Below are 57,671 nucleotides of genomic sequence, written 5' to 3' on the forward strand. Positions count from 1 at the left end.
CTCCACAAACGTCCCCGGCGACGACATCACCGTCACCCCACCCACCAACGCCAAGGAACAATCCCCCTGACGCAACCCCTGCACCGCCATGTGCAGCGACACCAGCGACGACGAACACGCCGTGTCCACCGTCACCGCCGGCCCCTCAAGACCGAACGAGTACGCCACCCGGCCCGACAGGACGCTCGCCGCGCTGCCGGTCATCCGCTGTCCCTCGGCCCCGCCCTGTCCGCCGTCGCCCTGGTCGCGGAAGGTGAACGTTCCGGCGTAGACGCCGGTGGTGGAGCCGCGCAGCGCGGCCGGATCGATCCCGGACCGCTCCAGCGCCTCCCACGACACCTCCAGGAACAAACGCTGCTGCGGATCCATCGCCAACGCCTCACGCGGCGAGATCCCGAAGAACTCCGCGTCGAACTCGGCCGCCTCGTGCAGGAAGCCACCCTCACGCGTATACGACGTCCCCGGACGCTCAGCCCCCGGGTCGTACAACTCCTCCAGATCCCACCCACGATCCACCGGAAACCCCGAGACCGCGTCACGACCCGACTCCACCAACCGCCACAGATCCTCCGGCGAAGCCACCCCACCCGGATACCGGCACCCCATACCCACGACGACGATCGGGTCGTCCTCCTGGGCGCCGGGGCCGGAGGCGGTCCGGGCGGGCGTGGACTCATCGGCCGTGCCGAGGAGTTCGTCGCGCACGAACCGGACGACGGCGTCGGTCGTGGGGTGGTCGAAGATCAGCGTGGCCGGGAGGCGGAGCCCGGTGGTCGTGCTCAGCCGGTCGCCCAGCTCCACGGCGGTGAGGGAGTCGAACCCGAGCCCCTTGAAGGTGCGTACGGTGTCGACGGCGTCCGCCGAGGCGTACCCCATGACGGCGGCGACATCGGTGCGGACGGCCTCGTCGACCAGCCGCTCGGCCTCCTCCCTGGGCAGTCCCACGACCCGGCCGGCGAGCCCGGCAGCGCCCGGCGCGGCGGCCGTGTCCGCCGGGGCGACGCCCGCGGCGGGAGCCGGCGCACGCCCGCCGCCCGGCGCCCAGAGGGCGCCGTCGCGCAGGGCGATCTCCGGCTCGCCCGAGGCGATCGCGGCGGGCAGCGCCCGCAGCGACTCCCGAACCCTGCCCAGGTCCAGCAGGCCGACCCGGCCCGGGTGCTCGGCGCCCAGGGCGCGGAGCCGGTCCCACAGCGTGCCGCCGGCCGGGTCCGGCGCGCCGTCCTCGACCCTGACCTCGACGCCGGTGGAGACGGCGCCGCGGGTGACGCACACGACGCGCGATCCGGTGAGGCGGTCGTCCGCGAGGCAGGCGCGCACCTGGTCGAGGATCGACCCGTCGAGCGCCGGTACGGGGCATGGTACGAGGATCACCTCGGGCGCCCCGGCCTGCGACGCGGCCGCCAGGGTGGTCACGTCCGGGTGGACGGCCACGCCTCCGGTGGCGGTGGTGAGGGCCGTGGCGAGGCCGAAGCCGTCGTGGCCCAAGAGGGCCCAGAGCCCGGACGGTTCCGCCAGGTGAGCGACGTCGAGCGGTCTCCAGGCGCCGCCCCGAGGGAGGGCACGCCTCCCTCCGCCGGCGGGCGTCGGCAGCCAGTAAGGACGGCGCTGGAAGGCGTACGTCGGCAGGGGCGCTCTGCGAGCTCCGTCGTGGACCGTGGTCCGCTCCCACGCCACGGTGGCCCCGTTGGTGTGGACGGCGGCGAGCGCGCCGAGCAGCGCGGGCACCTCGGGCCTGCCGCGCCGGGCGGTCGCGGCGAACACGGCGCCCTCCCGGTCCGGCAGGCAGTCGCGGCCCATGGCGGCGAGGACCGCGTCCGGTCCGATCTCCAGGAAGAGGCGCACGTCCCGTGCCGCGAGCGCGTGCATGCCGTCGTGGAAGCGGACGGCCTCGCGGGCGTGCCGCACCCAGTACTCGGGCGTGGCGATGGCTTCGGCGTCGACGGCACGGCCCGTCAGGTTGGACACCACGTCGATGCGGGGCGCCCGGTAGTCGAGGCCGGCCGCCACCTCGCGGAAGGCGTCGAGCATCGGGTCCATGCGGGGCGAGTGGAACGCGTGGCTGACGCGCAGGCGGGTGGCCTTGCGCCCGCGGGCCCGCCACAGTTCGGCGAGTTCGAGCACGGCGTCCTCGTCGCCGGCGACCACGGTGGACAGGGGGCCGTTGACGGCGGCGACGGAGACCCGGTCCTCCAGACCGGCGAGGGTGGGCGACACCTCCTCCTCGGAGGCCTGGACGGAGACCATGGCCCCGCCGGCCGGCAGGTCCTGCATGAGCCGGCCGCGCGCCACGACGAGGGCGGCGGCATCCTTCAGGGAGAGGACCCCGGCGCAGTGGGCCGCGGCGATCTCGCCGACGGAGTGGCCGACGACGACGTCGGGGGCGAGGCCCCAGTGGGTCAACAGGCGGAAGAGCGCGGTCTCGTAGGCGAAGAGCGCGGGCTGCGTGTACGCGGTGCGGTGCAGGGGTCCGTCGCCGTCCTCAGCACCCGCCGGGTCCTCGGCGGTCTTGGTTCCGGTCTCGGTTGCGGTCCCGGTTCCGGTCCCGGCCCCGGTCTCGGTCCCGGTTCCGGTTCCGGTTCCGAACATGACCTCGCGCAGGGGCCGGTCGAGGTGTTCGTCGAGAAGGGCGCAGACCTCGTCCAGGGCCGTGGCGAACACGGGGTACGTGGCGTACAGCTCCCGGCCCATGCCCGTGCGCTGGCTGCCCTGGCCCGTGAAGAGGAAGGCGAGCCCGCCGGGGCGGACGGTTCCCGTCGTCGCTGTGGCGGGGGCGCTCCCGGCGGCGAGCCCGGCGAGCGCGGTCCGCGCCGCGTCGGGGCCTTCGGCGAGGACGAGCGCGCGGTGCTCGAAGTGGGTGCGGGTGACGGCCAGCGAGTGGGCGATGTCGTCGAGGCGCTGCTCGGGGTGGGTCTCCAGGTGGGCGCGCAGGGCGTCGGCCTGGGCGCGCAGGGCGTCGGGGGTGCGGCCGGACACCGCGATCGGGACGGGTACGGAGACGGCCGCCAGGGCCTGGGGCGACTCCGTCCGCGCCGACGGTCTCGCCGTTTCCGCCGCCTCCGCCGTTTCCGCGACCGTCCCCGGGTCTGCGAGGACGAGGTGGCAGTTGGTGCCGCCCATGCCGAACGACGAGACACCCGCGAGGAGCCGGCCGTCGCCCTCCGTGGTCTCCAGCGGGCTGAGGCGGTCGTTGACACGCAGACGGAGGTCGTCGAGGGGGATGGCGGGGTTGGCGGAGCGGAAACCGAGACTCGCGGGGAGCGCCCGCTCCCGCAGCGAGAGGACCGCCTTGATGAGGCCCGCGATGCCCGCGGCGCCCTCCAGGTGGCCGATGTTGGGCTTCACCGAGCCGACGAGCAGCGGGGTCCGGGCCGCCCGGCCGCTGCCCTGCCCGAGGACGGCGCCGACCGCGGCCGCCTCGATGGGGTCGCCGAGGGGGGTGCCGGTGCCGTGCAGCTCGACGAAGCGGACGGCCGCGGGGTCGGCACCCGCCCGCTCGTACGCGCGGCGCAGCACTTCCTCCTGCGCGGCGCCGTGCGGGGCGGTGAGGTTGTCGCCGCCGCCGTCGTTGTTGACGGCGCCGCCGAGGACGAGACCGTGGACGGTGTCGCCGTCCGCGCGGGCCCGGCTCAGGGTCTTCAGGACGACGACACCGCCGCCCTCACCCCGTACGTAACCGTTGGCACGCTCGTCGAAGGTGTACGTGCGGCCGTCGGGCGACAGCGCGCCGAACCGTTCGGCGACGGCGAAGCCCTCGGGAACCAGGTTCAGGCTGACGCCACCCGCGAGGGCCACCTCGGAGTCGCCCTTGCGCAGGCTCTCGCAGGCGAGCTGGACGGCGACCAGCGAGGAGGACTGGGCGGTGTCGACGACGAGGCTGGGGCCGCGCAGGCCGAGGACGTAGGAGACCCGGTTGGCGATGATGCCCCGGCTGACGCCGGTGATGGTGTGGTGGGTGAGGGCGTCGGAGCCGTGCTCGTGGGCCAGTTTGGCGTAGTCGTCCCAGATCGCGCCGACGAAGACACCGGCCCGTGCCCCCCGGAGCGTGCCCGGGACGACTCCGGCGTTCTCCAGCGCCTCCCAGACGAGTTCGAGCATGAGGCGCTGCTGCGGGTCGATGGCCGCCGCCTCCCGCGGGGTGATCCCGAAGAACTCGGGATCGAACTCCTCGACACCGTCGAGGAATCCGGCCGGCCGGTCGACCGCCCCGGCCGGGAGGCCGGGACGGGCGTCGGGCGACCGGTCGGACACCGCGCTCTCGCCGGCCGTGAGCAGCCGCCAGTACGCCTCGGGCCCCGCCGCTCCGGGGAAGCGGCAGGCCATCCCGACGACGGCGATGGGCTCCTCGGGCACTGCAGTGTCCATGGTGTGCTCGTCCTTTCCGTGGGCGCGCGGGCACGCTGAGGGGCGCGGCAAAAGGTGTGCTGAAGGGGCGCGGCGAGATGTGCTGGAGGGGTGCGGGGAGGGAGACGCAAAGGAGAAGGGGGAGAGAGAGGGGGAGGGAAGGCGGCGCGGATCAGCCGTACGTGTAGAAGCCGCGGCCGGACTTCTTGCCGAGCAGGCCGCCGTCGACCATGCGCAGCAGCAGCGGCGGAGGCGCGTAGAGCGGCTCCTTGAACTCCTCGTACATCGCCTGCGCGATGGAGACGGTGGTGTCGACACCGATGAGGTCGACAAGACGGAGCGGCCCCATGGGGTGCGAGCAGCCGTGGACCATGCCGTCGTCGATGACCTGGGCCGTCGCGAGGCCGGAGTCGAGCATCCGGACGGCCGAGAGGAGGTACGGGAAGAGCAGGGCGTTCACGACGAAGCCGGCCCGGTCGGGGGACGTGATCGGCTTCTTGCCGAGGACGTCCTTGACGAAGGCGAGTGCCCTGGCGCTCACCGCCGGCTCGGTGAGCACGGAGTCGACGATCTCGACCAGCGGCATGACCGGGGCGGGGTTGAAGAAGTGCATGCCGAGCACCTGGCCGGGCCGGTGGGTGGCGCCGGCGAGCCGCACGATCGGCAGCGAGGAGGTGTTGGAGGCGAGGATCGCGTCCGGGTCCGTGAGGATCTTGTCGAGGGTGGTGAACAGCTCCAGCTTGAGCGCTTCGTCCTCCTTGACGGCCTCGATCACGAGCTGCCGGTCGGCCAGTTCGCCGAGGTCGCGGGTGAAGGAGACCCGGCCGAGGGCCGCGTCGCGCTCCTGCTCCGTCAGCTTCCCCTTGGTGACACCCCGGTCGAGGGAGCGGGTCAGCCGCTGCGGTCCGGTGACGAGGGAGCCGGCGGAGGAGACCTGGACGATGACGTCGAGTCCGGCGCGGGCGCACAGTTCGGCGACGCCGCTGCCCATGATGCCGCTGCCGACGATACCGACGCGCCGGATGGCGGGGTCGGCGCCGGCGGTCGTCTTCGTATCCGTCACGCGCTCCGTCATGCTCCGGTCCCCCAGGTGAGAAGTGCCGCTCCGATGGACATGCCGCCGCCGAATCCGGCGAGCAGCACCAGCTGCCCCGGGGACAGCGCCCCGCTGCGATGGGCGTCGTCGAGAGCGACGGGAACCGACGCGCTGCCCACGTTTCCGTACGTGCGCAAGGTGCGGTGGGTCACCGCGCGGGTCAGTCCCGCACGCTCCACGACGTCGCTGAGCAGGACGCCGTTGGCCTGGTGGGGCACGAAGTGGTCGACCCGTTCGAGGTCCACGCCGGTGCGCCGGGCGAGCCCGCCGAGCGCCTGCGGGACGTGGTCGGTGACGAAGTCCCGTACGCCTCGGCCGTCCATGCGGAAGAAGTGGCCGCCTTCGGCGACGGTGCTCTCCGAGGCCGGGTTCCGGCTGCCGCCGGCCTCGACCCGGATGAGGCCGTGGGCGTCGCCGCGGCTGGCGAGGTCGACGCCGATGATCCCGTACGGGGCGGGCACCGCGCCGACCACGGCGGCGCCGGCGCCGTCCGCGAAGAGGACGGCGGTGCGGCGGTCGTCGAAGTCGAGGATGCGCGAGTAGAGGTCGGCGCCGATGACGAGGACCCGGCTGTCGGGTGCCGCCGCCACGAGGCAGCGGGCCAGCTCGAGGGCGTAGACGAATCCGCTGCAGACGACGTTGACGTCGAAGCAGGCGGCGTTGACGGCGCCCAGGGCCGTCTGCACGAGGTAGGAGGTAGGAGGCTGGGGGAAGTCGCCCGTCGAGGTGGAGACGATGAGGTAGTCGATCTGGTCCGCTGCCAGTCCGGCCTGTTCGAGGGCGTTCTCGGCGGCGCGCGTGGCGAGGTCGGAGGTGGCTTCGTAGGGGGCGGCGTAGCGCCGCGAGCGGATCTGGGTCTTCCGCTCGATCCACTCCGGGGTGACCCCTACACGGGCGGCGATCTCCTCGTTGTCGACCTCGCGCTTGGGCAGGTAGGAGCCCGTGGCGAGGATCCCTATGTGTCGGTCCGTCATGTCAGACCGCCCCTGTGGTCGCGCGCAGGGGGTTGATGCGCTCTTCGCCGAGGCGGGCGCGGAGTTCGGGGTCGGTGACCCCGAGGCCTTCCTCGGGTGCGAGGCAGAGTACGCCGACCTTGCCGGTGTGGCGGTTTTCCTGGACGAGCCGTGCCGCCTCGCCGACCTCGGCGAGCGGGTAGACCTCGGAGAGGATCGGGGAGAGGTGCCCGAGCCGGAAGAGCCGGTTGCACTCGGCCTGCTCCTGGAGGTTCGCGGCGTGGCTGCCGACGACGCGCTTCAGGTTCATCCACAGGTAGCGGTTGTCGAAGTGGTGGTCGTAGCCGGTGCTGGAGCCGCAGGTGACGACGGTGCCGCCGGGGCGGACGACGAAGACCGAGATGCCGAAGGTGGCCCTGCCGATGTAGTCGAAGACGATGTGCGGGTCCTCGCCGACCTGGCGCCGGATCTCGCGGCCGAGCGCCTTGCCGAGTGCGATGGTCCGTTCCGGGCTGGGGGCGGTGTCGCCGCCGAGGCCGATCTCCGAGCGGTCGATGACCACGTCGCAGCCCAGTCGGCGCAGGAGCTCGGCCTTGCGCGGGGAGCCGACGACCCCGACCGGGATGCCGCCCGCGTTCTTCACCATCTGGACGGCGAAGGCGCCGAGCCCGCCGGTCGCGCCCCAGATCAGCACGATGTCGCCCTGCTTGACGCGGGCGCCCTTGTCGCTGACGAGCATCCGGTAGGAGGTCGCTGCCGTCAGCATGACACCGGCGGCCTCCTCCCAGGTCAGATGGCCGGGCTTGGGCAGCAGCTGGCTCGCGCGGACGACGCTGTAGTGGGCGAGGCCGCCGAAGTTCGTCTCGTAGCCCCAGATGCGCTGCTCGGCGCCGAGCATCGCGTCGGCGTGGGTCGCGGGCTCCTCCGCGTCGACCTGGACGCAGGAGACCACGACGTGGTCGCCTGCCTTCCAGCGGCGGACCCCGGCGCCGACCCGGACCACGACGCCGGCGGCGTCCGAGCCGAGGACGTGGTGCGGCAGGTCGTGCCTGGCCGCGTCGCCGCCCTGGCGGCCGTACCGCTCGAGGAAGTCGAAGGTGGGCTTCGGCTCGAACGTGGCGGACCAGACGGTGTTGTAGTTCACCGAACTCGCCATGACCGCGACGACGACCTCGTCCGGCGCGAGCTCGGGCATCGGCACCCGCCCCACCTGCAGCGACTTCCGGACGTCCCGGTCCTCGATGCCGGCGAACATGTCCACGTCCGCCGCACGCAGATGCGCGGCCAGGTACTCCGCGGGTAACGCGTGCCGTTCCAGCTCGTCCGGTCCGGCCCCTGCGAGCACGGCCTCGGCCAGAGCATCCATGTCTCCCCCTCCTTGATGAGCTCGACAGCGCACGCGCACGGCGGCAGCGGCGGACGGCACTGCGTCCGCAGGTGACCGAGCTGTGGGTGCGGGAACACGGGGCTCTTCCTCACCGCGCTGTGAGCCATCGAGCGCCCCGGTACGAACGACGTTACGCATCCCGGAGCCGCACCCCCACCCTTAACCGCCCCCTAGCCACTCCCCACGCTCCCGACCCCCGGAGAGGGGGTGGCCGCGCCCCGGGCACTGGGGTGGGGAACCCCTGCGAGCAGGGGTGGGGACGCCGACGGACTCGGCGGGCGGGGGGGAATCGACGGAGGCAGAGGCGACCGTGCAGGAGGCTCGACGCGAAGAACGCGTCAAGAATGGGCCGGCCGTGGCCAGACCCCGATAAAACGTACGCTTCTCCGGCGCGCCGCTCACGTGACGCAGGCCACACCGGTGCTAGCGTGATGAAACCAGCGTTTCGGCTGGTCATGACGTTTCTGCTTGTGGTGGGGCGGGTGGGACTCGAACCCACGGCCGACGGATTATGAGTCCGCTGCTCTAACCGGCTGAGCTACCGCCCCTTACCGCGTGGCGCGTACATGTGTGCGCGCCGTCTGCCGCAGCATAGCCGCTCATACGATCTCCTGCTCCGGATGGTCGGCCACCGCTGCGGACTGCTCGACCATGAGGACAGCGCGGCGTGGCGCACGGTTCCCGGGCAAAAGAAAAAGGACCCCTAGGGGTCCTTCTTCGCTCGCTCCCCCGGCTGGACTCGAACCAGCAACCCTCCGGTTAACAGCCGAATGCTCTGCCAATTGAGCTACAGGGGATCGCGCTCCCCCGACTGGACTCGAACCAGTAACCTGCCGGTTAACAGCCGGCTGCTCTGCCAATTGAGCTACAGGGGATTGCTGCGTTGCACCGAACGGATCCACCTCGGGTGTCCCCGGGCGGCGCGCCTTCGCTGCGACACATACATTAGCGCAAGCAGGGGGGTGCTCCGCCAATCGGTATGCCGTGGGCGCTCGTGGGCACCAGTGAGGCAACAGGGAAGCTCAAGGGAAGGTGGTGCCGCCGTGCGGTACAAGCTGACGTTCGTCGTGGGGCTGGCCCTCGGTTTCGTCATCGGGACGCGCGCCGGGCGCGAGCGCTACGAGCAGATGAAGAAGTCGGCCAGGGAGATCTCGCAGAACCCGGCGGTCCGCAACGCCGCCGAGTCCGCGGCGCAGACCGGCCGCCAGGTCGCCGGCAAGGCGTTCCACGCGGTGAGCGACAAGGTGGGCGACAGGATCCCCGCCTCGGTCACCGACCGGATTCACACACTCCGCCACAACAACGGCCAGGTGACCGAGGACGAGTGGGGTGTGACCAACACCTGAGCCGGGCCCTCCGGGCGCAGCCCGCCCGACCGCGGTCGCGCGGCTCGGTCCGTGACCGGGCCGCCGTGCGCGGCGCCTGACGCGGCCGTGTGACGCGGGTCGCGTCGCGCGGTCGGTCGGCATGTGTCGCGCGGGCGGCGCGGCGGCCCTGGTTCAGGGTTCCTGGGGTTTGGGGTCGGCCGCCGCGGTCTTCCCGCGGGGCCGTCTCCGGGCCGAAAGCGGCCCCCTTACCCCGCACGCGCTCCCCTTACTCCCCCGCGTGCGGCAGAATCTCCTCCCATGGGGATAGTCGCCGGCTTGGACAGCTCTGCCGAGTTCACACGCATCGTCGTCTGCGACGCGGACACGGGTGCCGTACTGCGTCAGGGGTACGCCCCGCACCCGGGTGAGCCCAAGGCCACCGATGTCGACCCGCAGGCCTGGCTGCTCTCGCTCGGCGAGGCGGCCGGGGGCGGGCTGCTCGAAGGGGTGGAGGCCATCGGGGTCTCCGCCCAGCAGCACGGGCTCGTGCCGCTCGACGCGCAGGGCGGACTCGTCCGGCCCGCGCTGGTCGGCAACGACAAGCGCGCGCAGGTGGCCGCGGCCGACCTGGTCGAGGCGTTCGGCGGGCGGCAGGCCTGGGCCGAGGCCGTCGGCTCCGTACCGCAGGCCGGGCAGCCGGTCGCCAAGCTCCGCTGGCTGGCCCGCACCGAGCCGGAGCACGCCCAGCGCGTCGCGATGCTCCTCCAGCCGCACGACTGGCTGGTCTGGCAGCTCCTCGGCCGCCCCGCGCGCCGCACCACCGACCGCGGTGCCGCCTCCGCCACCGGCTACTGGTCGGCCGGCTCCGGCGCGTACCGTCCCGACCTCGTGGAGCTGGCCCTCGGTCACCAGGCCGTCCTGCCCGAGGTGCTCGGCCCCGCCGAGGCGGCCGGCACCACCCCCGAGGGGCTGCTGATCTCCGCCGGTACGGGCGAGACGATGGCCGCCGCGTTCGGGCTCGGCCTCGCCGTCGGCGACGCGGTCGTCTCCCTCGGCGCCTCCGGCTCGGTGATGGCCGTGCACCACGAGGCGCTCGCCGACCCGCAGGGTCTGATCACCTCCTTCGCGGACGCGACCGGGATGCACCTGCCGGTCGTCCACACCTCCAACGCGGTCCGGGCGCTGCGCGGGACCGCCGAGATGCTCGGCGCGGAGAGCCTGGACGAGCTGTCGGCGCTGGCCCTCAAGTCGACGCCGGGCGCCTCCGGGCTCGTCCTGCTCCCGTACCTGGAGGGCGAGCGCACCCCGCAGCTGCCGCACACCGCCGGCACGCTCAGCGGGCTGCGACGCGAGTCGATGAAGCCCGAGCACCTCGCCCGGGCCGCGTTCGAGGGCATGCTCTGCTCGCTCACCGACGCCATGGACGTCCTGCGCGGACGCGGCGTCGAGGTGCGCCGGGTGTTCCTGCTCGGCGCGGCGGCCGGGCTGCCCGCCGTCCAGGCGATCGCTCCCGCGATCTTCGGCGCCCAGGTCGTCGTCCCGCAGCCCGCGGACTACGCGGCGCTTGGCGCGGCCCGGCAGGCCGCGTGGGCGCTCGGGGCCGCCCGGGGCACGCTCTCGCCGACCGCTCCCCCGGCCTGGCAGGGCGCCGCCGCGCAGATCTTCGAGCCGGGCGAGGAGCTCGCGGTCGGTCAGGCGGTACGGCAGCAGTACACGGCCACCCGGGAGCAGATCCACCCGGGAGCGTTCGGCGCGTAGCGGCCTCGCGGGCGACGGGGTGTCGCGGCGGGGATTCGGCTGGTAGAGGAGTCCGTTCAAGACTCGACAAAACCCGGTCGTAACGCCGTGGGGGCGCGGGCGATAGTAGGACCCGTGCTCCTACGACTTCTCCGAACCCACCTTCGACCGTACAAGAAGCCCATCGGTCTGCTGGTCCTGCTGCAGTTCCTGCAGACCTGCGCGTCCCTCTACCTGCCGACCCTGAACGCCGACATCATCGACAACGGTGTCGTCAACGGGGACACCGGCTACATCCTGCGGTTCGGCGCCCTGATGGTCGCCGTCTCCGTGGTCCAGGTCGTCTGCAACGTCGGCGCGGTGTACTACGGCGCCAGGACCGCCTCCGCCCTCGGCCGGGACGTCCGCGCGGCGGTCTTCGACCGGGTGCAGTCCTTCTCGGCCCGCGAGGTCGGGCAGTTCGGCGCCCCGTCGCTGATCACCCGTACGACCAACGACGTCCAGCAGGTCCAGATGCTGGTCCTGATGGCGTTCACACTGATGGTCTCGGCGCCGATCATGTGCGTCGGCGGCATCGTCATGGCCCTGAGTCTCGACGTACCGCTGTCGGCGGTGCTGATCGCGGTCGTGCCGGTGCTCGCCGTGGCGGTGTCGCTGATCGTCAGGCGGATGCGCCCGCTGTTCCGGACGATGCAGGAGCGGCTCGACACGGTGAACCGGGTGCTGCGCGAGCAGATCACCGGCAACCGCGTGATCCGGGCCTTCGTGAAGGACGACTACGAGCGCGAGCGGTTCAAGGTCTCCAACACCGAGCTGACCGACGTCTCCATGGCGACGGGCCGGCTGATGGCGCTGATGTTCCCGACCGTGATGACGGTCGTGAACATCTCCAGCGTCGCGGTGGTCTGGTTCGGGGCGCACCGGATCGACAGCGGCGGGATGGAGATCGGCGCGCTGACCGCCTTCCTCGCCTATCTGATGCAGATCGTGATGGCCGTGATGATGGCCACCTTCATGTTCATGATGGTGCCGCGCGCCGAGGTGTGCGCCGAGCGCATCGAGGAGGTCCTCTCCACCGGGAGCAGCGTCGTACCGCCGGCCGAGCCGGTGCGCGAGCTGGGGCGGCGCGGTCATCTGGAGGTGCGCGGCGCGGACTTCCGCTACCCGGGCGCCGAGGAGTCGGTCCTGCGGGACGTGGAGCTGGTGGCGCGGCCGGGCGAGACGACGGCGATCATCGGGTCGACCGGCAGCGGCAAGTCGACGCTGCTGGGCCTGGTGCCACGCCTCTTCGACGTGACCGGCGGCGAGGTGCTCGTCGACGGCGTGGACGTACGGAAGCTGGCTCCGGAGCTGATGGCGCGGACGGTGGGGCTCGTCCCGCAGAAGCCGTACCTCTTCTCCGGCACGGTCGCGACGAACCTGCGGTACGGCAAGCCCGACGCGTCGGACGAGGAGTTGTGGCACGCGCTGGAGGTCGCGCAGGCGGCCGACTTCGTCAGGGAGCTGGAGCACGGTCTGGACGCGCCGATCGCGCAGGGCGGCACCAATGTGTCCGGCGGTCAGCGGCAGCGGCTCGCCATCGCGCGGACGCTGGTGCAGCGGCCGGAGATCTATCTCTTCGACGACTCCTTCTCGGCGCTGGACTACCGGACCGACGCCCTGCTGCGGGAGGCGCTGAAGGCGGAGACGGCGGACTCGACGGTGGTGATCGTCGCGCAGCGGGTGTCGACCATCCGCGAGGCGGACCGCATCGTGGTCCTCGACGAGGGCCGGGTCGTGGGCGCCGGACGCCATCACGAGCTGATGGCGGGCAATGAGACGTACCGGGAGATCGTGCTCTCCCAGCTGACCGAGGCGGAGGCAGCCTGATGGCCGGTCCTGGCGGACGAATGATGGCCGGTGGCGGCCCCGACCAGCGGTCGATGGACTTCAAGGGCTCCGGCAAGCGGCTGCTGCGGCAGCTGGCGCCCGAGCGCGGCGCGCTGTGGCTGATGCTGATCGCCGGTGTGCTCAGCGTGGCGGCGTCGGTGGTCGGCCCGAAGATCCTCGGCAAGGCGACCGATCTGATCTTCGCGGGCGTGGTCGGGCGGCAGATGCCCGACGGCACCACGAAGGCGCAGGCGATCGCGGGCCTGCGGGCCGAGGGCGACGGCGGGATGGCGGACATGCTGTCGGGGGTGGACTTCACCCCCGGGCAGGGCATCGACTTCACGTCGGTCGGCGAGGTGCTGCTGTGGGTCCTGGCGATCTACGTGGCGGCCGGTCTGCTCATGCTGGTGTCGACCCGGATGTCGATCAAGGTGATCAACCGGACCGTGTACCGGATGCGGGAGGACGTCCAGGCGAAGCTGGCGCGGCTGCCGCTGTCGTACTTCGACCGGGCCAAGCGCGGTGAGGTGCTGAGCCGGGCCACGAACGACATCGACAACATCTCGCAGACGCTCCAGCAGTCGATGGGGCAGCTGATCAACTCGCTGCTGACCATCGTCGGCGTGCTGGCGATGATGTTCTGGATCTCGCCGCTGCTCGCGCTGGTGGCGCTGGTGACCGTGCCGGTGTCGGTGGTCGTGGCGACGAAGGTCGGCAAGCGCTCGCAGCCGCACTTCGTACAGCAGTGGAAGTCCACGGGCACCCTGAACGCCCATGTGGAGGAGATGTACACCGGCCACGCGCTGGTGAAGGTCTTCGGCCGGCAGGCCGAGTCGGCGGCCGACTTCCGCGAGCAGAACGAGGCGCTGTACGAGGCCGGGTTCAAGGCCCAGTTCAACAGTGGCGTGATGCAGCCGGTGATGTTCTTCATCTCGAACATCAACTACGTGCTGGTCGCCGTCGTCGGCGGTCTGCGGGTGGCGAGCGGCACGCTGTCGATCGGTGACGTGCAGGCGTTCATCCAGTACTCCCGCCAGTTCTCGATGCCGCTGACGCAGGTCGCGTCGATGGCGAACCTGGTGCAGTCGGGTGTCGCGTCCGCCGAGCGGATCTTCGAGCTCCTCGACGCCGAGGAGCAGAGCCCGGACGCCCCGGCCTCGACCGAGCGGCCTTCGGTGGCGGCGGGCGCGGTGGCGCCGGCCAAGTCCGCGGCGGGGGCGGTGGCGCTGGGCGAGCCGGTGGTGGGCACGGTGGCGCTGGGCGAGCCGGCGGCGGGCAGGGTGACGGTGGGCAAGGTGGCGCTGGAGGACGTGGCGTTCCGCTACGAGCCGGACAAGCCGCTCATCGAGGACCTGTCCCTGACGGTCGAGCCGGGCCAGACCGTCGCGATCGTCGGCCCCACCGGCGCCGGCAAGACCACGCTGGTGAACCTGCTGATGCGCTTCTACGAGGTGACCGGCGGCCGGATCACTCTCGACGGGGTGGACATCTCGGCGATGCCCCGCGAGGAGCTGCGGTCCGGGATCGGCATGGTCCTCCAGGACACCTGGCTCTTCGGCGGCACGATCGCCGAGAACATCGCGTACGGCGCGAGCGGCGAGGTCACGCGGGAGCGGATCGAGGAGGCGGCGCGGGCGGCCCACGCCGACCGCTTCGTCCGGACCCTCCCCGACGGCTACGACACGGTCATCGACGACGAGGGCGGGAACGTCAGCGCCGGTGAGAAGCAGCTGATCACCATCGCCCGGGCCTTCCTGTCCGACCCGGTGATCCTCGTCCTGGACGAGGCGACCAGCTCGGTCGACACCCGTACCGAGGTCCTCATCCAGAAGGCGATGGCGCGACTGGCCCACGGCCGCACGTCGTTCGTGATCGCGCACCGGCTCTCCACCATCCGGGACGCGGACGTGATCCTGGTGATGGAGAGCGGCTCGATCGTCGAACAGGGCACGCACGACGAGCTGTTGGCCTCCGGCGGGGCGTACGCACGGCTGTACGCGGCCCAGTTCGCGCAGGCGGTCGTGGAGGTCGACTGACCGGAGGCCCGCCCGCGGTCGACTGACCGGAGGGTCGCCGGACGGTCAGTCCAGGTAACCCCGCAGCTGGTCCGCGAAGGCGTGGTCCCGCAGCTTGTTGAGGGTCTTCGACTCGATCTGGCGGATGCGTTCGCGCGTCACGCCGAAGAGCCGGCCGATCTCCTCCAGGGTGCGGGGCCTGCCGTCGTCGAGGCCGTAGCGGAGCTGGACCACCTTGCGTTCGCGCTCGCCCAGGGTGGAGAGGACGGCCTCCAGGTGCTCGCGCAGCAGCAGGAAGGCCGCCGACTCCACCGGGCTCGTCGCGTCGCCGTCCTCGATGAGGTCGCCGAGCGCGACGTCGTCCTCCTCGCCGACGGGGGCGTGCAGGGAGATCGGCTCCTGGGCGAGCCGCAGCACCTCGCCGACCCGCTCGGGGGCCAGGTCGAGCTGGGCGGCGACCTCTTCCGGGGTGGGTTCGTAGCCGCGCTCCTGGAGCATCCGGCGCTGGACCCGGATCACGCGGTTGATGAGCTCGACGACATGGACGGGGACGCGGATGGTCCGGGCCTGGTCGGCGAGGGCCCGGGACATCGCCTGGCGGATCCACCAGGTCGCGTACGTGGAGAACTTGTAGCCGCGCGCGTAGTCGAACTTCTCCACGGCCCTGATCAGGCCCAGGTTCCCCTCCTGGACCAGGTCGAGCATGGTCAGGCCGCGCCCGACGTACCGCTTGGCGACGGAGACGACGAGCCGCAGATTGGCCTCGATGAGCCGGCGCTTGGCCATCCGGCCGAGGACGACGAGCCGGTCCAGGTCGAGCGCCAGCCGCGAGTCCAGATCGGGGGTGCCCGCGAGCTTCGCCTCGGCGAAGAGCCCGGCCTCGACGCGACGGGCGAGCTCGACCTCGTCGGCGGCGGTGAGCAGCGGTATGCGGCCTATCTCGCGCAGGTACTGGCGGAAGAGGTCGGAGGAGGGCCCGTTCCCGCCGAGGTCGGTGACGCGGCGCGGGACCGGCTCCGGTTCGGGCGTGTCGTCCACGAACTCGGTGGGCTCCGGCGGATCGGATCCCTCGGCCGGCTCTGCGGGGGCGGGCGTCTCCGGGTGGTGGGCGGCCGGGCGCTGCCCGGGCACGACATCCGTCGGGGACAGGGTCTGGGTCTGCACGGGGGCGACCTCCACGGTGATCGCTGCCGGTGCTCCGGGGGCTCAGGCACCGCTGCCCAGTGTGGGGTACGACACATCGCCGCCACGAGGGGCGTGCGGTGACTTTTTGAGTTCGGAAGGTGACCGAACGTCAGAGCGCGGCGGCGCCGTTGGTGCGCAGCGACTGCGCGTACTGGGTGAGCACCCACAACTCGTTCTGCACGGCGGCCACTTGGGCCGGGTCACCGTTCGATCCGAGGCGGGCCAGGGTGCCCTGGATGTCGCGGATGCGGCGGTCCACGGCGCGCAGCCGGACCGAGACGAGCTGGGCGCCCGCGTAGACCTCGTCGACGACCTTGCCGAAGATCGTCTCGACGGCGAGTTCGGTGACGAGCGCGCGGACGGTGTCGTTGGGGGCGGCCTCGCGGACGGCGGCCAGGTAGTCGGAGGGCGCGTCGGTGGCGCCGCCCGCCTCCTGGACGCACTGGCGGACGGCCGCGTAGGGCGGGGCGGTGAACTCGTCCACGCCGTACGCGTCGAAGGCCGGGGAGACCAGCTCCGGGCGCTGGAGCGCCAGCTTGAGCAGCTCGCGCTCGGTGCGGTGCGCGGGGCTGCGCAGGTTGAGCGCGGGGCCGCCGGTCACGGCGGGTGCCGGGGTGTCGTACGTACGCTGCGGGGTCGCCGGGCCCGGTCCGCCCCGGCCGCCGCGGTCGCGCTGCCAGCGGGCGATCTGGGCGACGCGCTTGACGACGAACGGGGTGTCGAGGATGCCGAGCATGCCGGCGAGCTGGACGGCGACCTCGTGCTGGGAGGCGATGTTCTTGATCCGGGCGACGATCGGCGCGGCCTCGTCGAGGGCGGCGGCCCGGCCCGCCGGGGTCTCCAGGTCGTACCGCCGGACGATCTGGCGCAGCGCGAACTCGAAGAGCGGGGTGCGTGGCTCGACCAGCTCGGCGACGGCCTGGTCGCCCTTGGCGAGGCGCAGGTCGCAGGGGTCCATGCCGTCGGGGGCGATGGCGATGTAGGTCTCGGCGGCGAACTTCTGGTCGTCCTCGAAGGCGCGCAGAGCGGCCTTCTGGCCGGCCGCGTCGCCGTCGAAGGTGAAGATGACCCGGGCCGAGCCGTTGTCCATCAGGAGCCTGCGGAGGATCTTGATGTGGTCGCCGCCGAAGGCGGTGCCGCAGGTGGCGATGGCGGTGGTGACGCCGGCCAGGTGGCAGGCCATGACGTCGGTGTAGCCCTCGACGACGACGGCCCGGCTGACCTTGGCGATGTCCTTCTTGGCCAGGTCGATGCCGTAGAGCACCTGGGACTTCTTGTAGATCGGCGTCTCGGGCGTGTTGAGGTACTTGGGTCCGTTGTCGTCGTCGCGGAGCTTGCGCGCGCCGAAGCCGACGACGTCGCCGCCGACGTCCTTGATCGGCCACATCAGCCGGCCGCGGAACCGGTCGATGGGGCCGCGGCGGCCGTCCTGGGAGATCCCGGAGAGGATCAGCTCCTTGTCGGAGAAGCCCTTGCCGCGCAGGTAGCGGGTGAGGTGGTCCCAGCCGGCCGGGGAGTAGCCGACGCCGAAGTGCGCGGCGGCGGCCTGGTCGAAGCCGCGTTCGGCGAGGAACTTCCGGCCGATCTCGGCCTCGGGCGAGTCGAGTTGGTCGGCGTAGAACTGGGCGGCGGCCTTGTGCGCCTCGACCAGCCGGATGCGCTCGCCGCGCTGGTGGCCGGGGTTGTAGCCGCCCTCTTCGTACCGCAGGGTGATGCCCGCCTTCGCGGCGAGGCGCTCGACCGTCTCCGAGAAGGAGAGGTGGTCGATCTTCATCACGAAGGCGATGGTGTCGCCGCCCTCCTGGCAGCCGAAGCAGTGGAACAGGCCCTTGCTCGGGCTGACCTGGAAGGAGGGCGACTTCTCGTCGTGGAAGGGGCACAGCCCCTTGAGGTTGCCACCGCCGGCGTTGCGGAGCTGGAGGTACTCGGACACGACGGCGTCGATCGGGACCGCGTCCCGGACCGCCTTCACGTCGTCATCGTTGATCCTGCCTGCCACGCGGGAAGTCTACGTGGGCGGACCGGGCGGCTGCCCCTACCGAGCGAGGCTCTCCAGGGGGACGGAGGGGTCCGCGAGGGCGTCGGGGTCCACCGGGGACCGGTCGCGGATGAGCTTCTGGATCGACTCTGTGACGTCCCACACATTCACGTTCATCCCGGCGAGCACCGTGCGGTCCTTGAGCCAGAAGGCGATGAACTCCCGCTTGCCGGCGTCGCCGCGGATCACGACCTGGTCGTAGGAGCCGGGCGGGGCCCAGCCGGAGTACTCCATGCCGAGGTCGTACTGGTCGGAGAAGAAGTACGGGACGCGGTCGTACGAGACGTGCTGTCCCAGCATGGCGCGGGCGGCGGCCGGGCCGCCGTGGAGGGCGTTGGCCCAGTGCTCGACCCGCAGCCGGGTGTTCAGGAGCGGGTGCTGGGCGGCGGCGACGTCGCCGGCCGCGAAGATGTCCGGGTCGGAGGTGCGCAGCGAGGCGTCGACGGCGATGCCGCCGCCGTGGGCGCGGTCGACCAGGGCGAGGCCGGCGGCCTCGGCGAGGGCGGTGCGCGGGGCGGCGCCGATCGCGGCGAGGACGGCGTGCGCGGGGTACTCCTCGCCGTCGTCGGTGCGGACGGCGAGGACCATGCCGTCCTGGCCGACGATCTCGGCGAGCCGGGCGCCGAAGACGAAGCGGACGCCGTGCTCGGTGTGCAGGTCGGCGAAGAGCTGGCCGAGCTCGGGCCCGAGGACCTGGTGGAGCGGGGTGGGCTCGGACTCGACGACGGTGACCTCGGCGCCGTAGCCGCGGGCCGCGGCGGCGACCTCGAGACCGATCCAGCCGCCGCCCGCGATCACCAGGTGGCCGTTGTCGCGGCCGAGGGCGGCCAGGACGTGGCGCAGCCGGTCGGCGTGGGCGAGCCGGCGCAGGTGGTGCACGCCGGCCAGGTCGGTGCCGGGCAGGTCCAGGCGGCGCGGCTCGGAGCCGGTGGCGAGCAGCAGCCGGTCGTAACGGATGGTGGTGGCGTCACCGAGGCGTACGGTGCGGGCCTCGCGGTCGATGGTGGTGACGGGCTGCCCGAGGTGCAGCTCGACCTCGGCGCGGGCGTACCAGGCGGCCTCGTGGACGAAGGCGCTGTCGCGCTCCTCCTTGCCGTTGAGGTAGCCCTTGGAGAGCGGTGGGCGTTCGTAGGGGTGGTCGCGCTCGTCGCCGATGAGGATCACCCGGCCGGTGAACCCCTCGGAGCGGAGCGTCTCCGCCGCCTTGGCCCCGGCCAGGCCTCCGCCGACGATGACGAAGGTCTGATCTGCGTCGACCACTTGATGCCTCCTCGTTGCGACCGCTTCTACGCTACGCCTCCGGGCGTTCGGCGACCGTTACCGCCTCGGGCCCTGAGGCGAGCGTCCCGCACGGAGCGTGATGGCGGAAGGGGGCCGGTGCGCGCCGCCGGCCGTCAGGAAGGGTGGTGGCGGAGGCGGGCGTGGAGGGTGCGGGCGGAGGCGTCGGTGAGGGACGCGATGTGGTCGACGATCACCCGCTTGCGCGCCCTGTCGTCCCCGGCCGTGTCGAAGAGGGCGCGGAACTGCGGGTCGAGTCCTTCGGGGGCGCGGGCGGTGAGGGCCTCGGCGAGCTCGGCGAGGACGATGCGCTGGTCGGCGCGGAGGGCCTCCTGCTCGGCGCGCTGCATGACGTACCGGTCGGCGACGGCCTTGAGGACGGCGCATTCGTTCCGGGTCTCGCGGGGGACGACGAGCTCGGCCCCGTACCGGGTGAGGCGGCCGGAGCCCCATGCCTGGCGGGTGGCGCCCTCGGCGGAGAGACAGAACCGGCCGATGAGCTGGCTGGTGGCGTCCTTGAGCCGGGCCTGGGCGACGGCCGATCCGTCGTAGCCGTGCGGCCACCAGTCCTGGTCGACGAGCCGGTCGAGGGCGTCGGCGAGCTCCTGCGGGTCGGTGTCCTCGGGCACGTACCGGCCGATGGCGACGCGCCAGATGTCGGCGCGCTCGGGCTCGGCGAAGAGCATGTTCGGGTCGATGTGGCCGGCGTGCAGGCCGTCCTCGAAGTCGTGGACGGAGTACGCGACGTCGTCGGCCCAGTCCATGACCTGGGCCTCGAAGCACTTGCGGTGCGCGGGTGCGCCCTGCCGGGCCCACCGGAAGACGGGCAGGTCGTCCTCGTACACCCCGAACTTGGACGAGTCGGGGTCCTCGGGGTGACCGCCGCGCGGCCAGGGGTACTTGGTCGCGGCGTCGAGCGCGGCGCGGGTGAGGTTGAGGCCGACGCTGACCGGCTCGCCGGTGACGGCGTCCGCCATGAACCGCTTGGGCTCGATACGGGTGAGCAGGCGCAGCGACTGGGCGTTGCCCTCGAAGCCGCCGCAGTCCTTGGCGAACTCGTTCAGCGCGACCTCGCCGTTGTGCCCGAAGGGCGGGTGGCCCATGTCGTGGGCGAGGCAGGCCGCTTCGACCAGGTCCGGGTCGCAGCCGAGCGCGGCGCCGAGCTCGCGCCCGACCTGGGCGCACTCCAGGGAGTGGGTGAGCCGGGTGCGGGGGCTGGCGTCCCACGCGTGGCTCCGGGAGCCGGGGGTGACGACCTGGGTCTTGCCCGCGAGCCGGCGCAGGGCGCTGGAGTGCAGCACGCGCGCGCGGTCCCGCTGGAAGGCGGTCCGCCCCGGGCGCTTGTCGGGCTCGGCGGCCCAGCGCTCGGTGGCGGTCTCGTCGTAGCCGGGGGTGTCCGTGCTGCCTGGGGTGTCCGTGAAGCCTTCCATGCACCGAAGGTAACCGGCGGGACGGACAGTGGGGGCCGTGGTGCGCGTCTTTCGGACCGGCGGTGACGCGGGGCGGCTCAGGCGGAGGCGAACTCTCGCCATGTGGGCACGGGGTGGGGCGCGAGGGCGTTCATGGCGGTGGGGGCCGGGCCGGTGAGGGCCTGGTCGTAGCGGTGGAGGACCAGGCGGGCGAGGGCGGGGTGGGCGCCGAGCGGGGAGGAGGCGATCCAGGGGGCGTGGGCGGCGGCGCGGCTCGCGAAGAAGCCGGGGGCGGTGAAGCAGGAGGCGACGGCGACCCGGTGGCGGCCCCGGGCGGCGAGCGTGCGCACCGCGTCGGGGACGGTGGGCGTGGCGGCGGAGGCGTACGCGGGGACGACGGGCACGCCGCCGAGCCGCTCGGAGAGCGCGGCGGCGATCCGGCGGACGGCGAGGAGCCCCTCGCGGTCGCGGGAGCCGGCCGCCGCGAGCACGACCCCGGTGGAGCGCGAGGCGCTGTCGGCGGAGGTCCAGCCCGCTTCGGCGAGGCGGTCGGCGAGGGCCTCGACGAGCAGCGGGTGCGGGCCGAGCGGCGCGGCGATCCGCACCCGGCCTCCGGGCACGGCGGCGGCAGCGGCGGGCAGGTCGTGCTTGACGTGGTACCCGGGCCCGAAGAGCAGCGGTACGAGGACGGCGCGACGCCCGCCCGCCGCGGGAGCCCCGGCCGGTGGGGTGTGGGGCGGCGTGAGGGTGGTGAGGACGTCCGTCAGGAGCGGGGCGTCCAGTTCGATGTGGGCGAGCTCGACGTCGAGGCCGGGGCGGAGTTCGCGGACGCGTTCGACCAGCCGGACGAGGGCGGCGCGGGCGCGGGGGTCGCGGCTGCCGTGGCCCACGGCGACGAGGGCGGGGCGGTCGCGGCGGACGCCGTTCAGCCGGACGTGGCTCAGCTGCGCGCCGAGCCGCGTGGTGATCGTGCCGAGCAGCTCGGCCGCGCTGTCGAAGGTGCAGTCCCGCTCCGTCGTGCCCGGATCCGTCATGCCCCGATCCTGACGGCGCCGCGTTGCCTCCCCGTTGCGTCGGCGTCACGAGTGTTTTCGGTGGGCTCACCGTCCACCCGGCGGCGCTGTCAGGCGCCGGTCGCCATCCGGAGCCGGCGGGCCCGGCGCCCACCGCCCCGGCGGCGCTGTCAGGCGCCGGTCGCCATCCGGAGCCGGCGGGCCCGGCGCCCACCGCCCCGGCGGCGCCGTCGGGCGTCGGTCGCCATCCGGAGCCGGGGGCCCACCGTCCACCCGGCGGCGCCGTCAGGCGTCGGTCGCCAGCCAGACGCGCAGCGGGCCGAGCTCCTCGAAGCCGACGGCCAGCGCGGGCGCGAGGTCGTCGCCGGACTCGTAGCCGACCACGGGGCTGCCGTCGTCGACGAGGCCCAGGCAGCCCGCCCAGGTCTCGGCCGGGTCGGTGCCGTCGGCGGCGAAGAGGTTGGAGACGCCGGTGACCCGGCCGCTGTCGCTGAGCACCGCTCCCCCGGCGATCCGGCCGTCGGCGCCGTACCCCGCGACGACCCTCGTCGCCGGGTCGGCGAGGAGTCCGGCGCGGAAGAGGGCCGCCTCTTCGGCGTCACCGCCGCTCCACGCCAGGGCCCAGGCGTGGAGCTCCGCCGCGGTGCCGACCGCGCGCCACGACGTGTCCGTCGGCGCGGTGACCTCGGGGGCGGGGAGCCACCCCGGCCGGAGGATCCAGCGCGCCTCGAACAGCGGGCGGAACCCCTCGGCGGTCAGGTCGAGGCGGGCGAAGGAGTCCTTGACCGAGGCTCCGGGGGCCTCCCGGTCGATGCCGTCGAGGACGTCCCGTACCGACGCGTCGGCGGTCAGCGTCACCGCGTCCGGGTAGTAGAGCGGGGTCCGGCGGCTGTTCGTCCAGGCCCGGGGCCCGAATCCGCCGGGGCGGCCGTGCGCGCGGCACATCGCCTCGCACCACTCCGCGTTGTTGAGGGCCGCCTCGGTGATCATCTGCGGATCGTACGGGTTTCCCCCTTCCCCTCTCATTCTTTTATCTAGCGGAATATCTTTTCCACCATGCGAATGTCTTCTCCGCCTCCCCCGGGCCTGCTCAGACGGGCGGCCGCCGAACTCGTCGGCACCGCGGCGCTGGTGGCCGTCGTCGTCGGCTCGGGCATCCAGGCGACCGCGCTCAGCCGGGACGTCGGGGTGCAGCTGCTGGCCAACTCGCTCGCCTCCGCGCTCGGGCTCGGCCTGCTCATCGCACTCCTCGGCCCACTCTCCGGGGGCCATCTCAACCCGGTCGTCACGCTCTCCGAGTGGTGGGCCCGGCGCGGCGAGGACGGCGCCCCCGGGGCCCGCGAGGTGAGCGTCTACCTCGCCGCCCAGTTCGCCGGCGCCGTCGCCGGCGCCCTGCTCGCCGAGGCCATGTTCGGGCGGGCGCCGGGCACCTGGGCCACCGCGGTCCGCTCGGACTCCCACCTCCTGCTCGGCGAGACCGTCGCCACCGCCGGGCTCGTCCTGCTCGTCCAGGGGCTGCGCCGCATCGGCCGCTCCTCGCTCGCCCCGGTCGCCGTGGGCGGGTATCTCCTGGCCGCGATCTGGTTCACCTCCTCCGGCTCCTTCGCCAACCCGGCCGGGACGGTCGGCCGCTCCTTCTCCGACTCCTTCACCGGCATAGCCCCCGCCTCGCTGCCCGGCTTCGTCGGCGCGCAACTCCTCGGCGCCCTCGTCGGCATCGCGCTCGCCGCCCTCCTGTACGGCCGGAGCGAACCGAACGGCTCGCGTTCGCGTCGAACAGGGTGACGGGACAGTCACGATCCACGGAGGTTCATCCATGCGCGGCCTGCGACGCGTACGCGTACCGGCACGGCTGAAGCGGGGCGCCCTCCGGCTCACCCGGGTCACGCCGCTGCCCCGCACCACGCGGGCCCGCCGCCGCACCGTCCAGGCCGTCATGCTCGGCACCGTCCTCGCCCTCGCCCCCGCCACCTGGACGCACGCCGTCGCCGACAGCCGGCTGCGCTCCACCGCCGACGTGCCCGCGCAGGACGTCGCCGTCGTCTTCGGCGCCGGCCTCTGGAAGGGACGGCCGACGCCGTACCTCGCGCACCGGCTGGACACGGCCGCCGAGCTCTACCGCGCGGGCAAGGTCAGGGTCGTCCTCGTCACCGGCGACAACAGCCGCGTCGAGTACGACGAGCCCGACGCGATGCGGACGTACCTCACCGCGCGCGGGGTGCCGGACGGGCGGATCGTCAGCGACTACGCGGGCTTCGACACCTGGGACTCCTGCGTCCGCGCGAAGAGGATCTTCGGGGTGGACCGGGCCGTCCTCGTCACCCAGGACTTCCACATCAAGCGGGCCGTCGCGCTCTGCCGGGCGGCCGGCATCGAGTCGTACGGCGTGAAGGTGGTCGAGCCCCACGACTCCGTCTTCTACTACGGCGGCGTCCGGGAGCTCGTAGCGGCGGGCAAGGCGGCGCTCGACGCGACGCTCCGGCCCGACCCGCACTTCCTCGGCGAGCGCGAACCGGGTGTCACGGAGGCGCTCGCATCGGCGAGGACGCCCTAGCCGCACCGTTCCGGTGGGGCCGAGGCGGCCGTCCTCGCGCCCCGCTCCTCACGCCGCGCGGTCCCGCCGGGCCGAGGCGGCCGTCCTCGCGCGTCCGACGCTCCTCACGCCGTCCGGTCCGCGCCGGGGAGGAGTACGCCCGGGGCCCGTAATCCCCTACGCCCCCGCCCGTAACACGCCGGTCGTAGGCTCCGCCGCATGTCAGAGGCTGTCACCACCCCCACCCACTGCCCCTACTGCGCCCTCCAGTGCGGCATGTCGCTGCGGCCGGCGGGCGGCTCCGTGGAGGTGGTCGAGCGCCCCGACTTCCCCGTCAACCGGGGCGCCCTGTGCGGCAAGGGCCGCAGCGCTCCGGCCGTGCTCTCCTCCCGGGTCAGGCTGACCGGGCCCCTGGTCCGATGCCCTGACACAGGCGCCCTGAAGTCCGCCTCCTGGGAGGAGGCCCTCGCCGCCGTCGCCGACGGGCTGCGCCGGACCCGCGTCGACCACGGACCCGATGCCGTGGGGGTCTTCGGCGGCGGCGGCCTCACCAACGAGAAGGCGTACACACTGGGCAAGTTCGCCCGGGTCGTGCTCGGCACCTCGCAGATCGACTACAACGGCCGCTTCTGCATGTCGTCCGCGGCCGCCGCGCACCAGCGGGCGTTCGGACTCGACCGGGGCCTGCCCTTCCCCCTGGAGGACGTCCCGCGCACCGGCTGCGTCATCCTCGTCGGCTCCAACCTGGCCGAGACCATGCCGCCCGCGCTCCGCTACCTCACCGAACTGCGGGCGAACGGCGGCAAGCTGATCGTCGTCGACCCGCGCCGCACCCGCACCGCCGAGCAGGCCGACCTCCACCTCGCGCCCCGCCCCGGCACCGACCTCGCCCTCGCCCTCGGTCTGCTCCATCTCGTGGTCGCGGAGGGGCGGGTGGACGAGGAGTTCGTCCGGGAGCGTACGGAAGGGTGGGAGGCGGCCCGGTCGGGCGCGATGGCGCACTGGCCCGAGCTGGTCGAGCGGACGACCGGCGTGCCCGTGCCGCGACTCCGCGAGGCCATGCGGATGTTCTGCGACGCGGAGAGCGGGATGGTGCTCACGGCGCGCGGCCCTGAGCAGCAGTCGAAGGGCACGGACACCGTCGGCGCGTGGATCAACCTCTGCCTCGCGACGGGGCGCGCCGGGCGCCCGCTGAGCGGGTACGGCTGCCTCACCGGCCAGGGCAACGGCCAGGGCGGCCGTGAGCACGGCCAGAAGGCGGACCAGCTGCCCGGCTACCGGAAGCTGGACGACCCGGCGGCGCGGGCGCACGTCGCGCGGGTGTGGGGGGTGGAGCCCGAGTCGCTGCCGGGGCCGGGCCGCAGCGCGTACGAACTCCTGGACGCGCTGGGCGGCGACGTGAGGGCGCTGCTCCTCATGGGCTCCAACCCGGTCGTCTCGGCGCCGCGCGCCGCGCACATCGAGGGGCGGCTGCGCTCGCTGGACTTCCTGGCCGTCGCGGACGTGGTCCTGTCGGAGACGGCGGAGCTGGCGGACGTGGTCCTGCCGGTCACCCAGTGGGCGGAGGAGACGGGCACGACGACCAGTCTGGAGGGGCGGGTGCTGCTGCGGCAGCGGGCGATCACCCCGCCGGAGGGCGTCCGTTCGGACCTGGAGGTGCTGCACGGGCTGGCGGGGCTGCTCGGGCACGAGAAGGGGTTCCCGACGGACCCGGAGGAGGTCTTCGACGAGCTCCGGCGTGCGTCGGCGGGCGGCCCCGCGGACTACTCGGGCATCAGCTACCGCCGCATCCGCGAGGAGAACGGCGTCTTCTGGCCCTGCCCGGACACCGAACCGGTCCCTGCCGAGCCCGCACCCCCCGACGCCGAGCCCGCACCCGACCGGAGCGCCCCGGCCAACCCCGCCGACGCCGAGCCCGCACCCGCCCGGAACGCCCGCGCCAACCCCACCGGCGCCGAGTCCGCCCCCGTCCGGAACGCCCCGGCCAATCCCGCCGACGCCGACCCCGGCCGGCCCGACCACGCCCGGTCCGTCCCCGCCGGAGCCGGCCACCCCCGGCGTCCGCACCCCGGTAGTCCGCGGCTCTTTCTCGAGCGGTTCGCGACGCCGAGCGGGCGGGCGCGGTTCGTGGCGGTCACGGATCGGCCGGCGGCCGAGGAGACCGACGCCGAGTACCCGGTCGTGCTGACGACCGGGCGGGTCGTCGCGCAGTACCAGTCCGGGGCGCAGACGCGGCGCGTCGCCGAGCTGAACGCCGCCGCGCCCGGCCCGTTCGTGGAGCTGCACCCGCGGCTCGCCGAGCGGATCGGGGTGGCCGAGGGCGAGCGGGTCGCCGTCGTGTCGCGCCGGGGCCGGGCGGTGGCGCCCGCACGGATCACCACGACCATCCGCCCGGACACGGTCTTCATGCCGTTCCACTGGCCGGGCGAGGGCCGCGCCAACACCCTCACCAACCCGGCGCTCGACCCGATCTCCCGGATGCCCGAGTTCAAGACCTGCGCGGTCCGGGTCGAGCCCGCCAGTCCCCGCCCCTGATGAGCGGCCCGTAGGGGGTGCCGGGGGCCGCGAACCAGACCCAGGCCCGGACGGCCGTCCCGTCCCCGACCCGTACGACCTCGCACGCCGCCCGCTCGTACCCGGCGGGGAGCTCCACCCGGTCCAGTACGGCGAGGAGTTCGGCGTACGCGCCGGGCGCGGCGGTCACCAGCTCGCCCGCCACCAGGCCCTCGCCCGGCACGACGTAGGGGTATCCGGGCCCGTCGTGGAGCAGCGCGCCCGGCAGACGCGCCGCTTCCTCCCCGGCCGTGCGGCCGAGGAGGAAGCGGTCGTGGTTGTACTCGCCGGGCCGCAGCGTGCCGTAGACGAAGAACGGCAGTTCGGGCGGACCGTCGGTCATCCGGCGGGGTTCGCGGTCGTCTCGGCCTCCAGCCACGCCAGGTAGGCGGCGGAGGCCCGGACCACCGGCGTGGCGACGACCTCGGGGGTCTCGTAGTCGTGCGCGGCGAGGAGGTGGGCCTCCAGCTCCGCGTAGCGGGCCTCGGTCGTCTTGAAGAGGACCTGCCACTCCTCCTCGGTCTCGATCGCCTTCCGCCAGTGGTAGACGGAGGTGACCGGTCCGGAGACCTGCGCGCAGGCGGCGAGGCGGGCCTCGACCGCTCCGCGCGCGAGTTCCTGGGCCTTGTCGGGGCTGTCGGTGGTGGTGAGTACGGTCAGTGCGAGGGTCACCCGGCCCACCGTACCCACCCCCGCCCCGCCCGGGCTCACGCCGCCGCCGCGAACTGGGCCGCGTGCAGCCGGGCGTACGCCCCGCCGGAGGTCAGGAGTTCGTCGTGCGTGCCCTGTTCGACGATCGAGCCGTCCTCCATCACGAGGATCACGTCCGCGTCCCGGATGGTGGAGAGCCGGTGCGCGATCACGAACGACGTGCGGCCCTTCCGGAGGGAGGACATGGCCCGCTGGATGAGGACCTCGGTGCGGGTGTCGACCGAGCTGGTCGCCTCGTCCAGGACCAGGATCACCGGCTCGGACAGGAACGCCCGGGCGATCGTGATCAGCTGCTTCTCGCCGGCGCTGAGCCCGGCGCCGTCCTCGTCGAGGACCGTGTCGTAGCCGTCGGGGAGGGTCCGGACGAACCGGTCGGCGTGGGTGGCCATGGCGGCCTCGACGATCCGTTCGCGCGAGACCTCCCCCGGCACCCCGTAGGCGATGTTGTCGGCGATCGTGCCGCCGAAGAGCCAGGTGTCCTGGAGGACCATGCCGATACCGGACCGCAGCTCCTCGCGGGACACCGAGGAGATGTCCACCCCGTCGAGGGTGATCCGGCCGCCGGTCACCTCGTAGAAGCGCATCAGCAGGTTCACCAGCGTCGTCTTGCCGGCGCCGGTCGGACCGACGATCGCGACGGTCTGGCCCGGCTCGACCGTCAGGGACAGGTCCTCGACGAGCGGCTTGTCCGGCTCGTAGCGGAACGCCACCTTCTCGAACGAGACCCGGCCCGCGGCGTGCCCGCGCGGTCCGGCGCCCGCGGCCGACCCGGCCGGCTCCGGGGACTCCTCCCGCGCGTCGAGGAGGTCGAAGACCCGCTCGGCGGACGCGACCCCGGACTGGAGCAGGTTGGCCATGGCCGCGATCTGGTTGATCGGGCCGTTGAACTCGTACGAGTACTGGATGAACGCCTGCACGTCGCCGACGCTCAGCGTGCCGCTCGCCACCCGCAGCCCGCCGACGACCGCGATCAGGACGTAGTTGAGGTTGCCGACGAAGGTGAGGGCCGGCTGGATGAAGCCGGAGATGAACTGGGCCCGGAAGCTCGCCCCGTACAGCTCCTCGCCCAGCTCGTCGAAGCGGGCCACCGCCGCGTCCCGCCGCCCGAAGACGACGACCTCCGCGTGTCCGGTGATCATCTCCTCGACGTGGCTGTTGAGCCGGCCCGTCACCGCCCACTGCCGCACGAACTGCGGCTGGGCGCGCTTGCCGATCCGCGCCGCGACCAGCAGCGAGACGGGGACGGTCGCGAGGGCGACGAGGGCGAGCAGTGGCGAGATCCAGCACATCATCACCAGCACGCCGACGAGGGTGAGGAGCGCCCTGACCATCTGGCCGAAGGCCTGCTGGAGGGTCTGCGTGATGTTGTCGATGTCGTTGGTGGTGCGGCTGAGGAGCTCGCCGCGCGGTTGTCCGTCGACGTACGCGAGCGGCAGCCGGGCCAGCTTGGCCTGGGCCTCGGCGCGCAGCCGGTGCCCGGCACGCTGGACGACGGTGGTGGCGAGCCGCTGCTGGACCCAGTTGAGCGCGGCGGATCCCGCGACGGCCGCGAAGGCGAGGGCGAGCGTCTCGCCGACGGCGCGGAAGTCGACGCCGGCCGGGCTCGCCGCGCCGGTGACGACGAGGTCGGTGGCGCGGCCGAGGAGCAGCGGGCTGAGGACGGCGAGGGCGACGCCGGCCGCCGCGGCGGCCAGGACGCCGAGCAGCCGGGGGCGTTCGGGGGCCATGGTGCGCAGCAGCCGCAGGCCGGAGGCGCGGAAGTCCAGGGAGCGTTCGAGGGACGGGGTGGCGATGCCGGGCCCGCGCTGCTGCACGGCGGGCCCCCGGCGCTGAGGGGCACTCACGCTGCTTCCTCCTCGGTGAGCTGGGAGAGGACGATCTCCCGGTAGGTGGGGTTGGTCCGCATGAGTTCCTCGTGGGTGCCGCTGCCGACGGCCCGCCCCTGGTCGAGGACGACGATCCGGTCGGCGTCGCGGATGGTGGAGACGCGCTGGGCGACGATGACGACGGTCGCGTCGGCGGTCTCCGCCCGCAGGGCCGCGCGCAGCAAGGCGTCGGTGTGGTGGTCGAGGGCGGAGAAGGAGTCGTCGAACAGGTACACCTGGGGGCGGTGGACGAGGACCCGGGCGATGGCGAGGCGCTGGCGCTGCCCGCCGGAGAGGTTGGTGCCGCCCTGGGCGACCGGGGCGTCGAGGCCCTCGGGGAGCGCGCGGACGAATCCGGCGGCCTGCGCGACCTCCAGGGCGTGCCAGAGCTCGTCGTCGCTCGCCCCGGGCCTGCCGTACCGCAGGTTGCTCGCGACCGTGCCGGAGAAGAGGTACGGCTTCTGCGGGACGAGTCCGACGGTACGGGCGAGCAGGGCGGGGTCCATGGTGCGGACGTCGACGCCACCCACCGTGACCACGCCGTCGGTGGCGTCGAAGAGCCGCGCGACGAGACCGAGGAGGGTGGTCTTGCCGCTGCCGGTGGAGCCGATGACGGCCGTGGTCCGGCCGGGGCGGGCGGTCAGGTCCACGGCGCGCAGGACGGGTTCCTCGGCGCCGGGGTAGCTGAAGTGGGCGCCCTGGACGTCGAGCAGGCCGGGGCCGAGCAGGGTGCGCACGGGTGCGGCGGGGGCGGAGACGGAGGGGGCGGTGTCGAGGATCTCCTGGATGCGTTCGGCGCTGACCTCGGCCCGCGGCATGTGCATCAGCAGGAAGAGGACCATCATCACCGACATCATGATCTGGAGCAGATAGCCGAGGAACGCGACGAGCGAACCGGCCTGCAGGGCCCCGGACTCGATCCGGTGGGCGCCCGCCCAGATGATGCCGACGGTCGCCAGCTCCCAGACGATCAGGACGATGGGGAACATCAGGGCCTGGAGCCGGCCGACCTGGGTGCCGACCGCGCGGAGTTCGTCGTTGGCCTCGCCGAAGCGCTCCTGCTCGTGGCGGTCGCGGACGAAGGCGCGGACCACCCGGATGCCGGTGATCTGCTCGCGCATCACCCGGTTGACCCGGTCGACGCGCTCCTGCATGCCCCGGAAGAGCGGCCGCATGCGCAGGACGACGCTGCCGACGCCGCCGGCCATCAGCGGGACGAAGAGCAGGAGCAGCAGCGCGAGCGGGACGTCCTGGTCGAGGGCCATGACGACGCCGCCGACGCAGAGCAGGGGGGCCGCCACCAGCATCGTCAGGACGAGGACGGCGAACGTCTGGACCTGCTGGACGTCGTTGGTGGTCCGGGTGATCAGGGAGGCGGTGCCGAAGCGGCTCATCTCCTGGGCGGAGAAGTCCTGGACGCGGCGGAAGGCGGCGGCGCGCACGTCACGGGCGACACCCATGGCGATCTTCGCGCCGAAGTAGACGGCGGCGGCCGCGGCGGCGGCCTGGAGGAGGGTGACGGCGGCCATCAGGGCGCCGCCGGTGAGGACATGGGCGGTGTCGCCGCGTAACACGCCCTGGTCGATGACGTCGGCGTTGAGGGTGGGCAGGGTGAGGGAGGCGAGGGACTGGACGAGTTGGAGGAGGACGACGAGGGCCAGGGTCCACCGGTACGGCCCGAGCCGGCCCGCGACGAGTCTGATCAGCATGGGGGTCGGTCTCCCGTCAGGCGCCGTAGGGGCGGACGGCCTTGGCGTCCCGGAGGGCGTGCGCCCACCAGGCGAGCTGGTCGAGCATCGCCTTGGCGGCGGCGTCGGGACCGGTGGGGTCCTTGTGCCGGCCGGTCTCGTCGAAGTGCCCGTGCGCGTTGTGGAAGGAGACCGTGTCCCGGATGGTCATGGCGTGCAGCTCGGCGAAGACCTGGCGCAGTTGCTCCACGGCCCGCAGACCCCCCGACATCCCGCCGTACGAGACGAAACCGACGGGCTTGGCCTGCCACTCGCCGAAGTGCCAGTCGATGAGGGCCTTGAGGGAGGCGGGGAAGGAGTGGTTGAACTCGGGGGTGAGGACGACGAAGGCGTCGGCGGCGTCGAGGACCGGGGAGACCTTGGCCAGCTCGGCGCTGACGGCGGCGTCGGGCTGGAAGGAGAGGGCGGTGGGCAGATCGACCTCGGCCAGGTCGACGATGTCGACGTCGAAGTCGGGGTGCTCGGCGAGGCGGCCGCGGAGCCAGTCGACGAGCACGGGCGCGAAGCGGCCCGTGCGGTTGCTGGCGACGATGACGGCGAGCTTGAGCGGCGTGGAGTTACGCGTGGTGTCCATGGAGAGGATCCTGATACCTCAACTTTGGTTGAGGTCAAGCGGTGATTTCCCGGCGTGCCCCGGCATACCGTGAAGGGCATGACGACACCTCCTCCGCACATCGAGATCGACGGCGTCCCGGCGGCCGACCCCGGACTCCTCGCCACCCTCATGAGCGGCTTCGGTCACTTCACCGCGATGCAGGTCCGGGACGGGCGGGTGCGCGGTTACGGCCTGCACGTCGACCGCCTCGACCGGTCCACGCGCGAGCTGTTCGGACAGGGCGTCGACGGCGAGCACGTCCGCCGCCTGCTCGCCGGCGCCCTGCGGACGGCGGGGCTGCGGGACGCGACGGCGCGGGTGTACGTCTTCGAGGGCGAAGCCGGGGGCGGGGCGGCGGGAGGACCGGGGGTGCGCTCCGGGGACGGTCCCGCTCCCGCGGGCGTACGGCTCGTGGTCACCGTGCGCGGTCCGGCCGACGCGCCGGAGGCCCCGCGGCGGCTGAGGTCCGTCGACTACTGGCGCCCCGCGCCGCACATCAAGCACCTGGGCGGTTTCGGCCAGTCGTACCACGGCGAGGCGGCCCGCCGGGCGGGGTACGACGACGCGCTGCTGGTCTCCCGGGACGGCGAGATCGCGGAGGGCGCGGTCACCAACATCGCCTTCTGGGACGGCACGTCGGTGATCTGGCCGTCCGCGCCCGCCCTGACCGGCATCACCATGGCGCTCCTGGAACCCCGGCTGGACTCCGTACGGCGCCGGGTGACCCTGGCGGACCTCCCGGACATGCGGGCGGCGTTCGTGACGAACTCCCGGGGGATCTCGCCGGTGGGCGGGATCGACGACGTGGAGTTCGCGGCGGACGAGAAGCTGATGGAGCGGGTGCACGAGGCGTACGGATCGGTGCCGTGGGAGGCGCTGCGGGCGGATGTCTCGTAGGAGCGGACGCCTGGTCGGATCGTTCGCACGAGACGACGCCAGGTCCGATCCCTCGCACGAGGCGGCCCCCGGTCGGAACCCTCGCATGAGGCGACGCGCAACGCGCCTTGCACCAGCGGGCGTTCGCGCCCCTCCGGTACCATCGACGGTCCGGAGTGAAGCGGCACGGGGGTCCGTGACATGGTCGTGAGGTACGTCGTATCGCCGCACGGCGCGCGCAACACCTACCCGAACATCACGTCCGCCCTGCGCGCCTGGTCCGCGCTCCGGGCCACCTCCCGTCGGCGCAGGTCGGGGCTGGTCGTGATCGCCCCCGGGCGGTACGACGAGAGCCTCGTCGCCCGCGGCGACCTCCGGCTGGTCGCGGCCGAAGGACCGGGTTCGGTCGTGGTGAGCCGACTGCGCGGGACCGTCCTGGAGACGTACGGAACGGTCGCGGTCGAGGGTCTCGTGCTGACCGGCCGGGACGTCGACCAGGACATCGTCGCCTGCGCGGAGGGCACGCTCACCCTCGACCACGTCGAGGTCCGCACGCCCGGCGGCGTCGGCACGCACGCGCGGCCGAACACCCACGTCATCCTGCGGGACAGCGTCCTCCTGCACGGCCGCACCCTCTTCACCGCCTCGCAGGGAACGATCGAACGGTGCCGGTTCGTCGACGCCGCCGACAACGCCGTCGCGGCGATCGAGGGCGCCCAGGTCGCCGTCGGTCACAGCAGGATCGAGGGCAGCCGCATCCACGGCGTACGGGTCTGCGACGCGCGCGCCACCGTCGCGGGCTGCGAGCTGACCGGCACCGGCAGCGCGGCTCTCATGGCGGACACCCGCGCCACGCTCGTCGTGGCGGACTGCGTGATCACCGACGTCCACGCGGAGGGGATCATGTTCGTCGAACAGTCCCGGGGCTCCGTGGACCGCACCCACGTCACCGACGCGCGCCACGGGGTGGGGGCGGCGTCCGGCGCCGACCCGGTGGTGCGCGACTCCACGTTCACCGCGTGCCGGGACACCGGCATCAACGTCCAGACCGACGCCCGGGGCAGGTACGAGGACTGCCGGATCGTCGGAGCGGGCAACATCGGCGTGTTCTCGACCAAGGGCGGCGCGCCGGCCGTCCACCGCTGCCGCGTCTCGGGAGGCAACGTCGGCATCGCCGTGACCCAGGGCGCCCGGGGCCTGTTCACGGGCCTCACCATCGAGGACCTGACCAACTCCGCGCTACGGGTCTTCGACCCGGAGTCCAAGGCCGTCTTCGAGGACGTCCGGGTGGACCGCTGCGCGGCGGGGCTCGAGGTCCGGGGCGACGGCGGCACCACGGCCGAGCTCACGCGCGCGGAGTTCCGCGACGTCGAGCACGCCTCGGTGGCCCTCGCCGGGCAGTCCCGGACCACGCTGAGGAACCTCACGGCACACGGCGGGGTGCTGGGCCTCGGCGTCGGGGAGGAGGCGCAGCTCCGCGCGTTCGACACCCGGATCACGGGGGTGAGCAGCGGCGGGGCGGTCGCCTTCGGCAGCGCGAAGCTCATCGCGCGGAACCTGACGGTGACCGGATCGGGCTCCCTGGGCCTGTGCGGCCGGAACTCCGCCTTCCTGGACGTCACGCACGGCGAGTTCACCGACTGCGCGGGTGTCGGAGCCGCCTTCGACGACGAGTGCAGCGGCCGGCTCGTGGACTCCTCCGTGAGCGGCGCGGGAGAACTCGGCGTGCGCCACAACGGGCTGGTCGACCTGACCTCGCTGACGACGTCCCTGCGGCTCGTCCGTAACCGGGAGCCCGTCCCGCTGCCCCCGACGATCATCAACATCTTCAACAACGCGGTGTTCACCGGGCCGCACATCACCGGCCCGGTCACCCACAGTCAGTTCGCGTGGAACAACCAGCAGGTCACCCAGAACCAGACGAACGAGGACGGTGCCGAGCGATGAGCGATGCGCGGAACGGTGCGGGGAACGGTCCCGGGAACGACGCGGGGGGCGGTGCGGGGAACGACCCCGGGCGGTACGACGGGCCCGTCTTCCGCGGCCCGTCCTCGAACAACCAGTTCGCCTGGAACAACAGCGGGGCGGTCACCCAGAACCAGCAGAACAACACCGTCACGGGCGTCGCGCCCGGCTACGAGCGGCTCGCCGCGCACGTCGCCGAGGTGCTCCGGCGGCTCCCCGACGCGGGCCTCCCCGAGCAGGACCGCGAGGACGCGGAGGCGGCGGCGGGCGAGGTCCTCGCGACGATCGCCGGAACCGAGGAGCCGGAGGCGGGCCGGCTGCGCCGCGCCCTGGGCTCGCTCAGGGGGGCCCTGGCCCCGGTGGCGACGGGCGTGGCGGCCGGGGCGACGATGGGAGCCCAGGAGTGGGCCCTGGCGGCGATCGCGGGGCTGGGAGGGTAAGGGGGCGCGTCCGGGCGGGTCCCCAGCCGGTGTGCGCGTCCGGGCCGGTCATCGGCGTGCGCGCGCGTCCGGGCGGGTCACCAGCGTGCGCGCGTCCGGGCCGGTCATCGGCGTGCGTGCGCGTCCGGGCGGGTCACCAGCGTGCGCGCGTCCGGGCCGGTCACCGGCGTGCGTGCGCGTCCGGGCGGGTCACCCGTTCGACACGGGGCTTCGGCTGACTCTCCACAACCTTCCCTGACCTGCGTAAACACCACTCACGCAAGGCGACACACCGCACCGGACGGCGTAATTCTGACCCTCCCTCAGCAGGCGCGCGGCGCGCGCGGGGCCTTATCTCGGTCCTAGGAGGCAGGTCCCGGGAAGTCCCTCCCGGCAGGTCCGGGCCTCCCCGGCATGACCGCTCGCGCGCCCCGGAGGATCCCCATGCGCACCACTGCCCGCCTGCTCACCGGTACCGCGCTGACGGTCGCCGCGATCGGCGCACTCGGCGCCCCCGCCGCGTACGCCGGGGACTCCGAGGCCCTTGAGGTCTACCCGTCCTCCGCGAGCCCCGGCACGACCATCACCGTCAACACCCTGGCCTGCGGCAAGCACGGCCACGGCGTCGGCGACGCGCAGTCCCTGGGCGCGGGCGACTTCCAGCTGAACCCGAGCACGCACAAGGAGGTCGTGGTCGGCCAGTTCACGGTGCCGGAGCACGCGAAGGCCGGGACCTACGGGATCGCCGTCGCCTGCGACAACGGCAAGACCGCTCGCGGCGAGCTCGTCGTCAAGCACAAGGGCCCGAGCGGCCATGTGCGGACCGGAGTCGGCGGCAGCGTCGGCCCCGACACCACCCAGATCGCGGCGGGCGCGGCGGTGCTGGCCGCGGCTGCCGTCGGCGGTACGTGGCTCCTGCGTCGCCGGGCGAGCGGCGCGCAGGACGGCTGAGACGTACCGCACGTCCTGCCCCCGTCGCGCGGCCCGCACAAGGCCCGACGGGGGCAGGACCACATCCCGGGACCACACCCTGGGGCCACACCCCGGGACCACGCCCTCGGAGGAAACGCACCGTGAGCAGCAGGAGCAAGGGGTGGGGCATAGCCGCCGCCGCGTGCGTCGGCATCTGGCTCGTCCAGAACGGGTCGGAGCAGGTCACCCCGCCGGTCCCATCGGCCGCGCAGGCGTTCGCCGCGGGCCCGAACCAGCACACCACCGCGGCCGCCGCCCCGCTGCCGCCGTCCGATCCCGTACGGCTCCGCGTCCCCGAGATCGACGTCGACACGCCCATGATGCGGCTCGGCCTGGACCGGGACGGCGCCCTGGAGGTCCCGCCGGCGGGCGACCGCAACGTCGCCGGCTGGTACGAGGACGGCACGCCGCCCGGCGCCGAGGGCACCGCGATCGTCGCCGGCCATGTCGACAACGCGCAGGGCCCGGCCGTGTTCTACGCCCTCGGCGCGCTCAAGAAGGGCAACCGGATCGAGGTCGACCGCGTGGACGGCCGGACCGCCGTGTTCACGATCGACGCCGTCGAGGTGTACGGGAACGAGGACTTCCCCGACGAGAAGGTCTACGGCGGGACGGGCCGGGCCGAGATCCGGGTCATCACCTGCGGCGGAGGCTTCTCCCAGAAATCCGGCTACCAGGGGAACGTGGTCGCCTTCGGCCACCTCATCGGGGCGCGCTGAACCCGGTCCCGACGCGGGGCGCGCTGAACCCGGTCCCGACGCGGGGCGCGCTGAACCCGGTCCCGACGCGGGGCGCGCTGAACCCGGTCCCGACGCGGGGCGCGCTGAGCCCCGTCACGACGCGGGCACGCCGAACCCCCGTCACGCCCACTGGTCGAAGGCGAGCTTCGCTACCAAGGAGAAGACGACGAACAGCAGGACGCCCCGGACGAACTCGGCGCCCCTGCTCAGCGCCATCCGCGCCCCGATCATCGCGCCCGCCAGGTTGAAGACGGCCATGACCGCCGCCAGCTGCCAGAGCACACTGCCCTGGTACGCGAACATCGCGAGCGCGCCCGCGTTGGTGCAGACGTTGACGATCTTGGCGGTGGCGGAGGCGGTCACCAGGTCGAGATGGAGCACGGCGGTGAGCGCGAGGACCAGGAACGTGCCGGTCCCGGGTCCGAACAGACCGTCGTAGAAGCCGATCCCGCCACCGACGAGCACGATCGCGGTGACCACCCGGGCCCGGCCGACGGGCGCCTTCGCCGCCTCCCCCCGGGTGCCGAAGGACGGCCGCAGCATGACGAACGCGGCGACACCGAGCAGCACCACCATGATCACCGGGCGCAGTACCTCGCTGCTGATCCCGGCCGCGAAGAACGCGCCGCCCATGGACCCGGCGAGCGCCGCGAGCCCGATCCGTACCGCCGTCCTCACCTGCACGGGCGCCTTGCGCACGTACGTGACGGCGGCGCCGGACGTGCCGACGATGGCGACGGCCTTGTTGGTGCCGAGGATCTGCGCGGCCGGCAGCTGCGGGAGCCCGAGCAGCAGCGCGGGCAGCAGCAACAGCCCTCCTCCGCCGACCACGGCGTCGATCCAGCCCGCGACGAGCGCGGCGGCGCAGAGCAGGACGAGGGTGGTCAGGGATATGTCAGGCATGATCGCGAGCCTAGGGACGAGATGGGTGTGCCGTCCATCAATCCCTGGAGAGTTGAGCTACGTCTGAGGTTGTCCCCACCGGCGACCGGTCGGGCGCGGGCGGCGCGGCCGGGTCGACGGCGACCGTGAGGAAGGTCGCGGCCAGTGCGCCGACGCCGAGCAGTCCGACGGCGAGCTGTCTGCGGGCGCGGTCGGTGGGGTGGATCGCGGCGGGGGCCCTGCGGGCACGGTGCTTACCCATGGCTGAAGTCCTCGGTGTGGATGCGGCGGGCGGACACCCCGGCCCGGACGAGCGAGGCGGTGGCGGCCCTGGACATGGCGGGCGGCCCGCAGAGGTAGACGTCGTGACCGGCGAGGCCGGGCACCAGATCGCGCAGGGCCTGCGGGGCGAGGGGGTCGAAGGAGGCGTCGGACGGGCCGAGGAGGTAGTGCAGGGCCGCCTTCCGCGCGTGGGCGATCCGCTCCAGCTCCTCGCGCAGGACGAGCCCGTCCGCGTCGGAGGCCCGGTACAGCAGCGTCACGTCGCCGGGGCCGCCGGGCAGGGTCTCGAAGAGCGCCCGCAGCGGGGTGATGCCGACGCCGCCGGCGAGCAGCAGGACCTTGCGGCGGGTGCGGCGGTGCGCGGTGAGCGCGCCGAACGGTCCGGTGGCGAGGACCCGGACGCCGGGGCGCAGGCGGCGGATGCGGCGGGTGTGGTCGCCCAGCGCCTTGACCGTGATGCGCAGGGTGTCGTCGCGGACGGGCGCGGAGAGGGAGAACGGCAGCGCGGTCCGCCAGAGCCGCCGGGAGAGGAACCGCCACCGGAAGAACTGCCCCGGTTCGGCGTGGAGCAGCTCCAGGCCGGTGCCCTTGACGATCACCGAGACGACGCCGGGGCCCTCGTCGCGGACCTCGGCGACCCGGAGGGTGTGGCGCAGCGCCTGCCGGACGGGGACGACGATCCGGTACCAGACGAGGAGGACGGCCACGGTCGCGTGCGCCATGGACCAGGCCCAGAGCGCGAGGACGCTCCCGGTGAGGTCGGGTCCGGCGAGCTGGTGCACGAAACCGAGGGCGGCGGCGAGGTGGCTGAGCAGATGGAGCGCTCGCCAGGTCTCGTGCCGCAGCCGGCGGCGGGCGGCCCGGGCGGAGCTGACCCCGACCGCGACGAAGAGCGCGGTGCCGGCGGTGGCGGCGGCGAGCGCGGGATAGGCGAGCAGCTCGCCGGCGGCGCTGACCAGGTCGGTACGGGTGTGCACGGCGTACCCGCAGAGCGCGAGCGCGGCGTGCGCCGCGACGAGCCCGAGGACGTACCGCCCGCCGGCCGCGTGCCAGCGCGCGAGCCGGTCGGCCCCGACCCCGTGCTCGACGGCGGGCACGCGCGCCATCAGGAACAGCATGACCAGGACGCCGTATCCGGCGAGCAGCCCGGTGAGGTGAGCCCCGGCCGCGAAGAAGGCGTCGAGCCGGGCGGAGGGCCGGACCTGGACGCCCCAGAGCAGGGCGACGGCCCCGGCCCCGCCGAGGACGGCGTCGCGCAGTCGGTCGGGGCGCACCCGTGGGTGGTGGGCGATCGCCCCGCGGGGCGAGGGGGGTGTGCCCGGACGGGGCCCGGGAGCGGGCGGGCGCGCCCCCGGACCCGGACGGGGCCCGGGAGCGGGCGGGCGCGCCCCGCCGCGGGGCCGCGCCCGGCCCCCCGCCCGCGCCCCTCGCTGCTTCAGATACGCGGCAAGGGCCGGATGCCTGGGTTCCTGAACCTCGGTCGTCACGGGAGCCGACACTAGGGTCAGTGGGGCGGGGAAAACCCCAGCTCAACCGGGTGAGCGCGATCCTTAAGGCCCCCTTGAGGAACCCCTGACCGCCGATTAAGCCTCACACGGGCGAACGCCCCGGGCGGAGATCAGCGTTCCCTACGGGAAACAGTCGAGATCCCCCCGGGTAACACCCACGTCGCACGCTTCGACCCATGAGTACACGCATCGTGGTGGTCGGCAGCGGAACGGCGGGCGCCCGGCTCGCCCAGCGCCTGCCCGTCACGCTCCTCGGCGAGGAGCCGCACGCACCGTATAACAGGGTGCTGCTCGCGGACGTCCTCGCCGGGCGGTACGCATCCGAGGTGATCGCGCTGCCGGAGCTTCGGGAGCCGATGCGGCGCGGGGTGCGGGCGGTGCGGATCGACCGGGCCGCCCGGGTCGTGGAGTGCGCGGACGGGACGACCGTCGGCTACGACCGGCTGGTCCTGGCGACCGGCTCCAACCCGGTCCTGCCGCCCCTGCGGGGCCTGCGCGGCTTCCGGCTCCCGGTGGGCGTCCATCCCTTCCGTACGCTCGACGACTGCCTGGAGCTGCGCGCCCTCGTGCGCCCCGGCGTCCGCGCGGTCGTCATCGGCGGTGGGCTGCTCGGCGTCTCCGCGGCCCGCGCGCTGGCCGCGCTCGGCGCCGAGGTGGTCCTGACCCAGCAGGGCGAACGCCTGATGGAGCGCCAACTCGACGCCCAGGCTTCGGCGTTGCTGCGCGACCACGTGGAGGCCCTGGGCGTGGAGGTGCACACCGAGTGCCGGGTCAGCGGGCTGCGCCAGGCGGACGGCGCGGTGACGGCCGTCGAGCTGGCCGACGGCTTCGTGCTCGACGCGCAGGTCGTGGTCCTCGCGTGCGGGGTCAGGCCGCGCGTCGGCCTCGCCCAGGACGCGGGCCTGGACGTCGCCAAGGGCATCGTCGTCGACGACGAGCTGCGGACCTCCGACCCGTACATCCACGCCATCGGCGACTGCGCCGAACACGCGGGCCGGGTCTACGGCCTGGCGGGCCCGGCCCTGGAACAGGCCGACGCGCTCGCCGACCTCCTCCGGGCGGAAGCCGAGGCCCTCCCCCCGGGGCCCCGCAGCACGGACGCGCGCACGCCGGAGCCCCTCAGCGCCGAGGACGGCACGCCGGTGACCGCCGGCCCGGGCGACCGCACGCCGGAGACCCTCCGCGCCGACGCGCGCACACCGCAGACCCCCCGCCCCGACGGCCAGGCGCCCGAGGCCCCGCGCCCCGAGCCGGCCCCCCGACCCGCCTACACCGGCACCCGCGCCCTCACCCGGCTCACGCTGGGCGGGCCGGTGGCGCTCGACCTCGCCGCGTTCGGCGAGGCCACCCCGCTGCCCGGGGACGAGGTCGTCCAGCTGACCGACGCCACCCGGCGCGCGTACCGCAAGGTCGTCGTCCGCGGCGACCGGCTCGTCGGCGGCGTGCTGCTCGGCGACCTCGCCGCCGTCGGCACGCTCGCCCGGGCCTGGGAGGGCGACGAGGCCCTGCCCGACGACGCCCCCCTGCTTCATCTGCTCACCCATGACGGAGGCTCCTGAGATGGCGACCACGCCCCTGCCCACACCCACCGTGCCCACCATCGTCCTGGTCGGCCACGGCATGGTCGGCCAGCGGTTCCTGGAGGCGCTCGCGGACCGGGGCGTCACCGAGCGGGCGCGGGTCGTCGTGCTCTGCGAGGAGCCGCGCCCCGCCTACGACCGCGTCCAGTTGAGCGCGTACTTCAGCGGCCGCACGCCCGACGAGCTGTCCATGGTCGAGGACGGCTTCCTGGCACGGCACGGCATCGAGCTGTACGTCGGCGACCCGGCGGAGTCCGTGGACCGCGCGGCGCGCACGGTCACCGCCCGCTCCGGGCGGGTCGTCCCGTACGACACGCTCGTCCTCGCCACCGGCTCGTACCCCTTCGTGCCGCCGGTCCCCGGCAAGGACGCGCGCGGCTGTTTCGTGTACCGGACGATCGAGGACCTGCTCGCGATCGAGGAGTACGCCAAGTCGTCGACGACCGGCGCCGTGGTCGGCGGCGGGCTGCTCGGCCTGGAGGCGGCCGGCGCGCTCAAGGGGCTCGGACTCGACACGCACGTGGTGGAGTTCGCGCCCCGGCTGATGCCGGTGCAGGTCGACGAGGGCGGCGGCGCGGCGCTGCTGCGGACGATCGAGCGGATGGGGCTGACCGTCCACACCGGGACCGGCACCCAGGAGGTCGTGACCGAGGACGGCGCGGTCACCGGGATGCGGCTCTCGGACGGCTCCGAACTGGCCACGGACATGGTGGTGTTCTCGGCGGGCGTACGGCCCCGGGACCAGTTGGCGCGCGAGTGCGGGCTGACCGTCGGCGAGCGCGGCGGGATCGCCGTGGACGAGCGGTGCCGGACGTCCGACCCGGCCGTGTACGCGATCGGCGAGTGCGCGCTGGCGGTCGACGGCCGGGTGTACGGCCTGGTGGCGCCGGGGTACGAGATGGCGCTGACGGTGGCGGCGACGATCGCCGAGGAGGCCGAGGTCCCCGGCTTCACCGGTGCCGACATGTCGACGAAGCTGAAGCTGCTCGGTGTCGACGTGGCCTCCTTCGGCGACGCGCACGGCACCGCCGAGGGCTGCCTCGACGTCGTCTACTCCGACTCCCGATCGGGCGTCTACCGCAAGCTCGTGGTCGACGGCGAGGGCGTGCTGCTCGGCGGTGTCCTGGTCGGCGACGCCGAGTCGTACGGCATGCTGCGGCCGCTCACCGGATCCGTACCGCCCGTCTCCCCCGACCAGCTCGTCCTGCCCGCGGGCGCGGGCGCGCCGGTCGCCCTCGGTCCGTCCGCGCTGCCGGACGACGCCGTCATCTGCTCCTGCCACAACGTGACCAAGCACGCGATCACCCAGTGCGCGACGCTGCCGGAGGTGAAGAAGTGCACCAAGGCGGGGACGGGGTGCGGCAGTTGCGTGAAGCTCATCGGCCAGCTCCTGCCCGAGCCGGCGGACAAGGGGCTGTGCGGCTGCTTCGCGTACACCCGGGGCGAGCTGTACGAGATCACCCGTACGCTGCGGCTCACCTCCTTCGCCGGGCTGCTCGACTCGCACGGCCGGCCGGAGGCGCGCGGTGGTGAGGGCTGTGAGGTCTGCAAGCCGACGGTCGCCTCGATCCTGGCCAGCCTCAACCAGGGCTACATCCTCGACGGCGAGCAGGCCTCCCTCCAGGACACCAACGACCACTTCCTGGCCAACCTCCAGCGCAACGGGTCGTACTCGGTGGTGCCCCGCATCCCCGGCGGTGAGATCACCCCGGAGAAGCTGATCGTGATCGGCGAGGTGGCCCGCGACTTCGGGCTCTACACCAAGATCACGGGTGGTCAGCGGATCGACATGTTCGGCGCCCGCGTCGAGCAGTTGCCGGCGATCTGGACCCGGCTGGTCGACGCGGGCTTCGAGTCGGGACACGCGTACGGCAAGTCGCTGCGCACGGTGAAGTCCTGTGTGGGGCAGACCTGGTGCCGCTACGGCGTGCAGGACTCGGTGAAGATGGCGATCCAGCTGGAGCTGCGCTACCGGGGCCTGCGCTCCCCGCACAAGCTCAAGTCGGCGGTCTCCGGCTGCGCGCGGGAGTGCGCCGAGGCGCAGTCGAAGGACTTCGGCGTCATCGCGACGGCCAACGGCTGGAACCTGTACGTCGGCGGCAACGGCGGCGCGACCCCGCGCCACGCGGACCTCCTCGCGCAGGACCTGTCGGACGCCGAACTGGTGCGGCTGATCGACCGGTTCCTGATGTTCTACATCCGGACCGCCGACCGGCTGGAGCGGACCTCGGTGTGGCTGGAGCGGCTCGACGGCGGCCTCGACCACCTGCGGGACGTCGTGGTGCACGACTCGCTGGGGCTCTGCGACGAGCTGGAGGCGCTGATGACGGCCCATGTCGCGGACTACCAGGACGAGTGGGCGGCGACCCTGGACGACCCGGAGCGGCTGCGCCGGTTCGTGTCCTTCGTGAACGCTCCGGAGGCACCGGACCCGTCGGTGCGGTTCGTGCCGGAGCGCGACCAGATCAAGCCGGACCTGACGGTCCTCACCATCGGAAACATGCGAGTCGACACGCTGGAAGGGGTCTGAAGCCCGATGCACCTCGAACTCTCCCACGACGCCGGGGCCGACGCCTGGACGCCGGTCTGCGAGACCTCCCGGCTGACCCCGGGCCGCGGCGTGGCCGCGCTGCTCCCCGACGGCCGGCAGGCGGCGCTCTTCCTGGACCGGGCGGGCAAGGCCTACGCGATCGAGAACCGCGACCCGTTCACCGGCGCGCAGGTGCTGTCCCGGGGGCTGCTCGGCTCCGCGGGCGGGCGGCCGTTCGTGGCCTCGCCGCTCCTCAAGCAGCGCTTCGACCTGGAGTCGGGGCGGTGTCTGGACGACGAGAGCGTGTCGGTGGCGGTCTTCCCGGTCCGGCTGAGCACGTCTCCATGACGGGCCATGAGATCTTGACCGATCGTTCCAGATACACCTAGAGTCACCGCGTGGCCAGGACCAAGGAATTCGATCCCGACGCCGCACTCCAGGCAGCTCTCGAGCTGTTCTGGACGCGCGGGTACGAGGCGACGACGATGGCGGATCTCGTCGACCGCCTCGGGATCGGCCGCGCCAGCATCTACGCCACCTTCGGCAACAAGCACGCCCTCTACATGAAGGCGCTGGACCGCTATCTCCAGTCGTGCGAGCCGGTGATGCTGGAGGAGCTGTCCGCGCCGGGGCCGGCCCTGCCGCCGGTACGGAGCCTGATCAGGCGGTTCGCCGCGGAGGCGGGGGCCGAAGCGACACGCCTGAGCGGGTGTTTCGTCACCAACTCGGCGGCCGAACTGGCGCCGCACGACCGGCCGGTGGCGCACCGGGTGGAGCTGAGCTGGGAGCAGATCGAGACCCTGCTCCACTCCTCCCTGGTCCGCGCCCGCGCCCAGGGCGAGCTGCCGCCCGACCGTGATCCGCAGGCCCTGGCCAGGATGCTCCTCGTCCTGGCGCAGGGGCTGCGGGTGGTCGGCAAGGCGTCGAGCGACCCGGCCCGGGTCCACGACGCGGCGGAGCAGGCCCTGACACTGCTCGACTGAGGTACCGAGGCCGACGGCCGAAGGGGCGCCCCACGGCGCCCCTTTCCCCGGCCTTCTTATTGGAACGTCCGGTCAAGAAACGTCAAGCAACCAGGAGACTTCGCCATGTCCGCACGCTTCACCGACCAGCGCGTCCTCGTCACGGGCGCAGGCACCGGCCTCGGACGGGCCATCGCGCTCGCCTTCGCGGCCGAGGGCGCGAAGGTCGTCGTCTCGGGCCGCAGCGCGAGCACCCTCGCCGAGACGGTCTCCCTGATCGAGGCCGCCGGCGGTACCGCGGCCGCCGTCACCGCCGATGTCTCGCTCGCCGAGGACACCCGCCGGCTCGTCAGGGAGACCGTCGAGATCTTCGGCGGGCTCGATGTCGCCGTGAACAACGCCGGGGTCTTCCTGGGCGGCGCGCCCGCCGCCGACTTCCCGCTGGAGGAGTGGCAGACCCTGCTCGACATCAACGTCACCGGCGTCCTGCACTCCCTCCAGGCGGAGATCGCCCACATGCGGGCCCACGGCGGCGGCGCCATCGTCAACATCTCCTCCAACCTCGGCCCGCACGTGCGCGTCCCCGGCCTCTTCGGCTACCAGGTCTCCAAGGCCGCGGTCTCCGCGATGACGCGCGCCGCCGCCCTCGACCACATCGCCGAGGGGATCCGGATCAACGCGGTCAGCCCGGGGGCCTCGGACTCCACGATGTCGCTGCGGCCCGGCGAGACGGAGGCCGAGCGGGCGGTGCGGATGAAGGACGAGTCGCCGCTCGGCCGGATCTCGGCGGCCTCGGAGGTCGCGGCGGCGGTGCTCTACCTCGCCTCGCGGGACGCCGGCTCGGTCGTCGGAGCGGATCTGGTGATCGACGGCGGCGTTTCGGCCTGAGGCGCCCGGCCGTAGGCCGTGCGGTCCTGCTGAAGGGGTGACGGACGACGCGCGGGTCAGCCCTCGATGGCGGTCGGGTCCATCCACATGACCTCCCAGTGGTGGCCGTCGGGGTCCGTGAACGAGCGGCCGTACATCGAACCGAAGTCGATGGGCTCCTTCGCCGCCGTACCGCCGGCGACGAGGGCGCTGTCCGCGAGCTCGTCGACCTTCTCGCGGCTCTCGGCGCTCAGCGTGAGGAGGACCTCGGTCGACCTGGTCGCGTCGACGAGCTCCTTGCCCGGCGCGGTGAACTCCTTGAACTTCGCCTCGGACAGCAGCATCACGAAGATCGTGTCGCTGATGACCATGCAGGCGGTCGTGTCGTCGCTGAACTGCGGGTTGAAGGAGTAGCCGACCTTGCCCCAGAAGGCCTTGGTGGTCTCCAGGTCCTTCACCGGCAGGTTGACGAAGATCATCTGGCTCATGGTGTGCTCTCTCATCCGTGTCGGGTGGTGTCTCGGGTGTCGCAGGTGCCTCGTGTGTGCTTTCGAGAGATAGGACGGCGGGCCGGTGCGGAACTCATCGGCCCGCGGGCACCTTTTTTCGGGACCCGGCCGGACCGGACCGTAGGACCGGGCCGGGCTCGGCCGGTCGGGCCCGGCGGTCCGGTCCGCGCCCATCCCGGACGTAACCACACGTTCCGCCCCGATCCCGTGCCGACCTTCCGACCGACGCTTCCCCTTCACCGGTTGTTGCTGCACCGTCAACTCGGTACCAACTCCGTACTCCTAGGTTCCCGAAGCGCGCGACCCCGCCGCCGACCGGTGCGGCGGGTTCACACACCACTTTCTGGAGTGAGACGTGGAGCGACGCAGTTTCCTGCGTGGAGCGGTCATCGGCACGTCGGCCGCCGCCTTCGGCGGCACCCTGATGCGCGGGGCGGCCTACGCGGCCCCCGCGCAGCCCGGCTCCGGCCCCTACGGAGCCCTCGGCGCGGCCGACGCCAACGGCATCCTGCTGCCGAGCGGATTCAGCAGCCGGGTCATCGCCCGGTCGGGGCAGAAGGTCCCCGGCACCTCGTACACCTGGCACAACGCGCCCGACGGCGGCGCCTGCTTCGTCGACGGATCCGGCTGGATCTACGTCTCCAACTCGGAGATCAACCCCAGCGGCGGCGCGAGCGCGGTGAAGTTCAGCTCGACCGGCGCCGTCACCGGCGCGTACCGCATCCTCTCCAACACCCGCACCAACTGCGCGGGCGGCAAGACCCCGTGGAACACCTGGCTCTCCTGCGAGGAGGTCAGCCTCGGATACGTCTACGAGACCGACCCGTACGGCGTGAACGCGGCCGTCCGCCGCGACGCGATGGGCCGCTTCAAGCACGAGGCCGCCGCCGCCGACCCCGTCCGCAAGGTCGTCTACCTGACCGAGGACGAGACCAGCGGCTGCTTCTACCGCTTCATCCCGACCACCTGGGGCAACCTCGCCTCGGGCCAGCTCCAGGTCCTGGTGGCCGGCAGCGCCACCTCCGGCTCCTTCACCTGGCAGAACGTCCCGGACCCGGACGGCTCTCCGACCGCGACCCGCAGCCAGGTGTCCGGCGCCAAGAAGTTCAACGGCGGCGAGGGCTGCCACTACGCCAACGACACCGTCTGGTTCACCACCAAGGGCGACAACCGCCTCTGGCAGCTCAACCTCACCACCAACACCTACGAACTCGCCTACGACGACTCCCTGGTGTCCGGCGGCGGCGCCCCGCTGACCGGTGTCGACAACGTCACCGGCTCCTCCTCCGGCGACCTGTTCATCGCCGAGGACGGCGGCACCATGGAGATCTGCATCATCACGCCGGACGACGTCGTCGCCCCGTTCCTGCGGATCAACGGCCAGTCCGGCTCCGAGATCACCGGCCCTGCCTTCTCCCCCGACGGCAGGCGGCTGTACTTCTCCAGCCAGCGCGGCACCTCCGGCAGCTCCTCGGGCGGCATCACCTACGAGGTGACCGGCCCGTTCCGCGCGTAGAGACGCTCCGCGGGGGCCGTCGCCGAGACGGCCCCCGCGACCCTCCGCCCGCCGCCGAGGAGGGCGGCGCCCAGCGGCGTCAGGGTGTGCAGGACCGCGTTGCCGTGCCGCAGCGTCGCGACGAGCCCCGCCTCGCGCAGGACGCCCGCGTGCTGGCTGGCCGAGGCGAGCGACACCCCCGCCCTGCGGGCGAGTTCGCTGGTGGTGCCGCCGTCGCCGATCGCGTGCAGGACCGCCGAGCGGGTGTTGCCGACCAGCTTGGCCAGCGAGGAGCCGCCCGGCGCGTGCACGGTCGGCGCCTCGCAGTGCGTCGTCGGGTAGACCAGCACCGGGGGCAGCGTCGGGTCGCGCAGCACGACCGGTGTGCCCCGGCAGAAGTACGAGGGCTGGAGCAGCAGGCCCCTGCCGTCGAGACGCAGGTCGCGGGCGACCGGATAGTCGGCCTCCAGGACGGGCGCGTTCCAGCGGAACATCGGCGGCAGTGAGGCGAGGAGCTCGTCCGCGCCGCCGTCGAGCAGGGCCCGGCCGCGTACCGCCCGGTCCGCCTCCACCCGGGCGCGGACCTGTGGCCAGTACGGCTCGATCGCCGCCCGGTGGTAGCCGCGCAGCGCCCCGAGGAGCCGGCCGAACGGCTCGGCGCCGCCGTCGGCGAGGGCGCGCAGCGAGTGCGGCACGCTCCTGCCACCGACCCGGTCGGCGCCGAGGAGGGCGAGCTCCGCGTGCAGCCGGCCCCCGGGGGTCGCACGGACCGCCTGGAGGCCCTCGTCGAGCCCCTGGAGGCCCTCGGGAGGGGTCAGGAAGTCGGGGAAGTAACCGCGACTGGGAACGAGCGCGGCCAGCAGCCGAGTCTCCCCGTTGAGCCGCGGACGGGTCTGGGAACGCCATTCTCCGTAGACGACCGGCCCGCGCCGGTCCCTAAGCCGATGAAAGCTGAGAATCGTTTCCCACAGAACGTCGGGCCGGGCCGCCATCCGCACGCCCGCCACGTCGCTTGCGGTGAAATGAATCCGCAGCATTGAACCCCCACCTGTGCACTCGCAACCACCCCCGTCAATGAGTATGCACATCATCACAGGACGTTACCAGGGTGTTTCAGCCACACTTGAAAAGCATCGCGGGGACCGGGGGCAAACGGAAAAGCTGTGGGTGTCGGGCAGGAAACCTTCAGGACCGAGGTGGCGTGGCGAAGACCGTGGGGGGCTTCACACGTCCGGCGGCGGTCGGCGAGGGTTGCGGCTCACCTGCCCGACATGGGTAATGGGCGCGGCCACCGGGTGGGGATCCGGGGGCCGCGCCCGCCCTGTTCTTTGCGCAACCAATCGTGGAAAGTTCACAACAGAAAGTTCAACGGCCAATAATTCAACCGGCTTCGATTGAACATGACCTCACATTTGCCGAACATCCCGGGGCGGACGAAGTACGACGGGGCGGACACCTCCGCACAAGGTGTCCGCCCCGTCTCTCTTGCTGGCCGGAGCCGCCGCCCATCGGTTCGAGGGTCAGGGACGAACGGCAACTCCGGCGGTCTTTGCTACTGAACGCCCGGTCAGCGAGCCTTCAGCCGACGGCTCAGCGGCTGTCGGAGCCCTTCGACTCCGCGGCCGCGCGACCGGCCTCCAGGCGCGCCACCGGGATCCGGAAGGGCGAGCAGGAGACGTAGTCGAGGCCGACCTCGTGGAAGAAGTGCACCGACTCCGGGTCGCCGCCGTGCTCGCCGCAGACGCCGAGCTTGATGTCCGGGCGGGTGGCCCGGCCGGCCTGGACGGCGCTGCGGACCAGCGCGCCGACGCCGTCCTTGTCGATGGTCTCGAACGGCGAGACACCGAAGATGCCCTTCTCCAGGTACGCGGTGAAGAAGCTGGCCTCCACGTCGTCCCGGGAGAAGCCCCACACGGTCTGCGTGAGGTCGTTGGTGCCGAAGGAGAAGAACTCGGCGGCCTCGGCGATCTGACCGGCGGTCACGGCGGCGCGCGGCAGCTCGATCATGGTGCCGAGCGCGAGCTTCAGCTCCACGCCGGTCTGCGCGCGGACCTCGGCGATGACCTGCTCGGCCTCGTCGCGGACGATCTCCAGCTCCTGGACGGTGCCGACGAGCGGGATCATGATCTCGGCGCGCGGGTCGCCCTTGGCCTCGATGCGCTGGGCGGCGGCCTCGGCGATCGCGCGGACCTGCATGGTGAACAGGCCCGGGATGACCAGGCCGAGCCGGACGCCGCGCAGACCCAGCATCGGGTTCTGCTCGTGCAGCCGGTGCACGGCCTGGAGCAGCCGCAGCTCGTTCTCGTGCGGCTCCTTGCGGGCCTCGGCGAGAGCGACGCGGACCGACAGCTCGGTGATGTCGGGCAGGAACTCGTGCAGCGGCGGGTCGAGCAGCCGGACCGTGACGGGCAGCCCGTCCATCGCCTCGAAGAGCTCGACGAAGTCCTTCTTCTGGAGCGGGAGCAGGGCGTCCAGGGCCTCGGTCCGCTCCTCGTCGGTGTCGGCGAGGATCAGCTTCTCGACCATCTCGCGGCGCTCGCCGAGGAACATGTGCTCGGTGCGGCACAGGCCGATGCCCTGGGCGCCGAAGCGGCGGGCGCGCGAGGCGTCCTCGGCGTTGTCGGCGTTGGCGCGGACGCGCAGCCGGCGGACGCGGTCGGCGTAGGCCATGATCCGGTGGACGGCGGCGACCAGCTCGTCGGCGTCGTCGGCGCCGGCGTGCATCCGGCCCTCGAAGTACTCGACGACCGGGGACGGTACGACGGGTACCTCACCGAGGTAGACCTTGCCGGTGGAGCCGTCGATGGAGACGACGTCGCCCTCCTCGATGACCTGGCCCGAGGTGGTGGTCATCCGGCGGCGCTTGGTGTCGACCTCGAGCTCCTCGGCGCCGCAGACACAGGTCTTGCCCATGCCGCGGGCGACGACGGCGGCGTGCGAGGTCTTGCCGCCGCGCGAGGTGAGGATGCCCTCGGAGGCGATCATGCCGTCCAGGTCGTCCGGGTTGGTCTCGCGGCGGATCAGGATGACCTTCTCGCCGGAGCGGGACCACTTGACGGCCGTGTACGAGTCGAAGACGGCCTTGCCGACGGCCGCGCCCGGGGAGGCGGCGATGCCGCGGCCGATCTGCTCGACCTTGGCGTTCTCGTCGAACTTGGGGAACATCAGCTGCGCGAGCTGGGCGCCGTTGACGCGCTGGAGCGCCTCGGCCTCGTCGATCAGGCCCTGGTCCACGAGCTGGGTGGCGATCCGGAAGGCGGCACCGGCGGTGCGCTTGCCGACGCGGGTCTGCAGCATCCAGAGCTGGCCGCGCTCGATGGTGAACTCGATGTCGCAGAGATCCTTGTAGTGGGTCTCCAGAGTCTCCATGATCTGCATCAGCTGGTCGTACGACGCCTTGTCGATCGACTCGAGCTCGGCCAGCGGCACGGTGTTGCGGATGCCGGCGACGACGTCCTCGCCCTGCGCGTTCTGCAGGTAGTCGCCGTAGACGCCCTGGTGGCCGGAGGCGGGGTCGCGGGTGAAGGCGACACCGGTTCCGGAGTCCGGGCCGAGGTTGCCGAAGACCATGGAGCAGACGTTGACCGCGGTGCCCAGGTCGTGCGGGATGCGCTCCTGGCGACGGTAGAGCTTGGCGCGGTCGGTGTTCCAGGAGTTGAAGACGGCCTGGATGGCGAGGTCCATCTGCTCGCGCGGGTCCTGCGGGAAGTCGCGGCCGGCCTCGGCCTTGACGATCTTCTTGAAGTGCTTGACGAGCTTCTTCAGGTCGGCGGCGTCGAGGTCGGTGTCGACGGTGACCTTCTTGGCGGCCTTGGCCTCGTCGAGGGCCTCCTCGAAGAGCTCGCCGTCGACGCCCAGGACGGTCTTGCCGAACATCTGGATGAGGCGGCGGTACGAGTCCCAGGCGAAGCGCGCGTCGCCGGCCTGCGCGGTGAGGCCCTCGACGGAGGCGTCGGAGAGGCCGATGTTCAGGACCGTGTCCATCATGCCGGGCATCGAGAACTTGGCGCCGGAGCGGACCGAGACGAGCAGCGGGTCGTCGGCCTGGCCGAGCTTCTTGCCCATCTTCTGCTCGAGGGCGTCCAGGTGGGCGCTGACCTCGTCGCGGAGCTCGACGGGCTCGGTGCCGCTGTCGAGGTAGACCTTGCACGCCTCGGTGGTGATCGTGAAGCCGGGGGGAACCGGGAGGCCGAGGTTGGTCATCTCGGCGAGGTTCGCACCCTTGCCACCGAGCAGGTCCTTCAGGTCCCTGTTGCCCTCGGTGAAGTCGTACACGAACTTCTGATCTTTGTTTTCCGACACGTGTCTCGACTCCTCGAGGACTCGGTGGCTGCCCTGACGGCGAGGAACATACCCAGATCGAAGGCTCATGTGGAGGTACGCCTACCGGACACGTGGTCTTAACCACCCGTCCGCCAGCACATCGAAAGTAACCGACGGGTAGCTTCCGCTTTCAGGCTCCGAAGCCCCCTTGACCCAAACCTGGGGATTCGCGCTCAAGTGAGCGACTTCCACGGCATCTGTGTTCAACTCTTGAACGCAAGAGGGGTGGCACCCAGTGCCACCCCTCCATAAGTGCAACATCCCGAAATCCGCTCATCTGAGCACCACCCCTATCAAGGGTGGCGAGGATCACGCCGTACGAACGACGCGATTCCCACGATCCGGACGACCGGGATCAGCCCCCGGACGTGTCCAGCTCCGCCTCCTCGCTGATGCCCGCGCAGTCGTACGGGTCCTTCAACCAGCCGTCCGGCAGCACCACGCGGTTGTTGCCCGAGGTGCGGCCCCGGGGGCCGTCCGCGCCGGTCGGCCAGGGCTGGTCCAGGTCCAGCTCGCTCAACTGAGCGCTCAGCTCGTCCAGGGACGAGGTGACGGCCAGCTTCTTGCGCATCTCGGAGCCGACCGCGAAGCCCTTCAGGTACCAGGCCACGTGCTTGCGGAAGTCGATGACACCGCGCGACTCGTCCCCGAGCCACTCGCCGAGCAGCCGTGCGTGCCGCACCATCGCGTCCGCGACCTCGCGCAGCCCCGGCTGGGCGTACGCCCCCGTGCCCTCGAACCCCGCCACCAGGTCGCCGAAGAGCCACGGCCGGCCCAGGCAGCCGCGTCCGACGACCACGCCGTCGCAACCGGTCTCGCGCATCATCCGCAGCGCGTCGTCGGCCGACCAGATGTCGCCGTTGCCGAGCACCGGGATCTCCGGCACGTGCTCCTTGAGCCGCGCGATGGCGTCCCAGTCGGCGGTGCCTCCGTAGTGCTGCGCCGCCGTCCGGCCGTGCAGGGCGATCGCCGTGACGCCCTCCTCGACCGCGATCCGGCCCGCGTCCAGGAAGGTGATGTGGTCGTCGTCGATGCCCTTGCGCATCTTCATCGTCACCGGCAGGGTGCCGGCGTTCGCCACGGCCTCGTTCAGGATCGCCCGCAGCAGCGGCCGCTTGTACGGCAGCGCCGAGCCACCGCCCTTGCGGGTCACCTTGGGGACCGGGCAGCCGAAGTTCAGGTCGATGTGGTCGGCCAGGTCCTCGTCCGCGATCATGCGCACGGCCTTGCCGACCGTCACCGGGTCGACGCCGTAGAGCTGGATGGAGCGCGGCTGCTCGCTCGCGTCGAAACGGATGAGCTGCATCGTCTTGTCGTTGCGCTCGACCAGCGCCCTCGTCGTGATCATCTCGCTCACGAAGAGTCCCTTGCCGCCGGAGTACTCACGGCAGAGGGTGCGGAACGGGGCGTTGGTGATGCCGGCCATCGGCGCGAGCACCACCGGCGGCTGCACGATGTGCGGCCCGATGGCGAGAGGAGAGAACGCGGTCATTCCGCCATTGTCGCGCACTGCGGCGGTCCTTAGGCAGCCGTACGATCCGCACATGCCCGACCTCACACACGCACCGCTCACCCGGGGCAGGCAGCGGGTCGTCCTCGCGATCTGCTGCATGAGCCTGCTGATCGTCAGCCTGGACAACACGGTGCTGAACGTCGCGCTGCCCGCCATGCAGCGTGACCTGCGGGCTTCCGTGTCAGGCCTGCAGTGGACCATCGACGCGTACACCCTCGTCCTGGCGTCGCTGCTGATGTTCTCCGGCTCCACCGCCGACCGGATCGGCCGCCGCAAGGTCTTCGTCACCGGACTGGTCTTCTTCGTCCTCGGCTCACTCCTCTGCTCGCTGGCGCCCAGTCTGGAGACCCTGGTGGTCTTCCGGATGATCCAGGCGGTCGGCGGATCGATGCTCAACCCGGTCGCCATGTCGATCATCACCAACACCTTCACCGAGCCCGCCGCACGCGCCCGGGCCATCGGCGTGTGGGGCGGGGTGGTCGGCGTCTCCATGGCGGCGGGCCCGGTGGTGGGCGGTCTGCTCGTCGACTCGGTCGGCTGGCGCGCGGTGTTCTGGATCAACCTCCCGATCGGCCTCGCCGCGCTGCTGCTGACGCTGCGCTACGTCCCGGAGTCCCGGGCGCCCAAGCCGCGCCGCCCCGACCCGGTCGGCCAGCTGCTCGTCGCCGCGCTCCTCGGCTCGCTCACGTACGCGATCATCGAGAGCAGCCTCCCCTTCGCCGGTGCGGCGCTCGCGGCGCTCGTCGCGCTGCTGGCGTACGAGCCGAGGCGGCGGGAGCCCCTGATCGACCTGCGGTTCTTCCGGAGCGCTCCGTTCAGCGGCGCCACGATCATCGCCGTCTGCGCGTTCGCCGCCCTCGGCGGCTTCCTCTTCCTCAACACGCTGTACCTGCAGAGCGTGCGGGGCCTCTCCGCCCTCGACGCGGGCCTGTACATGCTGCCGATGGCCTCCATGACCCTGGTCTTCGCCCCGCTCTCCGGGCGGCTCGTCGGGTCACGCGGCCCCCGCCTTCCCCTGCTGATCGCGGGTACGGCGATGGCGGCGGGCTGTCTGCCCTTCGCCGCCTTCGAGGCCGAGACGAGCGACCCGCTGCTCTTCGCCGGGTACGTGGTCTTCGGTATCGGCTTCGGCATGGTGAACGCGCCCATCACGAACACGGCGGTCTCGGGCATGCCCCTCGCCCAGGCCGGGGTGGCGTCGGCGGTGGCCTCGACGAGCCGGCAGGTCGGTCAGACGCTCGGTGTCGCCGTGGTCGGAACCGTCCTGGCCACCGGGGTCGCCACGCTCTCGCGGACGGACGACTTCGTCGAGGCGAGCAGAGCCGGCTACTGGATCATGACGGGCTGCGGTTTCTGCGTCCTCCTCGTCGGGGCGCTGACGAGCGGGGCCTGGGCGCGGGGCACGGCCGAGCGGACGGCCCGGCGACTGGCCGCGGAAGGGGAGCAGACGCCCGCGGGGGCGACCTCCGCCACGTCCTGAGACACCGGCCGCCGGAGCCGCTCCAGGCCGGCCCGGGGCTCCTCGTCCAGCGGAACGTACGTCGACGGGGTCGACGGCGTCGGCGGAGGCCGGGACGCACGTGGGCCCGGGTCCCCATCGGTGACCCGGGCCCACGATCGTCCGTCGCGCGGCTGCTACCGCTCGTCGCCCGCGGTGGCGGCGGAGGTCGCCTCGGAGGTCGCGGTCGCGTTCTCCGCGGCCTCGGCCTTCTCGCGCATCTTCTTCAGCAGCTCGGCCTTCTGGTCGGCGGCCGCCTGGCGGTCGGGGTTGTGGCCCTGACCGGCGCCGGGCAGCTCGCCGCGGGACAGCTTCTTGCGCTGTCCGCCGACGCCGAGGAGGTTGTTGCGGCCCTTGGCCATGGGTGGTTCTCCCATTCAGTGAGAAATGCGGTGGTCAATCGGCTGGCGCTGCGCGGGACCTCAGGCCCGCGTGCGGGACCTCAGGCCCGCGTGCGGGATCTCAGGCCCGCGTGCGGGATCTCAGGCCCGCGGCGCTCTCACTCGTAGATCTGGAAGAACGAAGACATGCGTCAGACGCTACCTCGCCCGGCGCCCGCCGGACACCACGTTTTCCGCCGTGCGCACCCCACCCCTTCGAGTGAATGACAGATATTGAAATCTGTCATTCGCCATGCCATAGTTGTCATGCGTAGCCCTTCACCCCCGCTCCGAGGAGACCCCCATGACCTCCGCCCCCGCCCCCCGCGCCCTCCCCGCCCGCCGCCTCGGCGCCACCGGCCCCGAGGTCTCCGCCCTCGGCCTCGGCTGCATGGGCATGTCCGCGCTGTACGGCGAGAGCGACCGCGCCGAGTCGATCGCGACGATCCACGCCGCCCTCGACGCCGGCGTCACCCTCCTGGACACCGGTGACTTCTACGGGATGGGACACAACGAGCTGCTGATCAGCGAAGCCCTGCGCACGGCCCCCGTTGCCGCGCGCGAGCAGGCGCTGACCAGCGTGAAGTTCGGCGCCCTGCGCACGGTCGAGGGCGGCTTCACCGGCTATGACGGCCGCCCCGCCGCGGTGAAGAACTTCGCGGCGTACTCCCTCCAGCGCCTCGGCAGGGACCACATCGACATCTACCGGATCGCCCGCGTCGACACGGACGTCCCGATCGAGGAGACCGTCGGCGCGATCGCCGAGCTGGTCGAGGCGGGCCACGTCCGGCACATCGGCCTCTCCGAGGTCGGCGCGGACACCCTGCGCCGGGCGGCGGCCGTCGCCCCGATCGCCGACCTCCAGATCGAGTACTCCCTGATCTCACGCGGCATCGAGGAGAAGATCCTGCCGACCGCACGCCGGCTGGGCATCGGCGTCACGGCGTACGGCGTGCTGTCGCGCGGTCTGATCAGCGGCCACTTCACCCGCGACCGCGCACTCGCCCCGGGCGACTTCCGGGGCACGAGCCCGCGCTTCCAGGGCGACAACCTCGACCGGAACCTGGACCTGGTGGACCGGCTGCGCGTCCTCGCCGAGGCCAAGGGCGTGACGGTCGCGCAGACCGCCGTCGCCTGGGTCCTGGCGCAGGGCCCGCGCCACGGCGTGGACATCGTCCCGCTGGTCGGCGCCCGCCGCCGGGATCGGCTCGCGGAGGCCCTCGGCGCCCTGGACGTGACGCTGGACGACGCCGATCTGGCCGCGATCGAGGAGGCCGTCCCGGCGGGCGCGGCGGCCGGTGAGCGGTATCCCGCGGCCCAGATGGCCCACCTGGACAGCGAGCACTGACAGGTACTGTCATCCCATGGCGACCGAGACCCTGACAGCAGAGCGCATCCTCGAAGCCACCGAGGAGGTGCTCCGCCGGTACGGCCCGGCGAAGGCGACGGTGGTGGACGTGGCCCGCGTCCTCGGCGTCAGCCACGGCAGCGTCTACCGCCACTTCCGCACGAAGGCGGCCCTGCGGGAGGCGGTGACGGGGCGCTGGCTGTCCCGCACGGAGGCCGTGCTCGCCGAGCTGACCGGAGCGCCCGACCGCCCGGCCCCGGAGAAGCTCCGCGCCTGGTTCGTCGAGCTCTTCGACGCCAAGCGGCACAAGGCCGGTGACGACCCGGAGCTGTTCGCCACCTACGAGGTCCTGCTCGACGAGAACAGCGGGGTGGTCGAGGAGCACCTCGGCGTCCTGGTCGGTCAGGTCCGCGAGATCGTCGAAGAGGGCGTCCGGGGCGCCGAGTTCACCACGCCCGACGCCGACGCGACGGCCCGCGCGCTCTTCGACGCCACGGCCCGCTTCCACGATCCGGCCTATGCCCCGGAGTGGCGGCGACCCACGATCCAGGCGGAGTTCGACGCGGTGGTGGACCTGCTGCTGCGCGGACTGCGCGCGTAGCGTCCGTCGCCACCGTCACGCCGAAGCCCCCGGCTCCTTCGAGGAACCGGGGGCTTCGGCGTGACGAGCGTGCGGCGTGACGCGTGGTGCGACCGTCAGCAGCCGATCAGGCGGCTGCCCAGGTAGCCCTGGATCTGGTCGAGGGAGACGCGCTCCTGCTTCATGGTGTCGCGCTCGCGCACGGTCACCGCGTTGTCGTCCAGGGTGTCGAAGTCGACGGTGACGCAGAACGGCGTGCCGATCTCGTCCTGGCGACGGTAGCGGCGGCCGATGGCGCCCGCGTCGTCGAACTCGATGTTCCAGTTCTGCCGCAGGTCGGCGGCGAGGCCCTTGGCCTTCGGCGACAGCTGCGGGTTACGGGACAGCGGCAGCACGGCGACCTTGACCGGCGCGATGCGCGGGTCGAGGCGCATCACGGTGCGCTTCTCCATGACGCCCTTGGCGTTCGGGGCCTCGTCCTCGTTGAAGGCGTCGAGCATGAACGCCAGCATCGTCCGGCCGACACCGGCCGCCGGCTCGATGACGTACGGGGTCCAGCGCTCGCCGGCCTCCTGGTCGAAGAACTGCAGCTCGTTGCCGGAGGCCTTGGAGTGCGCGCTCAGGTCGTAGTCGGTGCGGTTGGCGACACCCTCCAGCTCGCCCCACTCGCTGCCGCCGAACTGGAAGCGGTACTCGATGTCGGCGGTGCGCTTGGAGTAGTGGGAGAGCTTCTCCTGCGGGTGCTCGAACCAGCGCATGTTCTCCTCACGGAGACCCAGACCGGTGTACCAGTTCCAGCGCTGCTCCAT

At 72.7% G+C, this 57,671-nt stretch carries 44 protein-coding genes, 3 tRNA genes and 1 pseudogene (1 of these 48 running past the window's edge); 21 read left to right on the top strand and 27 right to left on the bottom strand.

Translation table 11 applies throughout. The features are described from left to right. The 7 genes from ACIPPS_RS22090 to ACIPPS_RS22120 form a co-directional block, all read right to left on the bottom strand. A partial coding sequence (locus tag ACIPPS_RS22090; RefSeq protein ID WP_401434699.1) for a beta-ketoacyl synthase N-terminal-like domain-containing protein occupies positions 1–4,362 on the bottom strand: 4,362 nt, incomplete at its 3' end. Between the two features lie 151 nt (positions 4,363–4,513). Further along, positions 4,514–5,416 (bottom strand): 3-hydroxybutyryl-CoA dehydrogenase, encoded by a 903-nt coding sequence (locus ACIPPS_RS22095; protein WP_401434702.1) that lies wholly within the window; start codon positions 5,414–5,416, stop codon positions 4,514–4,516. Next, positions 5,413–6,411 (bottom strand): 3-oxoacyl-ACP synthase III family protein, encoded by a 999-nt coding sequence (locus tag ACIPPS_RS22100; RefSeq protein ID WP_401434705.1) that lies wholly within the window; start codon positions 6,409–6,411, stop codon positions 5,413–5,415. Before ACIPPS_RS22100 ends, ACIPPS_RS22095 begins: the two co-directional genes overlap by 4 nt. A gap of 1 nt (position 6,412) precedes the next feature. Further along, entirely contained in the window at positions 6,413–7,756 is a 1,344-nt protein-coding gene (ccrA, locus tag ACIPPS_RS22105; protein ID WP_401434707.1) for a crotonyl-CoA carboxylase/reductase, read from the bottom strand. A gap of 492 nt (positions 7,757–8,248) precedes the next feature. Beyond that, positions 8,249–8,325, bottom strand: a tRNA-Ile gene (locus ACIPPS_RS22110). Between the two features lie 176 nt (positions 8,326–8,501). After that, positions 8,502–8,574 (bottom strand) — tRNA-Asn (locus ACIPPS_RS22115). 5 nt (positions 8,575–8,579) lie between these two features. Continuing rightward, a tRNA-Asn gene (locus ACIPPS_RS22120) sits at positions 8,580–8,652 on the bottom strand. Between the two features lie 168 nt (positions 8,653–8,820). On the opposite strand from ACIPPS_RS22120, the gene ACIPPS_RS22125 reads away from it, so the two are divergent. From ACIPPS_RS22125 to ACIPPS_RS22140, 4 genes are all read left to right on the top strand, one after another. After that, entirely contained in the window at positions 8,821–9,123 is a 303-nt protein-coding gene (locus ACIPPS_RS22125; protein ID WP_401434710.1) for a YtxH domain-containing protein, read from the top strand. A gap of 279 nt (positions 9,124–9,402) precedes the next feature. Next, complete coding sequence (locus ACIPPS_RS22130; RefSeq protein ID WP_401434713.1) at positions 9,403–10,842, top strand: FGGY family carbohydrate kinase; 1,440 nt, start codon at positions 9,403–9,405, stop codon at positions 10,840–10,842. Positions 10,843–10,956: 114 nt separating this feature from the next. After that, positions 10,957–12,690 carry an ABC transporter ATP-binding protein gene (locus tag ACIPPS_RS22135; protein ID WP_401434716.1) on the top strand — a complete coding sequence of 578 codons (1,734 nt, stop codon included), beginning with the start codon at positions 10,957–10,959 and terminating at the stop codon, positions 12,688–12,690. Beyond that, complete coding sequence (locus tag ACIPPS_RS22140; protein ID WP_401434718.1) at positions 12,690–14,726, top strand: ABC transporter ATP-binding protein; 2,037 nt, start codon at positions 12,690–12,692, stop codon at positions 14,724–14,726. Before ACIPPS_RS22135 ends, ACIPPS_RS22140 begins: the two co-directional genes overlap by 1 nt. A gap of 45 nt (positions 14,727–14,771) precedes the next feature. On the opposite strand, the pseudogene ACIPPS_RS22145 reads toward ACIPPS_RS22140, so the two are convergent. The 6 genes and pseudogenes from ACIPPS_RS22145 to ACIPPS_RS22170 all read right to left on the bottom strand — a co-directional run. After that, positions 14,772–15,908 (bottom strand): annotated as a pseudogene (locus tag ACIPPS_RS22145) (RNA polymerase sigma factor); the annotation flags it as partial. A 91-nt stretch (positions 15,909–15,999) separates the two neighbouring features. Next, on the bottom strand, positions 16,000–17,889 hold the full coding sequence (gene dnaG / locus ACIPPS_RS22150; protein ID WP_401434720.1) for a DNA primase: 1,890 nt from the start codon (positions 17,887–17,889) through the stop codon (positions 16,000–16,002). A 36-nt stretch (positions 17,890–17,925) separates the two neighbouring features. Beyond that, positions 17,926–19,188: an NAD(P)/FAD-dependent oxidoreductase gene (locus tag ACIPPS_RS22155; protein WP_401434723.1), complete on the bottom strand. Its 1,263-nt coding sequence runs from the start codon at positions 19,186–19,188 to the stop codon at positions 17,926–17,928. A gap of 134 nt (positions 19,189–19,322) precedes the next feature. After that, entirely contained in the window at positions 19,323–20,636 is a 1,314-nt protein-coding gene (locus ACIPPS_RS22160; protein ID WP_401434726.1) for a deoxyguanosinetriphosphate triphosphohydrolase, read from the bottom strand. 77 nt (positions 20,637–20,713) lie between these two features. Next, a complete protein-coding gene (locus ACIPPS_RS22165; protein ID WP_401434729.1) occupies positions 20,714–21,649 on the bottom strand; it encodes a sirohydrochlorin chelatase in 936 nt (311 codons plus the stop codon). 264 nt (positions 21,650–21,913) lie between these two features. After that, the gene (locus ACIPPS_RS22170) at positions 21,914–22,618 is read right to left on the bottom strand and encodes a hypothetical protein (protein ID WP_401434732.1); all 705 of its coding nucleotides are present in this window, start codon (positions 22,616–22,618) and stop codon (positions 21,914–21,916) included. 66 nt (positions 22,619–22,684) lie between these two features. On the opposite strand from ACIPPS_RS22170, the gene ACIPPS_RS22175 reads away from it, so the two are divergent. The 3 genes from ACIPPS_RS22175 (at position 22,685) to ACIPPS_RS22185 (ending at position 26,696) form a co-directional block, all read left to right on the top strand. After that, positions 22,685–23,413 (top strand): aquaporin, encoded by a 729-nt coding sequence (locus tag ACIPPS_RS22175; protein ID WP_401434734.1) that lies wholly within the window; start codon positions 22,685–22,687, stop codon positions 23,411–23,413. A gap of 31 nt (positions 23,414–23,444) precedes the next feature. Continuing rightward, the gene (locus ACIPPS_RS22180) at positions 23,445–24,182 is read left to right on the top strand and encodes a vancomycin high temperature exclusion protein (protein WP_401434737.1); all 738 of its coding nucleotides are present in this window, start codon (positions 23,445–23,447) and stop codon (positions 24,180–24,182) included. Between the two features lie 198 nt (positions 24,183–24,380). Continuing rightward, on the top strand, positions 24,381–26,696 hold the full coding sequence (locus tag ACIPPS_RS22185; RefSeq protein WP_401434740.1) for a molybdopterin oxidoreductase family protein: 2,316 nt from the start codon (positions 24,381–24,383) through the stop codon (positions 26,694–26,696). On the opposite strand, the gene ACIPPS_RS22190 is transcribed toward ACIPPS_RS22185, so the two are convergent. Genes ACIPPS_RS22190 through ACIPPS_RS22210 form a run of 5 tightly spaced genes read right to left on the bottom strand, consistent with a single transcriptional unit; the run spans position 26,650 to position 31,612 of the window. Further along, positions 26,650–27,057, bottom strand: a complete 408-nt coding sequence (locus tag ACIPPS_RS22190; protein WP_401434743.1) for a gamma-glutamylcyclotransferase family protein — start codon at positions 27,055–27,057, stop codon at positions 26,650–26,652. The two genes, ACIPPS_RS22185 and ACIPPS_RS22190, sit on opposite strands and share 47 nt — an antisense overlap. Next, positions 27,054–27,386 (bottom strand): divalent-cation tolerance protein CutA, encoded by a 333-nt coding sequence (cutA, locus tag ACIPPS_RS22195; RefSeq protein ID WP_401434746.1) that lies wholly within the window; start codon positions 27,384–27,386, stop codon positions 27,054–27,056. The genes ACIPPS_RS22190 and cutA overlap by 4 nt, the downstream gene beginning before the upstream one ends. A gap of 35 nt (positions 27,387–27,421) precedes the next feature. Further along, positions 27,422–29,269, bottom strand: coding sequence for an ABC transporter ATP-binding protein (locus ACIPPS_RS22200; RefSeq protein WP_401434749.1), 1,848 nt, complete (start codon positions 29,267–29,269; stop codon positions 27,422–27,424). After that, positions 29,266–30,999 carry an ABC transporter ATP-binding protein gene (locus ACIPPS_RS22205; RefSeq protein ID WP_401434751.1) on the bottom strand — a complete coding sequence of 578 codons (1,734 nt, stop codon included), beginning with the start codon at positions 30,997–30,999 and terminating at the stop codon, positions 29,266–29,268. The genes ACIPPS_RS22200 and ACIPPS_RS22205 overlap by 4 nt, the downstream gene beginning before the upstream one ends. A gap of 16 nt (positions 31,000–31,015) precedes the next feature. Then, the gene (locus ACIPPS_RS22210; protein ID WP_401434753.1) at positions 31,016–31,612 is read right to left on the bottom strand and encodes an NADPH-dependent FMN reductase; all 597 of its coding nucleotides are present in this window, start codon (positions 31,610–31,612) and stop codon (positions 31,016–31,018) included. Between the two features lie 78 nt (positions 31,613–31,690). On the opposite strand from ACIPPS_RS22210, the gene ACIPPS_RS22215 reads away from it, so the two are divergent. The 5 genes from ACIPPS_RS22215 to ACIPPS_RS22235 all read left to right on the top strand — a co-directional run bounded on the left by ACIPPS_RS22215 (position 31,691) and on the right by ACIPPS_RS22235 (position 36,584). Next, the gene (locus tag ACIPPS_RS22215; RefSeq protein ID WP_401434755.1) at positions 31,691–32,530 is read left to right on the top strand and encodes an aminotransferase class IV; all 840 of its coding nucleotides are present in this window, start codon (positions 31,691–31,693) and stop codon (positions 32,528–32,530) included. 180 nt (positions 32,531–32,710) lie between these two features. Further along, positions 32,711–34,456 carry a right-handed parallel beta-helix repeat-containing protein gene (locus ACIPPS_RS22220; RefSeq protein WP_401434757.1) on the top strand — a complete coding sequence of 582 codons (1,746 nt, stop codon included), beginning with the start codon at positions 32,711–32,713 and terminating at the stop codon, positions 34,454–34,456. After that, the gene (locus tag ACIPPS_RS22225; protein ID WP_401434759.1) at positions 34,453–34,914 is read left to right on the top strand and encodes a hypothetical protein; all 462 of its coding nucleotides are present in this window, start codon (positions 34,453–34,455) and stop codon (positions 34,912–34,914) included. The genes ACIPPS_RS22220 and ACIPPS_RS22225 overlap by 4 nt, the downstream gene beginning before the upstream one ends. A 423-nt stretch (positions 34,915–35,337) precedes the next feature. Beyond that, positions 35,338–35,844, top strand: a complete 507-nt coding sequence (locus ACIPPS_RS22230; RefSeq protein WP_401434761.1) for a hypothetical protein — start codon at positions 35,338–35,340, stop codon at positions 35,842–35,844. Positions 35,845–35,966: 122 nt separating this feature from the next. Beyond that, positions 35,967–36,584, top strand: a complete 618-nt coding sequence (locus ACIPPS_RS22235) for a class F sortase (protein ID WP_401434764.1) — start codon at positions 35,967–35,969, stop codon at positions 36,582–36,584. A gap of 141 nt (positions 36,585–36,725) precedes the next feature. Here ACIPPS_RS22235 and ACIPPS_RS22240 read toward each other — a convergent pair whose 3' ends face one another. The 3 genes from ACIPPS_RS22240 to ACIPPS_RS22250 are packed head-to-tail and all read right to left on the bottom strand — an operon-like array spanning position 36,726 to position 39,043. Next, positions 36,726–37,508: a TSUP family transporter gene (locus ACIPPS_RS22240; RefSeq protein ID WP_401434767.1), complete on the bottom strand. Its 783-nt coding sequence runs from the start codon at positions 37,506–37,508 to the stop codon at positions 36,726–36,728. Positions 37,509–37,545: 37 nt separating this feature from the next. Continuing rightward, complete coding sequence (locus ACIPPS_RS22245; protein ID WP_401434769.1) at positions 37,546–37,749, bottom strand: hypothetical protein; 204 nt, start codon at positions 37,747–37,749, stop codon at positions 37,546–37,548. Continuing rightward, positions 37,742–39,043, bottom strand: coding sequence for a ferric reductase-like transmembrane domain-containing protein (locus tag ACIPPS_RS22250; RefSeq protein WP_401434772.1), 1,302 nt, complete (start codon positions 39,041–39,043; stop codon positions 37,742–37,744). The genes ACIPPS_RS22245 and ACIPPS_RS22250 overlap by 8 nt, the downstream gene beginning before the upstream one ends. A gap of 410 nt (positions 39,044–39,453) precedes the next feature. Here ACIPPS_RS22250 and ACIPPS_RS22255 point away from each other — a divergent pair, with 410 nt between their 5' ends. From ACIPPS_RS22255 to ACIPPS_RS22275, 5 genes are all read left to right on the top strand, one after another. Beyond that, positions 39,454–40,836 (top strand): NAD(P)/FAD-dependent oxidoreductase, encoded by a 1,383-nt coding sequence (locus ACIPPS_RS22255; RefSeq protein ID WP_401434774.1) that lies wholly within the window; start codon positions 39,454–39,456, stop codon positions 40,834–40,836. 1 nt (position 40,837) lies between these two features. Continuing rightward, complete coding sequence (nirB, locus tag ACIPPS_RS22260; RefSeq protein ID WP_401434777.1) at positions 40,838–43,387, top strand: nitrite reductase large subunit NirB; 2,550 nt, start codon at positions 40,838–40,840, stop codon at positions 43,385–43,387. Positions 43,388–43,393: 6 nt separating this feature from the next. Beyond that, complete coding sequence (gene nirD, locus ACIPPS_RS22265; protein WP_401434779.1) at positions 43,394–43,735, top strand: nitrite reductase small subunit NirD; 342 nt, start codon at positions 43,394–43,396, stop codon at positions 43,733–43,735. 50 nt (positions 43,736–43,785) lie between these two features. Beyond that, complete coding sequence (locus ACIPPS_RS22270) at positions 43,786–44,370, top strand: TetR/AcrR family transcriptional regulator (RefSeq protein WP_401434781.1); 585 nt, start codon at positions 43,786–43,788, stop codon at positions 44,368–44,370. 105 nt (positions 44,371–44,475) lie between these two features. Beyond that, a complete protein-coding gene (locus ACIPPS_RS22275; protein ID WP_401434784.1) occupies positions 44,476–45,237 on the top strand; it encodes an SDR family NAD(P)-dependent oxidoreductase in 762 nt (253 codons plus the stop codon). A 56-nt stretch (positions 45,238–45,293) separates the two neighbouring features. Here ACIPPS_RS22275 and ACIPPS_RS22280 read toward each other — a convergent pair whose 3' ends face one another. Then, on the bottom strand, positions 45,294–45,704 hold the full coding sequence (locus ACIPPS_RS22280) for a VOC family protein (protein WP_401434786.1): 411 nt from the start codon (positions 45,702–45,704) through the stop codon (positions 45,294–45,296). Positions 45,705–46,080: 376 nt separating this feature from the next. Between ACIPPS_RS22280 and ACIPPS_RS22285 the strand changes: the two genes are divergently transcribed. Then, a complete protein-coding gene (locus ACIPPS_RS22285) occupies positions 46,081–47,241 on the top strand; it encodes an alkaline phosphatase PhoX (RefSeq protein WP_401434788.1) in 1,161 nt (386 codons plus the stop codon). On the opposite strand, the gene ACIPPS_RS22290 is transcribed toward ACIPPS_RS22285, so the two are convergent. From ACIPPS_RS22290 to dusB, 3 genes are all read right to left on the bottom strand, one after another. Continuing rightward, on the bottom strand, positions 47,211–48,257 hold the full coding sequence (locus tag ACIPPS_RS22290; protein ID WP_401434790.1) for an ArsR/SmtB family transcription factor: 1,047 nt from the start codon (positions 48,255–48,257) through the stop codon (positions 47,211–47,213). The genes ACIPPS_RS22285 and ACIPPS_RS22290 overlap by 31 nt on opposite strands. A gap of 553 nt (positions 48,258–48,810) precedes the next feature. Next, positions 48,811–51,522: a pyruvate, phosphate dikinase gene (gene ppdK / locus ACIPPS_RS22295; RefSeq protein WP_401434792.1), complete on the bottom strand. Its 2,712-nt coding sequence runs from the start codon at positions 51,520–51,522 to the stop codon at positions 48,811–48,813. Between the two features lie 376 nt (positions 51,523–51,898). Next, a complete protein-coding gene (dusB, locus tag ACIPPS_RS22300; protein WP_401434794.1) occupies positions 51,899–53,035 on the bottom strand; it encodes a tRNA dihydrouridine synthase DusB in 1,137 nt (378 codons plus the stop codon). 52 nt (positions 53,036–53,087) lie between these two features. On the opposite strand from dusB, the gene ACIPPS_RS22305 reads away from it, so the two are divergent. Next, the gene (locus ACIPPS_RS22305; protein WP_401434796.1) at positions 53,088–54,536 is read left to right on the top strand and encodes an MFS transporter; all 1,449 of its coding nucleotides are present in this window, start codon (positions 53,088–53,090) and stop codon (positions 54,534–54,536) included. A 155-nt stretch (positions 54,537–54,691) separates the two neighbouring features. Here the strand turns inward: ACIPPS_RS22305 and ACIPPS_RS22310 are convergent, their stop codons facing one another. Continuing rightward, positions 54,692–54,916 carry a DUF6243 family protein gene (locus tag ACIPPS_RS22310; RefSeq protein ID WP_401434799.1) on the bottom strand — a complete coding sequence of 75 codons (225 nt, stop codon included), beginning with the start codon at positions 54,914–54,916 and terminating at the stop codon, positions 54,692–54,694. Positions 54,917–55,238: 322 nt separating this feature from the next. Between ACIPPS_RS22310 and ACIPPS_RS22315 the strand changes: the two genes are divergently transcribed. Then, positions 55,239–56,282 (top strand): aldo/keto reductase, encoded by a 1,044-nt coding sequence (locus ACIPPS_RS22315; protein WP_401434801.1) that lies wholly within the window; start codon positions 55,239–55,241, stop codon positions 56,280–56,282. A gap of 16 nt (positions 56,283–56,298) precedes the next feature. Then, complete coding sequence (locus tag ACIPPS_RS22320) at positions 56,299–56,883, top strand: TetR family transcriptional regulator (RefSeq protein ID WP_401434803.1); 585 nt, start codon at positions 56,299–56,301, stop codon at positions 56,881–56,883. Between the two features lie 95 nt (positions 56,884–56,978). Here ACIPPS_RS22320 and ACIPPS_RS22325 read toward each other — a convergent pair whose 3' ends face one another. After that, positions 56,979–57,671 carry the 3' portion of a glycine--tRNA ligase gene (locus ACIPPS_RS22325; protein WP_401434805.1) on the bottom strand. Its footprint extends 690 nt past the window's final position, so the window shows 693 of its 1,383 coding nt (coding positions 691–1,383); its start codon lies off the right edge, out of view; it ends in the stop codon at positions 56,979–56,981.

The sequence above is a fragment of the Streptomyces sp. NPDC090127 genome (assembly GCF_044746945.1).
Classification (GTDB): Bacteria; Actinomycetota; Actinomycetes; order Streptomycetales; family Streptomycetaceae; genus Streptomyces.

Coding starts and splice junctions, on each gene's coding strand:
- ACIPPS_RS22305 (WP_401434796.1), top strand. CDS start 53,088: ATGCCCGACCTCACACACGCACCGCTCACCCGGGGCAGGCAGCGGGTC.
- ACIPPS_RS22205 (WP_401434751.1), bottom strand. CDS start 30,999: ATGCTGATCAGACTCGTCGCGGGCCGGCTCGGGCCGTACCGGTGGACC.
- ACIPPS_RS22255 (WP_401434774.1), top strand. CDS start 39,454: ATGAGTACACGCATCGTGGTGGTCGGCAGCGGAACGGCGGGCGCCCGG.
- ACIPPS_RS22320 (WP_401434803.1), top strand. CDS start 56,299: ATGGCGACCGAGACCCTGACAGCAGAGCGCATCCTCGAAGCCACCGAG.
- ACIPPS_RS22160 (WP_401434726.1), bottom strand. CDS start 20,636: ATGGAAGGCTTCACGGACACCCCAGGCAGCACGGACACCCCCGGCTAC.
- ACIPPS_RS22315 (WP_401434801.1), top strand. CDS start 55,239: ATGACCTCCGCCCCCGCCCCCCGCGCCCTCCCCGCCCGCCGCCTCGGC.
- ACIPPS_RS22240 (WP_401434767.1), bottom strand. CDS start 37,508: ATGCCTGACATATCCCTGACCACCCTCGTCCTGCTCTGCGCCGCCGCG.
- ACIPPS_RS22165 (WP_401434729.1), bottom strand. CDS start 21,649: ATGACGGATCCGGGCACGACGGAGCGGGACTGCACCTTCGACAGCGCG.
- ACIPPS_RS22230 (WP_401434761.1), top strand. CDS start 35,338: ATGCGCACCACTGCCCGCCTGCTCACCGGTACCGCGCTGACGGTCGCC.
- ACIPPS_RS22225 (WP_401434759.1), top strand. CDS start 34,453: ATGAGCGATGCGCGGAACGGTGCGGGGAACGGTCCCGGGAACGACGCG.
- dusB (WP_401434794.1), bottom strand. CDS start 53,035: ATGACCGCGTTCTCTCCTCTCGCCATCGGGCCGCACATCGTGCAGCCG.
- ACIPPS_RS22170 (WP_401434732.1), bottom strand. CDS start 22,618: ATGATCACCGAGGCGGCCCTCAACAACGCGGAGTGGTGCGAGGCGATG.
- ACIPPS_RS22275 (WP_401434784.1), top strand. CDS start 44,476: ATGTCCGCACGCTTCACCGACCAGCGCGTCCTCGTCACGGGCGCAGGC.
- ACIPPS_RS22175 (WP_401434734.1), top strand. CDS start 22,685: ATGCGAATGTCTTCTCCGCCTCCCCCGGGCCTGCTCAGACGGGCGGCC.
- ACIPPS_RS22140 (WP_401434718.1), top strand. CDS start 12,690: ATGGCCGGTCCTGGCGGACGAATGATGGCCGGTGGCGGCCCCGACCAG.
- ACIPPS_RS22130 (WP_401434713.1), top strand. CDS start 9,403: ATGGGGATAGTCGCCGGCTTGGACAGCTCTGCCGAGTTCACACGCATC.
- ACIPPS_RS22180 (WP_401434737.1), top strand. CDS start 23,445: ATGCGCGGCCTGCGACGCGTACGCGTACCGGCACGGCTGAAGCGGGGC.
- ACIPPS_RS22095 (WP_401434702.1), bottom strand. CDS start 5,416: ATGACGGAGCGCGTGACGGATACGAAGACGACCGCCGGCGCCGACCCC.
- ACIPPS_RS22290 (WP_401434790.1), bottom strand. CDS start 48,257: ATGCTGCGGATTCATTTCACCGCAAGCGACGTGGCGGGCGTGCGGATG.
- ACIPPS_RS22220 (WP_401434757.1), top strand. CDS start 32,711: ATGGTCGTGAGGTACGTCGTATCGCCGCACGGCGCGCGCAACACCTAC.
- ACIPPS_RS22310 (WP_401434799.1), bottom strand. CDS start 54,916: ATGGCCAAGGGCCGCAACAACCTCCTCGGCGTCGGCGGACAGCGCAAG.
- nirD (WP_401434779.1), top strand. CDS start 43,394: ATGCACCTCGAACTCTCCCACGACGCCGGGGCCGACGCCTGGACGCCG.
- ACIPPS_RS22245 (WP_401434769.1), bottom strand. CDS start 37,749: ATGGGTAAGCACCGTGCCCGCAGGGCCCCCGCCGCGATCCACCCCACC.
- ACIPPS_RS22210 (WP_401434753.1), bottom strand. CDS start 31,612: ATGGACACCACGCGTAACTCCACGCCGCTCAAGCTCGCCGTCATCGTC.
- ACIPPS_RS22280 (WP_401434786.1), bottom strand. CDS start 45,704: ATGAGCCAGATGATCTTCGTCAACCTGCCGGTGAAGGACCTGGAGACC.
- ACIPPS_RS22100 (WP_401434705.1), bottom strand. CDS start 6,411: ATGACGGACCGACACATAGGGATCCTCGCCACGGGCTCCTACCTGCCC.
- ACIPPS_RS22215 (WP_401434755.1), top strand. CDS start 31,691: ATGACGACACCTCCTCCGCACATCGAGATCGACGGCGTCCCGGCGGCC.
- ACIPPS_RS22190 (WP_401434743.1), bottom strand. CDS start 27,057: ATGACCGACGGTCCGCCCGAACTGCCGTTCTTCGTCTACGGCACGCTG.
- ACIPPS_RS22185 (WP_401434740.1), top strand. CDS start 24,381: ATGTCAGAGGCTGTCACCACCCCCACCCACTGCCCCTACTGCGCCCTC.
- nirB (WP_401434777.1), top strand. CDS start 40,838: ATGGCGACCACGCCCCTGCCCACACCCACCGTGCCCACCATCGTCCTG.
- ccrA (WP_401434707.1), bottom strand. CDS start 7,756: ATGGATGCTCTGGCCGAGGCCGTGCTCGCAGGGGCCGGACCGGACGAG.